Below are 57,671 nucleotides of genomic sequence, written 5' to 3' on the forward strand. Positions count from 1 at the left end.
CGCTAGTTGGCGATAGAGGTCCGCACGCCAATGCGCCCAAGGCTGCGGCAAAGCGGCGTCGAAATACAGCAGATCGCCGCAACCGAGATCGAGCGAATCGAGCGACACGCGGCGCAATGCGCTCGATGCGCTGGCCTCGCGCGCAAGCACACGGGCTTCGTCCGCGCCAAAGAGTCGAGGCAGTGCCGCATAACCTTCGCTATCCAGTTGCGCGGCGATCGCACGCCAATCCATTGCGTCGATCATGTCAAAACCCCGGGAGTGTTGCCGTTCGCGGAACTTCGCGCGTAGCGGGAATCGCCTTCTCGTGTTCGAGCAGCCAACGCTTGCGATGAAGGCCCCACGCGTAGCCTTTCAACTCGCCGTTGCTGGCAATCACGCGATGGCACGGCACGACGATCGCGATGGGATTCGCGCCATTCGCCGCACCGATGTCGATTGCCGCGCGCGGATCGTCGAATCCCAGCGCTTTCGCGAGCTTGCCGTAGCTCGTGGTCGTGCCAGCCGGAATGCGACGCAACGCGGCCCAGACCTTTTCTTCCAGATCCGAACCCGCCATGACGACCGGTAGCGCATCGAGCGCGCCCAATTCGCCGGAGAAATAGCGCGCCATGGCGTCCGTTATCAAAGACGGCGCGGCAGCGTCGATCAATTCGGCGCTGCCGTAACGTTCGCGCAAACCACGATGCAGACGCGAGCGGTGATCGGAGAATTCGAGCGCGTGTAGCCGGTGCTGCGCATCGCTCACCAGCATGAGATCGCCAACCGGCGACTCGATATGGCCAAGAAACAATTGCATGATGCGGTCCTTCGCGTTCTGCGCGCACTAACGTGAATCGTGAAAAATCAGGCCGACGGTATGACGCTTCCCACTGCGCACCACGCTCACGCCGTGGCGCATGGCGACCTTGCGCGTACCGCCGCGCCGATTCGCCGCCGGCCGCTGGTTGACGGTGAACAGCACCGCGTCGCCCTGCTCCAGCGGAATCACTTCCGCACATTGGCCGTTCGAAGCGCTCTGCGTCATCACGAACTCGCCGCCCTCGAAGTCAACGCCGGGCCGCGAGAGCAGCATCGCCATCTGCAGCGGAAACACATGTTCGCCGTAGAGATCCTGGTGCAGGCAGTTGTAGTCGCCTGGGCCGTATTCGAGGATGAGCGGCGTTGGGCGTGTCTGGCCTGCGCGGTGGCATTGGTCGAGAAACGTATCGAGGTTGGCCGGATACTGCGTGTCGATCCCCAGTCGCTTGTTCCATCGATTGGCGATAGGCGCGAGGTGCGGATAGATCGCCTGCCGCAACCGCTGCAACAACGACGGCAGTGGATACGAAAAATACTTGTATTCCCCGCGCCCGAAGTTGTGACGCGCCATCACGATGCGCGAGCGGAAGCCATCGTCGCTCGGGTATAGCGCGGCGAGTTGCGTGCACTGCACGGGCCTGAGCACACGGGGCAAAACGGCGTAACCGTGCGCATCGAGCGATCGCTCGATCTCGACCCAATCGTAAGTGCCGGATTCCGGCTTGTCCGCCCTCATGGCTGCGGTTTTCATCGCTCCGTTTCCTCATGTCGCGACGGCTATTCTCGCCGACATCGCATACGGACTCACGATACGCCGACACACCACGCGTTCCGATCCGGATGTTGCGCTCTAATTCCGCGCGCGCCGCAGCGTGAATCGCGCTCGAACGTCACGGCAAGAAACGGGTATCTGCTCGGGTTGCTGCTCGATATTGTGCGTTTCAGGCGAAGCAATCCCGCTTCACCATGAATCGAAATCAGCAAGGAGTCGAACATGTCGATGCAAGAGGACAACAAGGCGATCGTTGGCCGCTGGTTCACGAGTTTCTGGGGCGAAACCTGTAACCTGGGTATCGTCGACGAACTGGCCGCGCCGGACATGCTGCTCAAGTATTCGCTGCACGAGCCGCGCCGCGGCCGCGAGGACATCAAGGCGTTCATGAGCGGCTTTCGCACGGCGTTCCCCAATCTGAACTTCTGGGGTGCAGCCGACCTCATCGCCGAGGGCGAATTCGTGGTGGGTCAGTGGGAAGGCGGCGGCACGCATTCGGGCCCGGCGTTCGGGGACTTTCTCGCGGGAGCGTTGCCGGCGGCGAGCGGCCGCAAGATGCATTTCACCGGCACGACGGTGTTGCGCCTGAAGAACGGAAAGATCGTGGAAGAGATCGGACTGGACGACGGCGTAACGGCGCTCACGCAGCTCGGGCTCATCAAGCCGGCCTGACTGCGCCGCTAACGGCGCATACCTGGGCGGCTCATGCGCACTGCGTCACGACGTTGGAGTGCGCATCGAGCCACACGGGAATCGCATCGAGCTTCGCGCCTGCACACGGACCTTCGATGCACTGCCCGTCTTCAAAGCGAAACAACGCACTATGATGCGCGCACATGATCACTTGCGCGCGATACGTTGGCACACGGCCTGGCTCGTAGTCGAGCGGCACCGAGAAGTGCGGGCAGCGGTTTGCGTACGCCCACACGTCGCCGGCACGCCGCACGACGACGACCGGCCGCCCTGCCAGCGCGGCGTCGATCACGCGCGCGCCGCCATCGGGCACATCGTCGAGGCAACACAGGCTCACAGTCTGCATGACTCACACTCGTTGCTCAGGATTGCCAAGATTCCAGTCCCACGGGCGAATCTCGACACGTTCGAACAAGCCCGCCAGCGTATAGGGATCGTCGCGCACGAAGCGCATTACGTCGTCGTATCCTTCCGCCTCGATCACGAGCAGCGTGCCGTTGAGCGCGTTGCAATGCGGCGCGAGCGTCGAACCGCCCAGCCTCACGAACACGCCGCGCTGCGCGGCGGAGCGCAGATACGTGCGATGCCCCGCGCGCTCGCGCTCGCGCACTTCGCGCATGCCGGGCTTGTCGGTAGCGAATACCGCGTAGTAGCGCGTGTGCGGTCTCATGCGCGCTCCAGCACGAAGTCGTAGCGCGCCTCGCGAAAGCCGCCCTCGAAGCCAAACTGCTGCGCGGCCGAGTCGCCCGCGGCGCGCTCGCGATAGTCCACGAGCAGCGAGGGCTTCACGCCGAACACGGCATCCGAGTCCAGATACGGGTCGTTCTGGTTGAACAGGTGTGTCACGAGCGGGCTGTGGTCCGGCGCCGTAATCATGAAGTGCAGATGCGCGGGCCGCCACGGATGCCGCCCGGTGGCGTTGAGCATGCGGCCCACCGGACCGTCGGTCGGAATCGGGTAGCACACCGGCACGATGGTGCGGATCGCGTAGCGGCCTTCGGCGTCGGTGCGATAACGGCCGCGCAGGTTGCCGTGCGGCTGCGCGGTGTCCTGCCCCGAGTACATGCCGTTGTCCGCCGTCTGCCACACGTCGAGCAGCGCGTTCGCCACGGGCTTGCCGTCGGTCGTCAGCACGCGGCCATGCACGAGCGCCGGCGTGCCCGGGGTGAACGCCATGTTCTCGCCATAGGCGCGTTCCGGCATGCCGTCGATATAGAACGGGCCGAACACGGTCGTATCAGTCGCACCGGAAGCGTAGCGGTGATTGATCGCGTCGACGAGCATCGACACGCCAAGCGTGTCGGAAAGCAGGATGAATTCCTGGCGCACGACGTCGTCGCACATCTGGCCCGTCTCGGTCAAGAAGCGGATCGCGGCAAACCACTCCGCCTCGGTCGGCTCGACTTCACGCACGTAAGCATGCAAATGCCGCACGAGGCTTTGCATCAGCGTGCGCAGGCGCCCGTCGGGTGTGTTCGCGAACCGGGCCACGACCTGTTCGGTCAAGGCGCGTTCGGCCTCGGTGCCATGCATCGACATGGTTGTCTCCTTTCCTCTGTTTTGTGCGCCACGCGCTCGGCTAGCGCGGCGCCGCGCCTTCCCACGCCCGTTGCAGCAACGCGCGGATCGCCTCGCGCTCCAGCGGACGCGGATTGGGATAGGCATTCGTACATGCGAGATCGGCCGCTTCATCGAGTCCCGCTTCGGGCATGCCGATTTCCTTGAGCGACAGTGCAATGCCAAGCGATTCGTTCAATGCGTAGAGCCGCGGACCGGCTTCGTCCGCATGCGCGCCGCCGAGCGCGCGCGCCACGCGCTCGATGGCCTGTGGCGCAGCCGCGTGGTTGTAGTGCGCCGTATGCGGCAGCATGACCGCATGCGTTTGCGCGTGCGGCAGGTTGAACGTGCCGCCGAGCGTGTGGCAGAGCTTGTGATGCAGCGCCATGCCCACCGCGCCGAGGCAACTGCCCGCGAGCCACGCGCCGTAGAGCGCGCGGCTGCGCGCCGCTGCGTCGTCCGGGCGACGCACGACAACCGGCAGCGCATCGCCCAATGCGCGAATCGATTCCTCGGCCATCAGGCTGATTACCGGGTTCGCGTCCTGGGCATAGAGCGCTTCTACCGCATGCGCCATGGCGTTCATGCCCGAGGCCGCCGAAATACCGGCCGGCAGCGAGACCGTGAGCGACGGGTCGTAGATCACCGTGCGCGGCAGCACGCGCAGGTCGCGCCCGGTCTTTTTCAGGCGCCCTTCGGTGAGGCCGTAGATGGGCGTCATCTCCGAGCCCGCATAGGTGGTGGGCACGGCGATGATCGGCAGTGCCGATTCGAGCGCGATGGCCTTGCCAAGGCCGATGGTCGAGCCTCCGCCCACGGCCACGCAGCACTGCGCGTCCAGCGCCGCCGCCTGTTCGCGTGCGGCCCGCGCGACTTCCACCGGCACGTGCATGACCGCTTGCGCGTGGACGCCGGCGGCGCGCTCGCCAAGCAGGCGCGCGACTTCTTCCGCGAGCGGACGCTGCTCGGGCGTCGAGAGGATCAACGCGCGGCGCGCGCCGAGCCGGTCCACTTCCTCGGGCAAGCGCGCGAGGTTGCCCCAGCCGAACACCACGCGCGACGGCAAGCCCTGATAAACGAAGCGATCCATACGTGCCTCAACGCTTGAAGTGCGGGGGCACCTGCGCGTCCACGTTGACCCACACCGAGCGGGCCTCCGTGTAGTCGTGCATCGCCTCGAAGCCCATTTCGCGGCCGTAGCCCGATTGACCGACTCCGCCGAACGGGCTGCCCGGATTCACGCGCTTGTAGCAGTTCACCCAGCACATCCCCGCGTGAATCTTGCCCGCCATGCTGTGCGCGCGCGACAGGTCGCGCGTCCACAGGCCGCTGCCAAGCCCGTACTCGGTTCCGTTGGCAATGGCGAGCGCCTCCTCGTCGGACTTGAAGCGCAGCACGGTCACGAACGGGCCGAACACCTCTTCCTGTGCGATACGATCGTCCGCCGTCTTCGCCTCGATCACCGTCGGGCGCACGTAGTAGCCGTTGGCGAGTGCGGGGTCCTGCGGCGAGGTGCCGCCCGTGAGCACGCGCCCGCCCTGCTCGCGCGCCACATCCACGAATGCCTTCACACGCTCCAGGTGTTGCAGCGAGGTGAGCGGCCCCATTTCTGTTTCGGAATCCAAAGGATTACCGACACGAATCGAGGTGGCGAGCGCCACGAAGCGTTCGAGAAATTCGTCGGCGATGCGCTCGTGCAGCACCAGACGCGAACCGGCGATGCACGCCTGGCCCTGGTTGTGGAAGATCGCCCAGGCCGCGCCGTTGATGGCGGCGTCGAGATTGGCGTCGTCGAACACGATATTGGCGCCCTTGCCGCCCAGTTCGAGCTGCACGCGCTTCAGGTTCCCCTTCGAGGCCTCCACAATGCGCCGCCCCGTAGCCGTCGATCCGGTGAAAGCGATCTTGCCCACGCCCTCGTGCTCCGCGAGCCGCTGCCCGGCCGTATGGCCATAGCCCGGCACGATGTTGACGACACCCGCGGGAAAGCCGACTTCCGCCATCAGTTCGACAATGCGCAGCGTGGAAAGCGGCGTGATTTCCGAGGGCTTCAGCACGACCGTGTTGCCGGCTGCGAGCGCCGGGCCCATCTTCCAGCTCGTGAACATGAGCGGAAAATTCCACGGCACGATTTGACCCACCACGCCAATGGGCGCGCGCTGCACGTAGTTGAGAAAGCCTGTTTCAACGGGAATGACCGAGCCCTGGAGCTTGTCGGCCATGCCGCCGAAATAGCGGAAGCACGCCGCCGTGCGCGGAACGTCGAGCGCGCGCGAATCGCGAATCGGGTGCCCCGTATCGAGCGATTCCAGTTGCGCAAGCTCTTCACCGTTCGCTTCGATGGCGTCGGCCAGACGCAGCAGCAGCCGGCCACGCTCGGCGGCGGGTATCGCGGCCCACTGGGGGAAAGCGCGCGTGGCGGCGGCCACAGCCAGATCGATATCGGCGGCGGTGGCGGCGGCGATCTTCGTGATCAACGAGCCGTCGTGCGGGTTCAGCACGTCGATCGTGCCGCCTTCGACGGCGTCAACGAATCGGCCGTCGATGAACAATTGCGTTTGCATGAGTCAATCCTCGATTAATGCTTAGGCATGCTGCATAACTTCGCGGCGCTTTCAGAAGTCGACCGGATACGGCTTGAGATCGCCGCTCTCGTAGCGCTTGGGCAGGTCCGCGGTCGCGTTCTCCCACACGAGCAGCATCGAGCGCTTGGTCGAATAGCCCTGATGGCGGATATCGGCGGGCATGGCGCAGATGTCGCCCGCGCGCATGGTGATACGGGCGCGCGGCGCGCCGGTGTTCTTGTCGCCGATGTCCCAGACGATTTCGTCGGAAAGCTGCAGGAACCATTCCACGCGGTCGTTGCCGTGGAAAACCGGCAGGATGTATTCCTCCGTGGTCGGGCAAAACAGGCTCTGCCCGCATACCGAAGTGACCGAGGGGTTCCACGTCACGTCCGAGCGCGAGAGGTACTTGAAGAGGTTGAACGCGTGCAACTCGCATTCGAAGCCGGGCTCGGCGTGCACTTCGGGGTTGTCCTGAGGCACGTCGGCGAAGGCGCGGTTCACCGGCAGGTCGTCGCGCAGCGGCGAGTCGCCTTCGAGGCCCGGCATGCGGCGCGTGGCGATGCGCGTGCGCTCGATTGCGGCGTCGTTCTCGCCATGCTTGCGGCCGAATGCGGTGCCGGTTTCCTCGGGCGCGGCGAACGGGTCGAAGCCTTCGTTGGTCCAGTCGTGCAGGATCGCCTTGAAGGTCGCCATGATGGTGGGCGTTTCGAAGGTCTCGATATAGTCCACGCCGGCTTCCTTCATGATGCCGTTGAACGAACCGGCGTAGACGTCCACCTTGCCGTAGTGATTGCGCGTGCCGAACACGTGATCGAAATTCACCCAGCCGTAGAAGAAGCCCCACGCCACGTCGCGCATCATCGCGCGCAGGAAGGCGTCGGCGGGAATGGCGTGCGTGCGGGTCTGCCCTTTCGCAGGCCACAGTACCTTCACGAAGTATTCGTCGCGTGTGAATTCGAACGCGCCAAGCGTGTAGCGGCGATAGCCGGTCACGGCGTCGGGCTCGCTCGCGCGTACGGTGTCGGCGGCAAAACCTGCGGAGTGGTCGAGGGTTTCGAGGGTGGCCATTTGTGTCTCCAGTCGTCTCTAGTGATGGGTTGGCGCGTGTTTTCAGTGCAGGCAGATATCTGCCCACTTCTGCACGGACAGTTCACCGACCATGGTCTGCACGAGCGCCACGCCAGCCTTCTGCGCGCTGAAGCGATACGCGCAACCCGCCGGCAGCAGCGCCTGGTGTCCGCGGCGCAGCACCACGTGGCCCATCTTGCGGCCTGCGGGTTGCTCGCCCGCGTCGACCGTGCCCGTAGCGCCCTTGGGCGGCGTATCGAGCTTGATGAAGTCGATGCGCACTTCGCCATCCATCAGAATCACGAACTCGTCGTGTGCGCAGGCGAACCAGCGCGACTGTCCCTGCGTGCGCAGCACCTCGATCACGTATTCGAGGTTCTTGCCGACCACGACCTTTTCAAAGGGCGCCGAGTTTGCAGCGACTTCGAAGACGTTCGAGAAAACATAGTGGCGGGCGTCGCCGCTCGTGATTTCGATCTCGCCCTTGCGGTACTGCTCGAGCGAGCCGAAGAGGGTGTGGAACGACGAATCGGTCATGGCTGTCTCCTGTTTTGGAAGGTGTCGTTGGAAACAACTTTAGGAGCGCTGCACGGCGGCCACAACCGGCGGCCAGGCGACTACGGCATTCGCGTTTCGCAAATAATCGCGGCAGGCAAATCCAGCGGCCCGCCGCGAGCGCTAGCGCACCCAGCCGCGCTCGATCAACGGCACGTCCCATGCGGGCTCGGGGCCCAGATATTCGGCGAGAAATTCGACAAGCGCCTTCACTTTCAGGGCCTGGCGCTGCGTGGAGGGATACACGGCGGCGAAGCTCAACGCCGAGAGGTGGTAGTCGGTGAGGATCGGCACGAGCGAGCCGTTCAGGAGCGCCTCGCTCGCCACGAGCGTAGGCAGGCACACCACGCCGCCGCCCGTGAGCGCGTAGTCGCGCAGCAAATGCACGGAGTTCGAGCGGATCATGCCGGGCAATTCCATCTCCACGACTTCGTCGCCGCGCGTCATCGTCCAGCGGTTGCGCGAGGGATAACCCGAATAGAGCGCCGTGGTGTGCTGCAGCAATTCGCGGGGATGCTGCGGCGCGCCATGCTCCTCCACATAAGCAGGCGTGGCGCAGAAGAGCCGCCGCACGGAAAAGAGCCGCCGCTCGATCAGCGAATCGGAAATAGGCGGGAAGATCTGGAAAGCGACGTCGAAGCCTTCTTCGATCGGATCGACCACGCGGTCATTGACGATCACATCGAGCTGAATGCCGGGATAGCGGCGATTGAACTCGGCAAGCGGCGCACCGAAATGGCCCAGCGCGAAGCCCGGCAGTATCTGGATGCGCAGCCTGCCCGTTGGCGTTGCGCGCAGCTCGCGCATCTGGTCGGTCAGCTCGTTCACGCGCCCCACCACCTCGGCGCATTCACGATAAAACGCCTCCCCGACTTCGGAGAGGCGCACGTGCCGCGTGCTGCGATGAAAGAGCGGTGCGTTGACGAACTTCTCCAGTTGCTGGATGCGGTTCGTCACGACCGAACTGGTAACGCCGAGTTGCCGGGCCGCTTCCGCGAAACTGCTCGTTTCCGCGACGCGCACAAAAGCCTCGATGCTCAGGAATCGATCCATGCTCCTCTCTTCTTTATGGGTTCGCGCCCTCCCAGTATAGGGCCCGCTTCCCATCGCTCATGCCGCTGTGTCACGAGCGGCATGGCAAGAGTGGGCGACGTGGACGGCGCGCTTCGCCTACTCGGCCTGCCCCGCCGCGGGCAATGGCGCGGCGGCGGCAACCGTCTCGCTGCGCCGCAGCTTCGCGGGCGCGGTTTCCTTGAGCAAGAGGCTCACCAGGACACCGAGCAAAACTGCGCCAATCGGCAGCCACAAAATATTCTGGATACCGAAATGCGCGGCAACGAATCCTGCAAGCGCGGGCGCCACGCCACCTCCGAATATTTCGCCCGCGCCTACCACGAGGCCAATCGACGTCGACACCATGCCGGCCGGCGCGGCTTCGGTGGCAACGGGTCCCGAGAGCAGCGAAACGAGGCCCAGCGTGAAGAAGGAAGCCGCGAACAGCACCGCGAAGAGTTCGAGCGGCTGTGCACCGAGACCACGAAACACGATCAGCATGACAGCGGTGCCCACGAAGCCGAGAATGCTCGCCATGCGCCGGCCCAGCAGATCCGAAAGCCCCGGCAAGCCGAACTGTCCGACGAAACCGCCAAAGCCGATCGCCGAGGCCACGATGCCCATGCGCTGCGTGTCGAGCGACAGATACTGCGTGAGGTAGAGCGGCAGCATGGCGCCAAGCACGAACACGCCCGTCATGGCGCAGAAGAGCGCGACCATGGCCACGGGAATGTTGCGGCTGCGGATCACGTCGCGCCAGTGGCCGCGTTCGGCCTTTGCCGCGTGCGCGCCTGCGCCGGGCGACGAGGCGCCTTGCGGTTCCCGGATCACGCGATACATCAGCAGGCCGAGAATGAGGCCCGGCACCGAGACGAGCGCGAACACCCAGCGCCAGCTCATCACCCCCAGCAACTGCGTGGCGATGATCGGTGCAAGCGCGAGCCCGAACAGCGCGAAGCCGCTTTGCTGGAGCCCGAGATTGAAGCCGCGGCGCTTCGGGTGCGAGGCATCGGCCGTGGCGGCGAAGCTCGTTGGGCAAAACGAGCCTTCGGCCACGCCCATCAGTGCGCGCACGGCCAGGAGGCTGGCAAAACCGCCTGCGATGCCGGAGAAGCCCGAAAGCAACGAGAACGCGATGATCGCCGGAATCAGCACCTTGCGCCGCCCGACCTTGTCGGACAGGCCGCCCATGACCGCCGCGAACACGCCCCACGAAAGGCCGAGTATGCCGATGCAGTTGCCGACATCCTGCGCATTGAGGTTGAGGTCTTTCATGATGGACGGGAACAGCGGCGCGATCAGCCAGCGGTCGAGGCCCACGAGGCCAAAGCCCAGCGCCAGCAGCGTCACGGCCTTCCATTCGTAGGCCGTATCCCATGTGTTCGGTTTCATCTCTGTCTCCTTGGGCCGGCCGGATGCCGCGCCACACGCTCATGTTCGAAAACGGTGTGCGACGCGAGGTGTCACGCTGCAGGCTTGCAGGACGCCATCGACATCGACGCCGCAAAGATAGTCGCAAGCGAGGCGTAATCAGTACCGGATAACGCCCGAATACGTCATTTGCGAATCGCGAACAATCGGGCGCGCAAGGCCGGCGGCCAAGGCTGAAGGGAGGCTGCGACAGGAACGCGCCACGCGTGGTAGCGCGGCGCGCCCACCCCAGGAGAAGTACGGGTAGACGCTCGCGCCTGCGCCGGGCGGTATGCCAGTGCAGCGCCCAATACGTCTAAGGCATAGCCGCGCTCACGCCTTGCGCAAGTGCTCGGTATGCATGTCGCTCAAGCGGTTGAGCAGAATGCCGTAGCCGGTCAAATGCCCGAGATAGACGCTCGTAAACACACCCGTGGCGGGCAGCGTCTCGACCAGCGCATGCAGTTCCTCGCGCGCGAGCGGCGCCACGAGAAGACCCGGGCGTTCCACCCGCAGGTCGGCCTGTGAAGCCAGTTGCCGGTGCACGTCCACCAGGCGCGCGAGCCCACGCCGGTACGCGTCCTTCCATTGCGCGTCCAGCGCCTCGTATTGCGCGTTGAACGTGTCGAGCGTTTCGAGAAAGCCGACGATCGAATCGAATAGCTCGTGGTAGCACGAGAACAGCGGCAGCCGATCGCGGTTGCGCTTCAGATGCGGCGACACCCACGACTGCTCCAGGTCCGACTTGAGCAGATCGTGCGCCTGCTTCAGATTGCTGCTCGACACCCGCAGTGCGGCCGTCGCCGATTTCAGCTTTGCACGGTCCAGCGTTTTCGTTGCGACCTCGGTGAGCAACGCTTCGGCCTGCGCGTTGCCGTCGTTGACGAGCGTATTCGCCCAGAAGCCGTGATCGGGCGGAAACGCAATCTGCTGGATGATGAAACCGAGCAGCATGCCGAGCACCACGCCAATCAAACGCTGCTCCAGCAACGGTATGTGCTCGCCCGTGTACAGCACGAGCGTCATGGGCACGGTAACGCTCGTCATCTGGAACACCGAAGGCCTGATGCGCACGATCGTGAAGATCACGAGCGGCAGCAGGATCACCCCGAGCCACAAATGCGGCGCGGTCAGCCAGATCAGCAGCGTGCCGATCGGCATTGCCACGAGGTTCGACATCACGCGCTTGTAGAAGTAGCCGCGCGCCGCCGAGATGGAACTGCCGAGCGCGAGCGTGAGCATGGCCGAACCCGAGAGCGCGACCGCCGCTTCGGGATATCCGCACGCGTACGGAACGCCGAAGCCGATCCACATGCCGAGCGTGAGCTTCGTGTATTTCGCGAGTTCGGAGAGGGAAAAGCGGGCGAGCGCACGGCGAAACGGCGTGAGCGGTTTGTGGGCGTAGGAGATCGAAGCCATGGATGCCAGCGGTCGTGTCAGGCGGAGCGCCAATGTTAACGCGATTGACGCGAGTGTTCCGGCACTCAGTGCATTGACCAATCAATCCGGATTATTTTGCCGCCCGGATTTTCTTTCCGATTTGTCAGATAAAAGATCGGCGCCTTGCGCGGATGGCCGCCGCAAAAGGCTCTGCGGGCCGCCGTGCGCAAGTCGCATTCCTTCCGAATTATTTCCCATTTCTTTCGAGTTTTTTTCATTTACCGTCATGTCCAACGGATGAAGTTCGCATTACGAACCCGCTTTTTGCGAACGTCTCCGCATCCCTCAAGCACTGGGGTCTGCCCATGACGACAACAACGAAGGTCTCCATTTGCCTGCCGACGTACAACCGGCCTGAACTGCTCGTTCGCTGCATCGAATCGTGCCTCATGCAAACGCATGCGAACATCGAGATCGTGATCGGCGACGACTCGAGCGACGACCGCACGGCGCAACTGGTCGCCTCGCGTTACGGCAACGACCCGCGCATCGCCTACCGGCGCAACGTGCCCGCGCTCGGCCAGGCGCCCAACGTGGCCAGCCTCTTCGAGCGCGCGAGCGGAGACAAGATCCTCCTGATCCACGACGACGACTACCTGCTCGTGCACTGCATCGAGAAGCTGCTTGCGCAGTGGGAGCGCTACCCGGATCTCGAAGTCGCGTTCGGCGATCAATACGAAACCGACCATGACGGGCGCATCATCCACGCGGCCAGCGAGCGCATGAACATCGCTTATCACCGTACGGCCAGCGCGGCGGGCCTGCAAAACCCGCCGGGCCGCGTGGGCATCGTGCAGATGTTCCCCAACAACGGCTGGCTCGCGAATGCGGCACTCGTCAAGCGCATCGGCTACGACGACCGCTACGGCACCTGCTGCGACTACGTGTTCGGCACGCAGCTTTGTCTCGCCGCAAAACGTGTGTGCTACGTGAACGAATACGTCTCGTGCTATCGCATCACCGATGTTTCGGTATCCCAGGCAACACGCACGAGCATCAATGCGTCATCGATCTCGGCGTGGCGCTTTCTCAACGGCCTCGCGCTGCCGCCCGAACTCGAACCGGCCCGCAAGCTCGCCATGCGCCGGCTCGTGCCGATCGTGGTCTCGCTGCTCGCACGCAATCGCGAAGCACGCGCCGGGCTGCAGCTCGCGCTCGGCAATCTCTACGCGTACCGCTTCGGCTTCAGCCCGCGCCTTTACTACCACCTGCTGATGATCTGGAAGGCCACGCGGCGGCACGGCACTGAGTCCGTCGCCCTGTTGGCCATCAAGGACGAGCCTGGCGTGGATACTTCCCGAACGCGCATGCCGTAGCGAGCATTTCACGCCGTGAACAGCGGCCGCAGGTCGGCGACGTTCGCGACGTGCTCCAGCGCGTTGATCCGCTCGATCAGTTGTGCGGTTTTTTGCTGGCCGAGCACCGGCTCCATGAGATCGCGCGCCTTCTCGTTCACCTGCGCGACGCTCAGTGGGTTCTCTTTCGTGCCGGGCGGAAAGCGCGTGTAGTGGCTCACGGTGCGCCCGTCCGTCAACGTCACTTCGACGATGCCGCCGCGCGGTGCGGACGGGTCGCTCAGCTTCGGGTCCGCAACGACACTCACCTTCGCGCGCTGCGCCAGGATCTGCGGGTCGCGCATGAGCGCGGCGTCGTGGCTGTCCGCGAACGACACCGCGCCCTTCACGAGCGCCAGCGCCACCATGTGCTGGCAGTTGACGTCGGGCATCGCGCTGTCGCCGACAATGCCGATGGCGTCGGGCGGCACCTTCACCGCCACTGTTCGCACGTTGTCCGGCGTGAGCTGATATTGCCGCCGCAGCGTGAGCAATGCGTCGAGCGGGGATTGAATCGGATAGCCCACCGAATACGTCTTGATCGCCGTTTCGGTCACGAAGAAGCGGCTGCCGAGCTGGTCGATCATCGCCGGGGGCTGCGGCTTCGTGGAGAGCGCAATGAAGAGATTGTGCGTGCCGTCGAGCACGTCGGCCACGCCGGTCATGCCCGACTGCACCATGGTTGCCGCCATCACGCCATTGCGCGCGCCCATACCCGCGAAATCGAACGCCTTTTCGATGTGATCGCGGTCCTTCACCCAACTCCACAGCCCAGAAACCTGTTGCGCCGCGTAAGAGATCGCGTAACGCGTCTGGCGTTCGTCGAGCCGTGCAAGCGCAGCGGCCGCACCAAGCGCGCCGAACGTCGAGGCCGTGCCTTCCGCACTGCGATGTGTCGCGCGCACGAGGTCCGGGCCGAGCGCCATGAGAAGCCGGCACGCGGTGTCGTAACCCAGCGCGACGGCACGCACGAACGCCGCGCCCGATGCGCCCTGTGCTTCGCCTAGCGCGAGCGCGGCGGGCACCGTGGAGCAGCCGGGGTGCGCCTTCGTGACGGGCTCGAAGTCGTCGGTCTCGTCGGAGTGCGCGCACATGGCGTTGGCGAGCGCGGCGTTCACGGCGCTCGTGCGCAGGTCCGAGCCAACGACCGAAGCCTGGGGTGCGCCGCCAAGCGAACGGACGTATTGCGTCGCCAGCATGCCGGGTCGCATGCGGGAACCCGACACCATCGCGCCGATGGTATCGAGTATGTGGTTCTTGCATTCGATCAGCACGGCGTCGGGTAACGGCTTGTCGCGCGCGGCGACGATGTAGCGCGCGAGTTGCGCGGTGATGCCGGTGTCGTCGGGCGATGACGAAGGCGATACGTCGGCGGCAAATGCGTGCTTTGCGCCGAGGACAGGCAGCATGCTGCACGCCGCGGCGCACTGAAGCATGCGGCGGCGCGAGGGCGAAGGCGTTATTGGCATCTTTATCCGTTCGGAATCCGTATTGATATCGTTCTGCTAGCTGCGGCTCATGCCGTAATGGCGCCCGCGTCGAAACGATAGGCCATGAGCGCGGCCAGCCCGCGCCGTCCGTCTATCGAAGCCGCCGCGCTCGTAAAGCCGTGCTTCGCGAGCAAGGCCGCTTCGATGGCGTCGGCGGCCGCCTTGCCGGTCTCCAGCGCGCCCATGACTTCGCCCACGTTGCGTGCAAGCCCTGCGGCCTGCGTGGCGGCAATGCCGAGCGCGTGGCGCGTGCGCAGCGCGTCGAGCCCGAGAAGACGCGCTGCCGCGAGCGTCGCCCCCACGATGCCGAGCGACGCGGCCACGTTCCAGCGCGCGCGAAACGCTTCGTCGTCCAAGGCGGCCCCCAGCCGCGCCGAAGCGCGCGTACCGACCGCGACGGCAGCGGCGATGTCCTCATCGGTGGCCTCGAGAGACTCGCCCAGCGCAAGCGCTGCCGCAATGACGGGCGTGGCGGTCGAACCGGCATCCAGCGGGGCGAGCGCAGCGCCGAACTGCCACGCGCGCGAGCGCGCGTCGGCGGCCTGGCCAAGCATTTCGCTCAGCGGACTGGCATTGCGGGGCTGCGCAGCGCAGCGGCGCGCGTTGGCCACCGCGCTGCGCGCGGCCTCGAGTTCGCGTGCGCCTGGCTGCGCGACGGCAAGCGCCACGAATGCGTCGGCAACGGCGGAGTGAGCGGCGGGGTTATGCATGAACCAGATCCTTGTTAGGCGTGCACAGGGCGAAGAACGCATCGAGACCGGCTGCGCGCTCCACGTTCTCAACGGCAGCGGCAATACGATCCGCCGCGCCTGCGCCAAGTCGCGGGTCGATCAGCAAGCGCACCTTGTCGCGCAGTTCCTCGTCAGTCAGGGGTCGCGCGAGACTGCCGCGCGCGTGCTCGACGTGATGCGCGACAACGCTGCCGTCATGAAGCCGCGCCTCGATATACACCTCGTCGCGGTTCACGGCGGCGTCGGGCACAAGCGTTGTTTTCGCGCGCAGCGTCTTCACGTCGTCGCGCGTCACGCGGCTGTCCTCGTACTGCGCGAGCCCCACCTGGCCGTCGCACAGCGCGGCGGCCACGCCATGGATCGCGCTAAAGCGTGCCTGCAGGCCGTCATGCGGCTGCGGATTGCCCATCAGCTCGGGCACGAGCGGATGGCAGCGCAACACGATCGCGTCGACTGAAGCGGCATCCGCAATGCGGCCCGCAATCGCGAGGCCCGCGTCGATGGCCGGATGCGCGACGATCCCGCACGGATAGGGCTTATAGGTGTTGAACAGCAGTTCCCAGCGCTCGCCGAACTCGCCGTTCATGCGCTCGAAGTCCACCTTCGTCGAGAGCGATCGCGCGTAGCCTCCCGGCGCTTCGAAAATATCCGCAACCGCCTGCTGTCCGTACTTCGCGAGCCTTGCTGCGTCGATGCCGTTGGCAGCCGCTTTGCCGGGATGAAACGGCTTGGTCATGGTGCCGAAGGCCTCGCGCTGCCCGATGAACATCGAAGCCGCAATCGATACGGCCTCCTTAAGTTTGGCTTCGTCTAGCCCGAGCAATAGCGCCGCCGTGACTGCGCAGCCAATCACGCCGCACGTGCCCGTGATATGCCAGCCCCGGTCGTAGTGCTCCGGCGAGATTGCCACGCCCACGCGTAATTGCGCCTCGCATCCCAGCGCGAAAGCCGTGAGCGCCTGTGCGCCGGTGGGCCGCATTTGCGGCGCGAGCGCGGCGAGCACCGCGAGCGTGGACGCGGCGGGATGGATGACGGTGGCGAGATGCGTATCGTCGAAATCGTCCAGATGACCGGCGAAGCCGTTCGCCAGCGCGGCGAAATGCACGTCGGTGCGCTCAGTCCGGCCCAGCACGCCCGCCTCGCGCGCAGCGCCCAGATCGCGCGCAGCGGCGAGTATCGCCTCCACGCCCGGATGCATGCACGCGCCTATTGTTGTGCCCACAACGTTGATGAACGAACGCTTCGCTTCCTTCAAAACGCCGGCGGGCAACGGACGTTGTGCCAGCCCATACAAGCCCTGCGCGAACGCCGCGGCGATGGAACCCCTCATTGCGACAACTCCTCTAGACGGACACCGTTGGTTTTCGGACCCCACACGCCAACCGCCACGACGATCACGACCATGGCCGACGAAATCAGCAGGAACACGGCGGGCACGCCGTAGTGCTTGAGCAGCGCCGCCACCCAGAAGCCGACAAAGATCGAACTCACGCGGCTCCAGCTGAAGACGAAGCCCACGGCGCGCGCGCGGATGCGCGTGGGATACAGCTCGGCCTGATAGGTGTGGAAAATGCCGATGAGCCAGTTGTTCGCGATCGTGACCGCGCTGCCGAAAAGCAGGATCGGCACCGGGTCGCGTGCCTGGCCGAACATCACGCCGGCCACGGCCACGACGATGGCGCAGCCGACCAGCTGCCACTTGCGCTGAAAGCGCTCCGCGCACGCCATGGCGCCAATCGCGCCGAGCGGCGTCGTAATGGCGATCACCATGGTGTAGAGCAGCGAATGCGTGATCGTGATGCCCATCGAATACAACAGCACCGGCACCCATGCGCCGAAGCCGTACACGCCGAAGGTCTGGCAGAAGTTGAAGAGCGAGAGCATCACCGTGCGCTTGAAGTAGCGTCCCTGCCACATCTCGATCCACGCGCCGCGTGCCTGCAGTTGGCTCGCGTCCGGGCCATCGGGCGGTTCGGCGAGCGGCTTGCCGGTTTCGGCGACTACCTTGTGCTCGATCTCGTCGACGATCTGGCGCGCCTCGCTCACGCGCCCTTTGCTCTCCAGCCAGCGCGGCGACTCCGGCAAGCCGTGGCGAATGAACCAGATAAACACCGCGCCGGCCGCGCCGATGATCATCACCCAGCGCCAGCCTTCCATGCCGAGGAAGGTGCGCGGCACGAGCACATAGGAAATCACGGCGACCACGGGCACCGAAGTGAGAATGACGAGGATGCTGAACGCCGTGTAGCGCCCGCGCGCGTCGCGCGGCGTGAGTTCGGAAATGTAAGTGTCGACAGTGATGAGTTGCATGCCGATGCCCACGCCCGCCACGAAGCGCCAGGCGTCCATGCCCAGCGGCGAATGCTGGAAGGCGGCGATGAAGCTCGCCACGGAGTACGTCAGCATGGCAAACGTGAATACCACGCGCCGGCCAAAGCGGTCGGTAATCCCGCCCAGCGCCACGGTGCCGACGAACATGCCCGCGAAGAACGAACCGAGGAAGCTGGCGAAGCCGTTGACGTCGAAGAGGCCGGCGGTGGTGGCGCGGTACAGCCCGCTGTGGATCAGGCCCAGCGAGATATAGGCCGCCATGAACATCTCGTAGAACTCGAACCAGCCGCCCACCGCGATGCGGGCAACGAGCCCGCGAAAGTACCGCGTAGGCGGCAGCCGGTCGAGCCGCGCCGAGACGCTCGCCTCGACGTGCGTTGACCCGGCAATCTCAGTTCCCATGTACATGGCGTCTCCTTGCCTGACGGGCAGCCGATCGGACTTTGTTTTAGTGTCGACAGTATGAGGCAGTATATGGCGACATTTCGCGTTCTACCGAGATATTCTCGTCTTAGTGTATACACTTAAACAACTAGCCTGTGACTTCGAAAGCGAAGCCGACTCTGGATTTGTTACAATCGGCGGCGCTGCGGCCGGTCGCGGCGCCTCGGGGGAAAGCGCATGGATGAAGATGTCGACGTAATGACCGCCCCGGAGACGGGCGACCCGTCGAGCGTGGCCGAGATCGTCGACTGGGTGGCGCGCGGCATCATCGAAGGCCGGCTGCGTCCCGGCGACGACCTGAATTCAGTCGATCTCGCCAAACGCTTCGGCGTGAGCCGCACGCCAGTGCGCGAGGCGCTTTTCGCGCTCACGCGCGAGGGACTCGTCGACTGGTCGCCGCGCCGCCGCCCGCGCGTGGCCGCCATGCAGCTCAAAGAAGTGCGCGAAATCTATGCGCTGCGCGCCCTGCTCTACGGCCAGGTGTCGCTCGCGATCGTCGAGCACGCCACGGACGAGGACATCGCGGCGCTCTGGCGCGCGCATGGCAAGCTGGCCGAAGTCGCGGCCAAGGGCGACGTGGACGGCTACTTCTGGGCAAACGTCGCGTTTCGCGACGAGGAACTGCGCGTGAGCCGCAATGGCATCTTCAAGGAAGTGCTGGACTCCATGCGCATGCGCACGAACCGCCTGCGCCACCTGAGCACGTCGCTGCCGGGGCGCTTGCAGCGGTCGTGCACCGACCACCAGCGGCTGTGCGAGGCCTACGCCGAGCGCGACGGCGTGCTGGCCGCCGCGCTGAACCGCTCGATCGTGATGGGCGCACTGCATGCGATTGAAGCCGCGTGGGACAGCCTGCGCTGAGCACGCACCCTCGCTGCGCCCCTTTTTTATTTACGCGGATGCCGCGTCGAACGGGGCCTGCCGCCGTACCCGCCAGGCTTGCCGAAAGGCCAGGGATACAACATACTTGACGATTCGACCGAATTCCCTCCGCATTCTCGTTCTACCGGGTTCTTTCTGATCATGAGCACAATTCTTGAAAGCCTTCCGACCGGCCAAAAGGTCGGTATCGCCTTCTCCGGCGGCCTCGACACCAGCGCCGCGCTGCACTGGATGAAGCTCAAGGGCGCCGTGCCTTACGCCTATACGGCGAACCTGGGCCAGCCCGACGAAGACGACTACGATTCGATCCCGCGCCGCGCGACCGAATACGGCGCTGCCGGTGCACGCCTGATCGACTGCCGCGCGCAGCTCGTGGCGGAAGGCATCGCCGCCCTGCAATGCGGCGCGTTCCACATCTCGACGGCCGGCGTCACGTACTTCAATACGACCCCGATCGGCCGCGCCGTGACGGGCACGATGCTCGTGGCCGCGATGAAGGAAGACGGCGTCAACATCTGGGGCGACGGTTCGACCTACAAGGGCAACGACATCGAGCGCTTCTACCGTTATGGCCTGCTCGTCAATCCGGACCTGAAGATCTACAAGCCGTGGCTCGACCAGCAGTTCATCGACGAACTCGGCGGCCGCTCGGAAATGTCCGAGTTCATGCGCCAGTCGGGCTTCGAGTACAAGATGTCGGCTGAAAAGGCTTACTCGACCGACTCGAACCTGCTCGGCGCCACGCACGAAGCGAAGGACCTCGAGAGCCTCGAAAGCGGCATCAAGATCGTGAACCCGATCATGGGCGTGGCGTTCTGGCGCGACGACGTCAAGATCGACCGCGAAGAAGTGACGATCCGCTTCGAGGAAGGCCAGCCGGTCGCGCTGAACGGCCAGACTTTCCCGAACGCCGTGGAACTGCTGCTCGAAGCGAATCGCATCGGCGGCCGTCATGGTCTGGGCATGAGCGACCAGATCGAGAACCGCATCATCGAGGCGAAGAGCCGCGGCATCTATGAAGCCCCGGGCCTGGCGCTGCTCTACATCGCGTACGAGCGCCTCGTGACGGGCATCCACAACGAAGACACCATCGAGCAGTACCGCGAGAACGGCCGCCGTCTGGGCCGCCTGCTGTACCAGGGCCGCTGGTTCGACCCGCAAGCCATCATGCTGCGTGAAACGGCCCAGCACTGGGTGGCGCGCGCCATCACCGGCGAAGTGAAGATCGAACTGCGCCGCGGCAACGACTACTCGATCCTCAGCACGAAGTCGGACAACCTCACGTATCAGCCGGAGCGTCTGTCGATGGAGAAGGTCGCCTCGACGTTCTCGCCGCGCGACCGTATCGGCCAGCTCACGATGCGCAACCTCGACATCACCGACACGCGCGAGAAACTGCGCGTTTACTCGAAGGTCGGCCTGCTCGCGCCGGGTGCGGCTTATACGCTGCCGCAACTGAACGACGAGAAGAAGTAAGGGGTCGTCGCTTGATGAAGAAAGGGAAGGCACTGCGCCTTCCCTTTTTTTATGGCTTCGCGGGGTGGTATCTGGCGTTCGAGTTACCCACAGATTGTGGTGACAAAGCAGCTCCACGTCACAACGGCTAGCGCCACCTCGCCATGAAACCGTCGCCGGACGAGTTGCCCCTCTACCAACGCGCCACGATTCAGCATGAACGCCATCCCCTGGTGATAGGGCTAGACATCAAACGGCTTACTCTTCCGGTCCGCCAGCACCGGGGCAGCAAAAAGCGAACAGGTCAGTATTCGCACGCCCTCCAGCAGTTGTGGCCGGGCAGCATCCTTGAGGTCAATCATCAGCAGCGAGCGGAATGCAGGAAGAGCGCCGCGAGCTTGCAGCGATGCTCCCCGATGTAGCCCTCGATGCCGGCCGCAATCCGCTGCCACGTAGTATGGATTTGCTCTTCGTTTTCATGGAAATCACACCCTGTGATTTTTCCATTCGCATACTCGCAAACTGCCAATCAATTTTTTAATAGATCGTCTAGTTCCTTCACACGACTGTTCGTGATATTCGCCATACATTCCCAAAAGAATATCTCGCGTTCGGCCGCTTCACCCATGGCGTAGGTTTCGCTATAGCATTCGTTATCACGATACGTATACCACGCGTTTTGCGCTTTCTCGAAGTAAGGCGATGCCGCTGGGTCGCCGGTAGTTTTAAGTGACTTATCGCCTTTCTCGTTCATCAGGCGTACCGTTTTAAGCCTTTTGTCTAGTTGGTTGCTCGACTTGTTGAACTTTAAGTGGGAACACTGTCCCAGATCCTCGTTACTCGCATGCTCGCCTGAGTCGCACATATGTGCGACCTCGGCGGCGGATCGTCCCGAAAAGTAGGCTTCAGGCGATTTGAAGTAGTGGTAGTCAAATTCCCCAGAATAGACAGTCTTCGCACTCGCAAAGATCGGGAGAATCGCCAGAGCACATATAATGTCAGTGTGACGAATCATAAACTCCCGCCTCGAACATTTCCGCCTCACGATGACGACGCCTGAGTAAGCCCTTCACAGGATGACCTTTCGATGTCGCATACGTCCTCATCTTGTCGCCGACTTTGTTGTATTGTCCGGTATTGACAAAATCTAGCATCCCGTTTCCGTGTCGCTGCAAGTTATACATGAAACATACCAAGGCATCATACTCAAACTGAAACAGCGGCACCTTAACGGTGTCGTTGATTATCCCCTCAGCCCATCCGATATCTTGTCGAAGAAGTGCCTCCGCTTGCGGCTCCGTAATGCGCTTAAGAAAGGGCTTCTCGAACACAGCGCCGGAGATTTTTCCTAAGTGGACCAGATGGCCGTATCCGACCGTAGCGTTCCCGTCCTTACTTCCGTCTTTGTCATACATCGTTGCACTATACGCTTCCCAACCCTCAAGAAATCTAATGCCGTCTTCCGACATTTTCCACGGTTTACACAAACGCTGCGTATACGCTGTGACGTTTGAGTTCGGATCGGTGTTCGTTTTTACCGTACAAAGTGCGTCAGACATTTACGCCTCCTGTCTGTGACCAAGATAGAGTTTGATGGATTGAACGCCGTCCGTTTCGTAGCGCTCGGTGTGTCCGCGTGAATCAGTTACGCCGTGTCGTAGTTCGCGCGAAGACATGCGAACGGTGTAGTACGTGTCTGCGAGCGGTGAACCCTTCGCGTCGCAAAGCGTGAACTGTTCGTCATACCTGCCGGGATTTCCGCCAGCCATCAATTGGCCTGCGCCTGTTGCTTCCCCCAACTCATGCACCTCGAACACATGCCAGGCGCTCTTCTGCGACGCAAGAAGCACAGGCGGCGGATCGCACTTGCACAAGCAGATATCGCCCTCCAGGGCCTGCTGCTTGCCCATCATCGTTGCTGTTCGATGTGGCCCCTTCCAACCAATCACGCCTTCCGAGTTGCATGCGCAACTCCATATCTTCGCGCCGATGAACGTCATTGGCGTACCGTGGTGTGTACAGGTTTCGATGCCTTCGAGCACGACGCCGCCAGCCGTTGTTTTGTCACCCTTCTTCAGAATGGCTCGCCTCATTCGACACCTCCGTGAAATAGAAGAACAACCTGCCCGGTGACGCGACCGGTGATGTTTGTTCATGCTCCGTTGACCAACTGGTCGCCTGCAACCGGACAAATCCGAAATTGATTCGCAGTCCGATACGTAACGCATGAAACAAATGAGAAATGGTGTAGAGGCTGATCGGTATCAGCCAGTGACGAGTAAGTCGGGGTAGTTGGTCGCAGCCTGCTTCGCCACCTCAATGAAGCGCGAAATGCGCTCGAGGCGCTTGCGGTCGTTGCGCGAACGCGGCTGCCTGTGCCAGGTCAGACATGCGTTCGATGACGGCATACTGGTCATCCAGCTCCACCGCAAGACCGGCGATTTCACTGACCAACTCTTTGCGCCGCCTTTAAATTGACGTTGCACGGCATCCGTACCGGCTCAGGAAACGGCACGCTCGGGAAGACGGCATGAGGATGAGCGGGCACTAAACAAAGTTGGCAGATCGGAGGCACTGACAGACGCTCGCGCGTCTCCCTGTCCGCGTGCCCGTAGAAGTCTGTGGGCGCAAAGGGACAGCCGCGCGGACTCAGATCCGGCAGGTGAACGCCTGGATTGTTGAACCTAAACCGTGCAGACGTTCGTGTGACCTGCGCGCCGTGGACCAAACTTCTCCACAGATTGTGGTGACAAACTTGTGGAGAACGCCTGGGACGAGTGCCCTAACCCATTGATCGGCTGAATATTTTCCGCCGCGTGAACGCGGGAGGCAGTAACGGGCTGCCAGGCCTAGCCTCAATACGCCCACCGGCCCATCAGCCGTCAAGCGTATTGAAGACACTCACTGCACGGCAAGCTGCTTCATCTTCCCGTAGACGAATTGCCCGAAGTACCACGACAGATCGGAGTGGTTGAGGATGTTCGCGTCGGAGAGGGCCCCCGCCTCGAGCTTCAGGCGGCGCAGCATGAGCTTGCCGGCCTGCGAGGCAATGTAGAGCCGCACCAGCTCCTTGCGGGTCTTCTCGTCGGCCGATTCGAAGTGCTCGCGGCCTTGCTTGACCTCCTCGTTGCGCTGCGACCTCGCCTCTTCGTCGCGCGCCGCGATGCTCTGCTTCACCGCCGTGGTCGCAACCGTCCTGGCGCTCTCCTGAGCGGTCGCTGCCACGGCCAGCTCGCTCTGGATCGCCACCATCTTCCGCTCGGCCTCCGAGACCTGCCAGTTGTGGCTCAGCGCCTTCATCAGATAGCCCGCGGGGCTCTTGGTCACCTTGCCCTGGTTGAGCCGGAAACGCGTGTATTCGATGGCCTGCTGGATGCGCTCGTCGGTCCAGCTCATGCGGTGCTCCGCAATCACGTCGAACTGCTTGTTGCTCAGGCCGAACTCCTCCTTGAGCGTGAGCAACAGGTCGTGCGCGTCGGGCTGCCGGGAGAGCAGCGCCGCGACCGTGTCCTTGCGCTTCATCCGAAAGCGGATCTTGTTGATTTTGCGCGAGGTTTCCGAGTCGGCCCGGGTTTCGTAGCTCAGGTCGATGTCGGATAGTTCGTTGATCTGGCGCACCGCGGGGTCGAGGTACTTGGGCCGGAAGTGCTTGAACTCCGACGCGCTCGTACCGAGTTTGCCGGGCCAGCGCCGCATAACATCGAGCTCGATCCAGTCGGTCAGGCCCGCCGCCACGTAGGGCAGCACGTAGTCGTAGATCGCGCGGGCGTAGGTTTGCGAGAACGACGCCGTGATGCACAGGTTCAGCCAGTGATGCTTGTCGGGCCCGGTGATGTGGCGCAGCATGAGCGGCGGAATACGGAACTGGATGCGCCCCTTGCCGATCTTGACGCTGCCCATCAGCTGCTCGGATATCCACTGGTCGTCTTCGTTGGGCGCGCGGTCGGGAGGCGTGTCGGTCACCTCGATCAGCACGCGCTGCGCTTCCTTGATGACGCTCTGCAAATGGCGCACGTTGCGGCTCTCATAGCGCATGAGCCACTTGAAGTAGTTCAGGTCGACGTCGTAGGTATCGCGCGGTGCGGGCTCCTGGGCGGCAATGAAATAGGCAGCGTCGATGAAACGGCGCGACGACAGCCCAAGCCCGTTGATGGCGACGAACACGTTGTTGCGCTGAAAGCCGATCTCGCGCGTGCTCTCATTGATCGGCTGGCCGGACATCTCCTCAAAGAGACCCAGCGACATCTGCAGTGTTGTTGTCCTTCGCCCGCTCTCCTCCGACATACGCACGCTCTCCCCGTCGACATTGGCGGGCACTCTATCACTACGCAAACACAAGTCAACACAATAAACGTTACCTCAAACAGGCGCCCGATTTGACTCGCGCACAATAAACGTACCTGAGTGCACAAATTTCTCTACACCTGCAGCACATAAAACGGAACTTCGCTGCACATAAAACGGTGCAGCGAGCACAGAGAACGGTGCTTTTGACGAACAAGCCTTTGAAATCAAAGGAAACGCATGCGTACGTTAGTTGGTTGGTGGGTTTTTATCTTTAAGTAAACAAACAAACCGCGCTCAAAAAAGATGCTCTGCGCGAAATTTGACGTGCTGTGTCTCGCAAACTGGTCAAAATATTTACGCAAAAGTGCCCGCAAAGGCCCATTTGACAAGGCTTTCAGCGATCAGGATTCAGGACGCGCGCCGCCTTCGGACCGGTGGAACACATCGACGGGTAACGATTTCTGTGCAGAACGGCTGATTCAAGGAAGTGGTTTATGTGCAGAAGATCTAATGAGCGGCCGAGATCGGGGTGAACCGGGCAACGGTTGTTGGTGAGACTCGACTCAGGGTGACTTTTCGACAGGAATTGCCGAAGGCAACGGATTTTGTGCAAGCCTGAGACAGGCCGCGATAGCAACGTTTTTTGTGCAGACCAAGTACAGCGCCCCGGGAGGTAACGTTAATTGTGCCGTTGAGGCGTCGCGGTTCACTGGTTCGCCATAGGCGAGCGGTAACGGAATTTGTGCAGCTAGAGCGTGGGAAGGCTTTTTGGGGAATTTGACCACCAGGATGCCCGGATTCGCAGCCATGAGGCACATGGCGAGGCAACGGGGTAACGGTTTTTGTGCAATGCAGGGTGGGGCGGACGCGGCAAAGCCTTTTTCCGGACGCACGCGGTAACGGTTTTTGTGCAGTTGTGGCTGGCTAAGCGCGGTAGCAGAAATCAGGAAGCACAAAAATCGTTACCCGGCGCCGTCATCTTCGCGCGCCGTCGTAATCGCCGACGGAAGTGCACAAAAACCGTGACCGCAAGGGGTATCTGCAAGCGATGCAGTTAGTGTGGATCCGATTGGTAACTGCATTTGCACAAAAACCTCGACCGCGAACGCTGCGACGAATCGTTCCGACCCTGGGTGATTGCGCAAAAAATAGGCATATCGGACAGAGCAGGCCTATACGGGCGCTGGTGGCTTTGCCGGTTCTATGAGTACGTTGGCCTTGGAAATGTCTCGCGAGGGCCATACGGGCCGTTTTGAAGGGTCATTTTTTTTCATATCGCCCTCAATTAGTGTGTTTTCACACACTTTTCCTGTATTCTACGCTTTATCCAAATTCTGATAAAAAGCGTATTAATGGCGAAAACTATCGAATTGCCGTCGATCGATCGACGTGTGGATCTTTCCGCGATCACTGAGTTTGCCGAAGAGGCTGGCCGTCTGTCTGAAGAGCTTCGGGAGATGATGCTGGCGCCGCGGCCGCGAAAGATGGCGCCCACCTTTACGTCGGCTCAGGTCGCAGAGATGTGCGGCATTGACCGCATCAAACTAAACAATCTGCTTGCCACCCGCGAGGGCCTCCCGCAAGGCGTGGCACAAGGGTCCGGGCGAAGCCGGGTCTTCACGCTGCCGGAAGCGAGAACCTGGGTCCAGCAGGTTTCCGATATTTATCAGACGCCGCTCCATACCGGCGTACGCGACGCTGACGGCAAGGTAATTCTCGTTGCCAACTTCAAGGGCGGCTCGACGAAAACGACCACGACCATGTGTCTCGCTCAAGGCCTGACCTTGCGCGGCCGCAAGGTCCTGCTGATCGACCTGGATCCGCAGGCGTCGCTGACGGAACTCTGTGGTCTGTATGCCGAAAAGGAAGTGACCGAGGATAGCACGGTCCTGCCGTTCATCTACGACCCGCATATGGAAGGCGGCCTGCTGAACTTCGTGCAGGAGACCTACTGGGATGGGCTCGATGTGATTCCGGCGCACCCCACGCTTTTTTCCGCAGAGTTCCATATTCCGGGCACGGTGATCAAGAACCCGGGATTCAAGTTCTGGGACCTGCTGCGCCAGGGCGTGGAAGTGCTGCGCAAGCAATACGACTACATCATTCTGGATACGGCGCCGTCGCTGTCCTATCTCACAATCAATGCGCTCATGGCCGCCGACGCGATGGTCATGCCGCTCGTGCCCGAGAGCCTGGATTTCATCAGCTCGGTGTCGTTCTGGAGCCTGTTTTCCGACCTCGCGCACACGATCATGGAACGCGGTGACGAGAAGACGTACGACTTCGTTTCCGTTCTGCTTTCGAAGGTGGACTACGGCAAAACGTCGTCGGCACCGGTCGTGCGCTCCTGGGTGCAGCGGACCTACAAGGATTGGGTGAACGCGCTCGAGGTGCCGGCCAGCTCCGCGATGAGCAACGGCGCACTGGCCATGGCCACCGTGTTCGATATCAGCAAGGGCGACCTCGCAGACAAGACGGTGGCGCGCGTGCGTCAGCCGCTGACGGATTACGTACAGTGGATTGACGATCTTTACGTAGAACAATGGAGGGCCGGCAAGTGAGTTCATTCCGCGACAAGATGGCGGCGAAGACCGCTGAACTCGGCTCGTCTTCGGAGCGGCCCGCTGCCGAACGCCCGGCTGCCGTGGCTCCGGCGGAGCCGCGCCGCAGCAGCGCGTTCAAGACCGGACCGGGCATGCTCGGCGCGTTGGCGGTGGCGCAGCAGCGCATCCAGGAACTGGAGAACACGAGCGACAAGCTCATGCTTCCGGTGAACGCCATTCAGCCGAACCCGTGGCAGCCGCGCAAGATTTTCAGCGACGAGGGCCTGGCATCGCTCGCCGAATCGATCCGCGAAGTCGGGCTTGTGGAGCCGGTCGTCGTTCGCCGCGCGGAGAACGGCTATCAGCTGATCGCCGGCGAACGACGTCTGCGTGCGCACGCCCTGATTCAGGCGCAGGACATTCGTGCCTCGGTGATCGAGTGTTCCGATCAGGACATGGCCGTGCTCGCGCTGGTCGAAAACGTCGGTCGCGAAGACCTCACTGATTATGAGATTGGGCAATCGCTACGCCGCGCCGAACGGGAGTTTCCGACTCGCAAGCGCATGGCCGAGGCGCTGGGTATGTCGCGCAAGGGCTTGTACCGGTTTTTGGCCTTTGAAAATCTGCCGGATTTCATTCGACGCGATCTTGATTTGAATCCCCGACTGCTCGGCGGATCGGCTGCAGACGAGGTTGTTTCGGCGATCAAGAAGTATGGGGTGGCAGGGCTTTCGGCGGCGCGCGAGTTGTGGCCGGCCGTAGTCGGCCGGACGCTGGATCAAGGTAAGCTGGCTGCGGCGATCGGTGCACAAGCTAGCCGGGGTGAGTCGACTGAAAGCGTTTCCGAGCGCAGCATCGAGAAGATTTTTTCGGGCAAGAGCCACGCCGGGAGCATCACCAAAGATACCAACAGCTTTACGGTGAAGCTCAAGACGGGCGTGCTTTCGGATGCTCAGGAAACGCAAATCCGGGAGCTGATTAGTCAGCTGTTCAACGTAAAGCCAGGCTGATCGAGTCTTGGGATTGTTGGTGTGGAGGGAAGCCCGCTTCGGCGGGCTTTTTCTTTTTGTGGCTTGGATTGTGTGTCAAGTCGACACAACCCGCACCTGCGGCTGCAGACGGCGCATCAAGGATCCGCGCCGGACAGCTGCTCGCCGGTCGGTGGAACGCGACGGACCGCGTCGTGTGTCGAGTCGACACACGACGGGGCGGAGTGCGCCTGGCTAGCGTAGAGCTGTCGAGCGGAAACATCGGAAATGCCTGTACCACGCCGTTGAGCGCTCGTGTGTCGACTCGACACACGACGACCACGCCCGTTGAGAGCCTGAGAATATGGCGTCTCGAGTACGACGCAGAAGGGGCTCTGCCTACCGGTTGCTGTCGGTGCTCGGCGTACAGGAAGTCAGAAAACCTGGGTACTCGAATTCGGCTGATCGGGGCGATGTGTCGAGTCGACACACGCTGCGGATGGCCACAAACCGGAGGGAGTCGGCGGAGGCACAAGAGCAAGCACGCGGGATTCTCAACCGTTGCTCTATCTATTGTGTTGCGTGAGAAATTGGCCCAGCGCGTACACGCCAACTTGCACTCGGGCGCGGTGTGTCGACTCGACACACCGCGCCGCATCTTCGCCGTGGCTGACTGATGGGATTGCGAACTGCGATACGTCGCATCGGTGGCGGGACGAGAACCAGACTTGATGTCGCGTTCCCGACGACTCCATCGTACTGTGCGCGCGGGCGGGACTCCCGTCTAAGGGGACTCGCTGGGTGAAACAGTGTGTCGAGTCGACACACTATCGCTGCTTCGGCGCCTTGGCGGCCTGACACGATTATGGTCCGAGACGCGTCGCTTTGGGCGGCAGACATGGACGCTCCATTTGCGCGGTGGCGTGCATCCAATGGGCGCGTCAGTAGCGTCTGCGTGCAACTCGTCGATCGGGTGGCCATGGTTCATTGTGCTGACCAACCACGGTTGGAGTCGACGGATGCGCTATGTTTGTCGGCTCGCGCATCTTGGTGTGTCGAGTCGACACACTGATTGTGTTTCACGACGCTCTGTGATCGGCTCGCCAATCTTCATTGCGCAGCCCGCCACGGTTGGAAGCGGCGTAGCCGGCGTGCGTGTGATCTGGCGCGCCACGGTGTGTCGAGTCGACACACCGACCGCGTATCTCGACTCCTCTGTAATCGGGGCGCCAATCTTCATTGCGCTGGCCGCCACAGTTGGAACCTGTGTAGCCGGCGTGCGTGTCGTCTCGCGCGCCGTCGGTGTGTCGAGCCGACACACCGACGGCGCATCTCGACTCGCTGCGGCGCCAGGTAAGCAGCGCTCGCGAGCCAACGGAAAGCGCCGACGTTCCGGCGGCTGGACTCGAGATCACGCTCCCTCAAAAGGCCGGCCGAGTTCCATGCTGGATTCGTTTCCCAAAGAGCAGGTACCGGAGCCAATTCGACGCCCCTAAGCGTCGTTCGATAACTAGGGGTTGCGTGCGGCGGGAGTCGTCTACTTCGGTCCCCTTGTTGCGGTTAATTTCCTGATTGACCTACGAGCCGCAGAGTGGGGCATCGTCCACGTAGCCTGGAGCCTCTGCCTTCCTCCCAACACCGACGTTTTCTCACAGCAGATACCCCCACCGCGATAAGCTCCTTCGACGACTAGCCGCATCGAATCTCACGCCGCAAGTTCGTGCCGACGGGTCTAACTCACCAGCGTGCGAGCGCAGCCCGCTTGCTCGCCTGACATCTGACGGCGACACCCAACGCCATGCGATTACTCTCGTTCTTTGCACTCTGAGCTAGGACTCCCCCAGAAGGTGGCCGCGTGCACGGTCGAACAAACACTGCCCAGCAACTCTCGATTGACGCGTGTCTTGAAGGAGGACTGGCAGGCCAGCGCGCGACAGATCGGATAGCCAGTGTCAGCGGGGTGCTCGCGACACGCTGCGCGCGAGCAGGGGAGGACCGTTCGATACGATAGCGGCCCACGGCACTCGACCTTCGTGTTCCGCAGCTCGGGGCTGTTCGGCTCGTTACTCTTCTGGCAAGTCGCGACCGCATTGCTACTCATCACCGAATAACTCGCTTTCGTCTCGCCCGCGAAATTCACTATAAATGCAACTAACCGACAATCTTCTTCGGCAGCACCCTAACCGTCAATGCGCAATACGCACGCTAGTGCCTCGGCTATCACAACCAACAAACCACCAACCAACCAACGGAGCGACCGACGTGTCGACCGTCGAGAAACACGAAACGAGGGGGAGCAACTTCGGGAAGCGAGCCGCCCACACGTCGACCTAAAAGGGAACGCTACGGATGCTTTGCCGCGTAAATCACCGGCGCTTGCGCTTACCCTGTTTCAAACAGCGTTCAATTCAGCGTGAAACATTTCTCTCCAAACCGCTAAATCGGCGAAACCTACGCCCCTTGGGGCTTTCGCGCCCAAAACAAACCAAATTCTAGTACTTGTTTCACGATCATAACGGCTCTCCGACCCTGAAACACTGCCAGAATGGTCGTTACCGAGGTAAAGCGCACCTCATCGGGGTTGGTCGTATATTTCAATACGTATTTTGTAGTTTTCGACAATATCGCGACGCCAATCGAAAACAACCCTCGGAGGCACGCCTGCAAGCAATTCGCGTCGACACAAGATTGCTCACGGCATTCGACAGCATGAAGAGCAAACCGGTTCGTGTTTGCGGGCGACACGCGCAACGCCACCCCGGGCTCTATTCATCGCAGCGTCATGTTCTGCAATTCATTCGGCCATCACGATCCACAGCGCTCACTTCGCGCCTGATTGACGTGCCATCTATATAGAACAGTCTCGCGCAACGACGCACTCCACAGTCGATGAATTGACAGCGCGCGGCGCATGCCAACAGATGCCGGGTCCTTCATCGCACAACGCTAGCCAAAACAGACCCACACGCGTCGATTAAAATTGGCCCGCATTCGCGAGCCACATGCCCGGGCTCATGTTCGTGCTGAAAGCGCTAGCCCGCATCCCGCTCGCGCGATACCGCAGCAATCGCCCTTTCTCCATTCAGCGCCCGCAAACACAATAGAGGACACGTCGTGAAGTTTATCCACGCGGCAGACCTGCACCTCGACAGCCCGCTACACGGTCTGAGCGCCTATCCTGATGCGCCGGCCAGCCAATTGCGCAATGCCACGCGCGAGGCATTGCGCCTGCTCGTCGATCGCGCCATTGAAGAAGAGGTCGCGTTCGTCGTCATTGCCGGCGATCTCTACGACGGTGACTGGAAGGACCACAACACCGGCATTTTCTTCGGCCAGCAGATGGGTCGTCTGCGCAAGGCCGGTATTCGCGTTTTCGCCCTTTGGGGCAATCACGACGCGGAAAGCGAAATGACCAGGAAACTCACGCTGCCCGACAACGTGGTGGTATTCAGTCATCGCAAACCCGAAACGCACATGCTGGACGACATCAAGGTCGCGCTGCACGGTCAAAGTTTCAAGGACAAGGCGGTGGTCGAAAATCTCGCGGTGGGCTACCCGTCGCCGGTTTCCGGTTACTACAACATCGGTGTGCTCCATACCGCGCTCGAAGGCTATACCGCCCATGCGACCTACGCGCCATGCACGCGTGCCGAATTGCACGCGAAGGGCTACGACTACTGGGCGCTTGGCCACGTACATGAATTTCAGCAGTGGTCGGAACAATCGACCATCGTATTCCCCGGCAATCTCCAGGGGCGGCACATCCGCGAAACCGGGCGCCGCGGCGCCGTGCTCGTGAATGTCGAGGGCAGCCGCACGGAGGTCGAGCGTCTCTACCTCGACGTGCTGCGCTGGGAATCGGTGCGCGTCGATGCGAGCGACTGCGAAAGCGTTGCGGATCTCGCGCGCAAGATTGGCGCTGCGCTCGAAGCGCTGCTGTCAGTCGATGCCCATGTGCCGCGCGCGGTGCGCGTAACGGTGACGGGCAGGTCGCCGGCGCATGGGCTGTTTTTCGGGCGCGCCACGCAATTGCGCGCCGAAGTGCTCAACCAGATCGGCATTATCGGCAATGACAAGCTGTGGCTGGAAAAGGTCAAGCTCGAAACAAGCCCAGCCGACACGGCCGCCGCGCAAAACGAACAGATCGAAGCGCTCGCGGATCTCAAACAGATACTCGACGCCGCCACACAAGACCCCGAATTCCTCGCGCTGCTCGAACGCGATTTGCGTGCGTTCGTCGGCAAGGTGCGCAGCGAAGTGAAAGAAGACGCGCCACTGCTCGAACTCGCCCGCGACGGCAAACTCGCGGCGCTGGTGGAGCAGGTCGGTCCCGCGCTGCTCGCGCGCCTTTCCACGGGAGAATGACCAGTGCGTCTCAAGCAACTCGATTTAATCAAATACGGTAAGTTCACCGATACGACCTTGCCGTTTCCCCACGCGGCGTACGATTTTCACGTGATTGTGGGACCGAACGAGGCGGGCAAGTCCACGGTGCGCACGGCCGTGTCGGAGTTGTTGTTCGGCATGCGCCTGCAAACGCCGCTCGATTTCCTCCATGGCACGCCGGAACTGCGTCTTGGCGGCGTGCTGGAAAACGGCGCGGCCGAGCAGCGTTTTCATCGCGCGCGCGGGCGCAACTCGCTGCGCACCCCGCAGGACGACAAGCTGCCCGACGATTTTCTCGCCGCATTTCTCGACGGCGCGAGCAAGGAGTTTTTCGAGCAGATGTTCGGCCTCGATCATGCGCGGCTCGTTGAAGGCGGCCGCAGCATTCTCGACGCATCGGACAAGCTCGGTCAGGTGTTGTTCGAATCGGCAGCGGGCGTGGGGAGCCTCGGGCCCGTGCGCGAGGAACTGGAGAATCGCGCGGCCGAACTCTGGGCTCCGCGGCGCAGCGGCAGTGCGTATGCACAGGCGGAAACGTCGTTCGCCGAGGCAACGAGCGAACTGAAGGCGGCGCAAGTGCGCACGCGCGACTGGGTCGAGAAAAAGGACGCGCTTGAAGCGGTCGAGCAGGCTATCGAGCGTTTGCGTGCCGAACAGCGCAGTCTCGAATCGCAGCGCTCGAAGCTCGAGCGCGTGCGTCGCCTCGCTCCCTATATAGAAGAGCTTTCGCTCAAGCAGAGCGAGTTGGCCGCATTGGGCGAGGTCGTCGAATTACCGCCGACCGCGTATGCCGATCTGTTGAAGGCGCAAGCCGACATCGCCGCCGAGCGCAAAGTACAGGAAGCGCGCCAGCTCGATCTCGCCAGCAAGCAGGCGTCACATGATGCGATCGAGCCCGATCGCGCGGCACTCGCGCTGGCCGCCGAAATCGACGCGCTCGACGCGCTGCGCGGCGAATGCGTCAATCATCCGCGCGAATTGCTGGTGCGTGAAACGGAAATCCGTAACCATCTCGACGCCGCATTCGCCGCTGCGGCGCAGCTTGGCTGGCCGGTCGAAGAAGCCGCGTTGCGCGCCGCGCTGCCCGGTGCACTGGCGTTGAAGACGGTGACGAACCTGCTGCGCGATCACGGTCTGCGTGAGCAAGCGCTCACGACGGCGCGCGAGGCGCACGGCGAACAAACGCGCAAGCTCGCCCAATTGCAGGAGCAGCTTTCGCGCTTGCCCGGCATCGACGTGCCGCATGCGTTGCGCGCCGCGCTCGACGATGCGCGTGAATGGCGCAACAGCGTGACGAAGGAAAGCGCGCTCGAGCGCGAACTGGCGGATGCGCAGCGCACGGTCGAAGAAAAGCGCCAACTGTTGGGCCAATGGAGCCAGCCGGTGCAAGCGCTGCGCGCGCTCGACCTGCCATCGGCTACGCGCCTGGCGGCGCTGCAAAAGGAAGAAAGCGAGCGCGTGAGCGCGGTCGCCGCCGCGCGAGAAGCGGCGGCGGCTGCGCAAGAGGATATCGAGCGCTTCGCGTTGCAGGAGACGCAGTTCACGCAGGGCAACAAGGTTGTCACGACGGCTGAAGTACAGGCGGCGCGCCTGCGCCGCGATAGCGCGTGGGGCGAGGTCAAGGAGGCGCGCGTCAGTCTCGCGCAAGGCGCGCCCGCCGTCGACGACGCGATGCGTCTGGCCGACGAACTCGTCGACGCGCAACTCGGCACTTCGCAGGCGGCGGCCACCTTGCAGAATCTGCGTCAGCAAGTCGAAACCGCGCGCGCGAATGCGCAGCGCAAGCTTGCTGCGCTAAGCGAACGCGAGCGCGAACTCGAAGCCTTTCGCAATGGCTGGACGCAGATTGCGAATGACGCACGCCTGCCAGGCATGCCGCTAGCGGACATGGGCGCGTGGCTGGCGAATCGCGAAGCGGCGCTCAATGCGCAGAGCGAAAGCGACCGCCGCGCGAGCGAGCTGGAAGCGCGTCGAGCGGCGCGCATCGCGGCCCATGCAGCGCTGCTCGAAACGTTGCGCCCGGTGGCGAAGGCAAACGAAGACGATGCGCTGACGACATTGATTGGCGTGGCCGAAACCGTGGTGCAGTCGGCTCAAAAGAGCGCGGTGCAGCGCGAAGGTCTGGAGGCCCAGATTCGCGACGCTGAACGCGCGAGCGAATCCGCGCAATCCAGATTGACGATTGAGCAGGACGCCTACGCAAAGTGGCAGATGCAATGGCGCGAGGCGCTCGCGCAGGCGAATCTCGGCACGCGCGCCGCGACGCTCGCGGCGGCGGAAGGCGCCGTCGAACTTGCCAATGTCATTTCGGCTGCTTTTTCGGATGCCGAAGTACCCCGCAACCGCATTCGCGCAATTCGCGCGCAATTGGAGACGCTGGAAACCGACGCGCGACGCCTGGCCCAGACGCTCGCGCCCGAAGGGCCTGCGTCGAGCGATGGCATCGACGTGGCGCGCCAACTCGCGGCGCGACTCGCAACCGCGCGCGAAATGGCGAAATCGCTCGCCCAGGCCGAAGCCGAGGTGCAGGGCGCCCGCACGCGCGTTGCCGATGCCGCCGCGGCGGTGGCGGGCGCACAGGCGCGCATCGAGCCCATCCTGAAGCTCGCGGGCGTGAATGAAATCGACATGGCATTGCCGCTCGCCGAGCGCTCCGATGCTCGCCGCGCGTTGTCGAATGCGATTGCGGCAGCGCGGGACAGGCTCGTGCGCGAAGGCGACGGGCTAGCGCAGGAAACCATCGCCGCGGAAATTGCGGAGCAACCCATCATCGAGGTGCCCGCACTGCTCGCAACCGTGAACCAGCAACGCGAAGCAGGCAGCCGCGCGTTGAGCGAATGCCTGCAGCAACAGGTGAGCGCGAGGCAGGCATTCGACGCGATCAACGGCCAGGCCAATGCCGCGCTTGCGGAGGCAAAGCGCCAGGAAGCCTTGAGCGCCATGGGGGAAGCCGCGGAACAGTACCTCGAAGCCGCGACCGCGAGCCGCCTGCTCAAATGGGCAACCGACCGTTATCGCGACCAGAAGCAAGGGCCGATGCTGCGTCGCGCGGGGGAAATATTCAATGGACTCACGCTCGGTGAATTCGCGCGGCTAGTTGTCGATAACGAACGCAATCCGCCCGCGTTGCATGCGCGGCGCAGCAACGGCAAAACCGTGGAAGTGAGCGGAATGAGCGAAGGTACGCGCGACCAGCTTTTTCTCGCGCTGCGTATCGCAGCGCTCGAATTGCAACTGGCGAGCAAGGCGGCGTTGCCCTTTGTTGCCGACGACCTGTTCATCAATTTCGACGACGAACGCGCAAAGGCCGGGTTCGCGGCGTTACGGAATCTATCGGCGAAAACGCAGGTGCTGTTTCTCACGCACCACGATCACCTTTTGCCGTTGATTCGCGAGCTATTTGGCGATCAGGTCAATGTGGTCGAATTGCAGCGCGCACCCGCCGTCGCGTAGCGGCGCGAATGTTGCGTAATGAGAATTCATGGGGACCTGGTTTGCGAAACAATCAATAGTCTGATCAGGAAACATGTTTTTCACTACAAAATATTCGTCTAAAATTGCCAGCATGCGTGATTTGACTTCATAATCACGCTGTCTTTCGCGACGCCCCGGCCGACAAGATCGCAATTCGATCGGCCAGTGATGGTTGAAGGGTGTCCGTAAAAACCGTGAATAAGGAGGCGTGAATGGTCACCCTGGATGCAATTCAATCGAAGATCGCAAAGCTGCAAAAGCAGGCCGAATCGATCGTGGAAAAGCAAACGTCGCTCGGTCTCACGAAAATTCGCGATCTGATGGCCAGGCACGGTCTGAGCGTGGCCGACATCGAACAATTCATCGGCAAGAGGCGTGGCCGCAAACCCGGCAAAGGCGCCAAAGCCGTTAAAGCCGCTGGACCGAAGCGCACCGTTGCGGCCAAATATGCCGATCCGAAAACCGGCGCAACATGGACCGGCCGCGGCCGTGCACCGGTATGGATTCGCGACGTGAAAGACCGTTCGAAATTCCTGATCAATGGCAGCGCAGCAAAACCGGCTGCCAAAGTCGCACGGAAACCGCGTGCCAATGCGGCAGCGGTGAAAAAGACCGTTGCGAAGCGCGCCAAGGCAGCAACCGCGAAAAAAGCTGCACAGAAGACCGCATAAGCGACAATCGCTTTGTGCACCCGGTGGCCGCTCCGGCGTTTCGACGCCCGCGGCCATTTTCACATGAGTAGCGCGAAACGACGCGCGCCCCTTGCCATCTTTGTCACCGATGTCCGGCCTATCTTTTTCCTCGGGCCTTCTCGCGCCCCATCTGCAGTCGCTCGACGTGCTTCAATTGCTCGGCATTGTGATTGCGCTCGTGCTGGGCGGCATGGTGAAGGGCGTGACGGGCATTGGCGTGCCGCTCGTGGCCATGCCCATCGTCACGCATTTCTTGCCGGTCAAGGAAGCGGTGCTGCTACTGTCCATGCCGATCATTCTCGGCAATATTCCGCAGGCGCTGGAGGGGGGCGAAATGCTGCCTACCTTGCGCAATATCGCGGCGCCATTAATTGGCACCGTGATCGGCAATGTGATCGGAGTGTCGGTGCTGATCGCGCTCGAGCCGCATCACGCGCAGGCGGCTTCGGGCGTGGCGTTGATCGTGGCGGCTGTGCTTCTGCTTGTCTCGCCGCGCTTCAAACTCGCGCCTGCGCTCGCGAGGCCAGTGGGCTTCGCGCTCGGCTTCGGAGCGGCGCTCATGGAGAGCATTGCCGCCGTGCCGGGGCCCTTGCTCGCCATGTATCTGATCGCGTCGGGCGCCACGGGCCGTGCCTTCACGAAGCAGATCGCGATTATTCTCGTGGTTTCGGTCATCACGCTCATCACGACGTTCAGCCATGGCGGGCACGCCAATCTCGTCGATCTCGCGATTTCGGCGGCGGCCAGCGTCCCCGCCATCGCGGGCATGCTGCTGATTCGACCGTTGCGCGACAACCTGCATCCGCTCGCGTTTCGGGTTGTCGTGCTCGTGTGCGTGCTGGCCGCGGCCGCGCAAATGATCGTCAAATCACACGTGCTGTTTTGACGATCGCACTCGTTAATGGCTGATCGCTTCGAGTGAGAGCCCGCGCGTCACCGGCCCAAGCAAAATCATCACGATACCCACAAGCATCGAAGCGCCGATGAACACCGCCACGCCTGGCACACCGTAATGATGGAGCAGGATACCGATGGCGAGGCCCGCGAACGCGGCGGCAATGCGGCTCCACGAATACACGAAGCCGACGGCGCGCGCACGGATACGCGTAGGGTAAAGCTCGGCCTGATAGCCGTGATAGGCGTAGGACATCACGTTCGAAGCGAGCGTGAAGAGCACGCCCAGCACGATCAAGACCGCCGGTTGCGTGGCTTGCGCGAATAACGTAATCACAACCGCCATAATCAGCAGGCCGCCGACGATTTGCGTCTTGCGCTCGAGTTTGTCCGCGAACCACACGCCGATCAGCGGTCCGAACGGATTGGCGATGGCAATCACAAAGGCGTACGCGAGACTCTGCGTGATGTGAACGCCACGGGCGATCAGCAGCGTGGGCACCCAGGCGGCAAAGCCGTAAAAGCCGATTACCTGCGCCATGTTGAAAATCGACAAAATGACCGTGCGCCGCAAATACGGCGCACGCAGCACTTCGCCAAGCGAGCCGCGCCCGGCCTTTTCCAGTGAGATCGGCCCGAGCGGCGGCAAAGCTGTGCCCGTTTCGGCGCTTACGCGGCGCTCGATGTCGGCCACGATCCGTTCGGCTTCGTCCTCGCGGCCATTGCGCGCGAGCCAGCGCGGGCTTTCGGGAATGTGACGGCGCAGAAACCACACCACCACGGCGCCGACCGAGCCGATCAGGATCACCACGCGCCAGTAGTCGAGACCAATCGGATGGGAGTCCTTGAGGATGTAGGCGAGAAACGCGACCACGGGCACTACGCTGAACGTGATGAACTGGTTGACCGCATAGGCGCGGCCGCGCTCGCCGCTCGGGATCAGCTCGGAAATGTACGTGTCGATGGTCACCAGTTCGATGCCGATGCCGATGCCGGCAATGAAGCGCCAGATATTGAGCGCCTGACCGCTCGTCTGGAACGCCATGATGGCCGTACAGACGATGTACCAGATCAGCGACCATGTGAAGATGATGCGCCGCCCGAAGCGGTCGGCCACCTGACCGAACGCGAGCGCACCGACCCACAGCCCCGCGAAAGTCGAGAACACAAAGGTGCCGAAGCCTGCCACCTTGAGCGGTCCGAGTGCGGAAAAGAAGCCGAGCGACTCCGGCGTGAAAAGACCCGAATGCACCATGCCGGGCGCGACATAGCCGGTGAAGAAGAGGTCGTAAAACTCGAATACACCGCCAAGCGACAGCAGAATCACCATCGTCCAGACTGTGCGCGATGGCGGCAGCCGGTCGAAGCGGGCGGCAATTTCCGCCGATTTTTCAATGGACATCCCGATTCCTCATTACATTTTGAAAGCGTGTAGGGAGCAAAATGGGCATGCATCGAGGGATTTGCATGGGTTGCGCGCAAAGTATGCAAATGCCGAAACAGGCCATAGCACGCACTTTATTGATGCCGCGACGTGGAAGCACCTGGTTGAAACCCAAATGCGTTGTGCTTATCGCAACGGTGTTTCAGGCAATGGCACTAACGCCAACGCAGCAGGCAATGTTTCAGGCGACGCTCGCGCCTGCGTGGCTCACGCGGTTGCGGCCGGCGTGTTTGGCGGCATATAGCGCGGCATCGGCGGCTTCGATGAGCGCATTGGGGGACGACGCAACGATCGCGTCGCGGGTGGCGCAGCCCGCGCTCACCGTGACGAGGCCGCCTGCGGCGGGAGAGGGGATGCCGAGCTGCTCGACGGCGGCGCGCGCGCGTTCGGCAAGCGCCGCGGCTGCATCTGCGCCGGTATCGAGCAGCACCAGCGCGAATTCTTCGCCGCCATAGCGCGCGACGAAGCCGCCCGGCTCGCGCAGTGTGCTGGCAAGCGTGCTTGCGAGCGCGCCCGCTACGGCGCCGAGGCAGGCGTCGCCGTGCAGATGGCCGAAAGCGTCGTTGTAGTGCTTGAAGTGATCGACGTCGAGCATCACGAGCGAGAGCGGCCGGCCGCTGCGCGCGGCGCGCTCGAACGCTTCGCGGAACTGCTCGTCGAAATAGCTGCGGTTGTAGACACGCGTGAGCGCATCGCGCGCGGAAGCGCGGATCAGCGTGGCGTGTTCTTCGGAGAGCTGGCGATAGAGCGCCGTCACTTCCCATACCAGCACGCACACGAGCACGCCAGGCGCGAACATGCTGAACACGCGCGCGACATACCAGCCCACCGTGAAGCGCTCGATGCTGAGCGTATTGAGCGCGGCGTCGACGAGTGAGGCGAGCAACGCCACCACGATCCACAAATCGAGTACGAGGCGCAGCCGGCCTTTGAGCAACACGATCGCAATGGCGGCCAGGTTGAGCGCGCAGATCGCGAGGCCCGCGAGATTGTTCGCGATGGCCGATGCCGGCGCGGCGCTCGCATCGTCGTAAAACGGCGATGCGAGATCGACGTGCGTGACGAGCACGCCCAGCAGGGCGGCGACCGCTGCGGGCGCGGCGATCAGCAGCCAGCCGCGGGCATCGAGACGTTCGCGGGCGAACGGCGGGGCGGGCAGGCGCTTGCGCACGAGTTCGGCCACGATGACGAGCGCGGGAAAGCCGGCGTGCCAGAACACCCACATCCATGCGGCGCTATACGGCAGCGCGCCGAGCAGGCCCGTGCGTGCGAACACGCCAGGAAACATCAGCAACTGCAGTGCGACGGTAATGGCCGTGAACGCATAAGCGCCGCCCAGCGCGGCGAGCATGGCCACGCGCGTAGCCGCGAAACGGGCGCCCAGCAGGAAAGCCGCGATGCTCGACGTGGTGAACACCGTGAGCGCGCACATCGGCATGAACGGGGCGATGCCGGGCAAGGCTTCGCGCGCACGCGGCGCCGCGAGCGCGAGCGTGAGGAGAATCGCCAATGCGCATACGCTGGCGAAGAGCGCCTGCCTGCGTGTTGCCGGTCCGATCAGCAAGCCGTCCATGTGATGACTTTCGGGTTGATGCGCCGCTCGAGCATGGTGATCGTCGCGTGACAGCGTTTGGGGCCGGGTGTGGGGCCGGTCGCGTTCCGGAAAGCAGACAAATTCGACTGAAGCTATTGTGCGCCGATTCGGCTAAACAGTGCGGCACGCATGCGCGAGCCCAGTGATATCGGATTCTGGCTTTGGGCGTATCGTGCCGGTATATTTCGTGTAATTTTTATGTAAGGATTGCTGATGATGCATTGCGTGTCGCGCGATCACCGCGCAGCGGCAATCCCGTTTGAGGACACCGATCAGACTCAGTGCGACGCAACGTAAGTCGCGTCGGCGGACGGCGCCGGAATGGCAAAGCTTGCGCGCATGCGCTTTGCTTCGGCTGCCGGCGTCAAACCAAAAAGCCGCTTGAACTCCCTGCTGAACTGCGACGGGCTCGTGTAGCCCACGGCGTGGCCCGCTGCCTCCGCGCTCAGGTCCTGGCGGACCATCAACAGGCGAGCCTGATGCAGCCGCGTGGATTTCACGTACTGCATGGGCGAGACCTGGGTGATCGTCTTGAAGTGGCTGTGAAAACTCGGCACGCTCATCCCCGCTTCCTCGGCCAGTTGCGTGACGTCCAATGGCCGCGCGTAGCCGGCATGAATGAGGCGCAACGACTTCCCTATTCGGCCGAACTGACCTTTCATCGCCAAAGCCTCACGCAGGGAGCTTCCCTGCGCGCCCGTGAGCACGCGGAAATACAGTTCGCGCAGCAAGCCCTGGCCCAGCACAGCGGCTTCGAGAGGCCGATGCATCGCCTCGAGCAGGCGCAGCACGGACATCTGCATCGTGTCATCCATCGGCGTCGACATCATGCTTTGCGGCGCTTGCACGGGTTCCTTGATGCCTTCGCGATCGATCTGCGCCGCCAGTTCGGCGGCGAGGGCGAAATCGAGGTGGAGGTACAGCGCGAGCAGCGGGTGTTCCTCAGTTGCTTCGGTCTCCATACTGAATGGAACGGGCACGGATACAGCGAGGTAATGATGCTCGTCGTAAAGATAGAGCTGGTCGCCGAAATAGCCTCGCTTGCGCCCCTGACACACGATCACGACGCCGGGGTCGTAGAGCACCGGCGTGCGTGAGAGCGGCCGGTTCGAGCGCAGAATGCGCACGCTCGGCAGCGCCGTGAGGTTGTAGCCCTCGTCGGGCGCCAGCGCGTGAAGCAACGCGATCATGCGCTTCTGGCTTCGTGACGAGCGCCCGGAATGGTCGGATGAGTCCCGCTTCGTGTTCATAGTTTTAGGCAAGAAAATTACCGAAATCGGGCTGATTATGCCTCCTGGTTCAGACTAGTATGAACTTTTCAGACACCGTTCGGGAGCACCTTCAATGGCATCCACCAAAATTCTGCTGATTACGGGCGTGAGCAGCGGCTTTGGCCGCGCGCTGGCGCAAGAAGCACTGGCGGCCGGTCACACTGTTGTGGGTACGGTGAGGAGCGAGCAGGCGAAGCGCGATGTCGAATCGCTTTCGGCGTCTCGCGTCTTCGCGCGCGTGCTCGACGTGACCGGGTTCGATGCCATCGACGGCGTCGTGGCGGAAATCGAGGAGAGCGTGGGCCCCGTGGACGTTCTGGTCAACAACGCCGGATACGGTCACGAAGGCGTCATGGAGGAGTCGCCGTTATCGGAAATGCGCAGGCAGTTCGACGTGAATGTGTTCGGCGCGGTGGCCATGATGAAGGCGGTCCTGCCTTTCATGCGCGAGCGCGGGCGCGGCCACATTCTGAATATCACGTCGATGGGCGGCTATATCACCATGCCCGGCATTAGTTACTACTGCGGCAGCAAATTCGCGCTAGAGGGCATTTCGGAAGCGCTCGGCAAAGAGGTCGAGCCATTCGGCATTGCGGTGACGGCCGTTGCGCCTGGCTCGTTTCGCACCGACTGGGCCGGGCGCTCGATGAGGCGAACGCCGCGTTCGATCGCGGCTTACGACGCGATTTTCGACCCGGTCCGCCAGGCGCGCGAGGAAAAGAGCGGCAAGCAGCTCGGGGACCCGCAGAAAGCGGCGCGCGCGATGCTCGCCGCCATCGAAGCGGACCACCCTCCCAGACATCTGCTGCTCGGCAGCGATGCACTGGGGCTTGTCAGGTCCAAATTGGCGGCGCTGGAAGACGAAATCCGCACCTGGGAGAGTGTGACGGTTTCGACCGACGGTTGAAGCTTGATGGTTGAAGGGCGGGCCCGCCCGGAAGCGGCGGACCCGCGTGGGCGATCAGAGGCCGCTGACCGTCTTGACCGTCACCCACTGGCCGTTCTTCACCTGATACACGGTAGACGAACCGTTCTTGAGCGAGCCATTCGGGTTGAACTCGATATGGCCGGTAATGCCGTCGAAGCTGATGCTTTGCAGCTTCGGGCGATAGTCGTCCGGCTTCGTCGAATTCGCCGCCTGCATCGCCTTGATGGCGGCCCAGGCCGCGTCGTAGCCGAACGGCGCGTACGAGAGCACGTCCACGCCATACTTCTGCTTGAAGCGGTCGGCGAACTTCGCGCCGACCGGCGTGCTGTCGAGCGGACGGCCATATTCCCACGCCATGGCGCCTTCCGACACGTCGCCCGCGAGCTTCACGAAGTCCACATCCTTCACGCCGCCGCCGCCCACGTACTGCGCCTTGATGCCGAGCTGGGCCATCTGCTTCATGATGCCGGCCGCCTGCGGATTGAGGGCGCCGACGAAAATCAGATCGGGGTTTTTGCTCTTGATGTTCGTGAGTTGCGTCTTGAAGTCCGTCGCCTGGTTCGTCGTGTACTCGCGGTCGACGATGTCGCCGCCGTGCGCTTTCACGGCCTTCACGAATTCGTCCGCTTCGCCCTGGCCGAAGGCCGTGCGGTCGTCGATCACGGCGATGCGCTTGGCCTTGGTCGTCGTGACCGCATAGGCGCCCGCCGTGCCCGCGTTTTGCGCGTCGCTCGAAATCACCATGAAGATGTTCTTGAAGCCGCGGCCGCTGATGACCGGGTTCGTGGCGGCCGGATCGATGTCGGGCAGGCCCGCCTTTTCGTACAGCTCGGAAGCGGGAATGGTCGTGCCCGAGTTGAAGTGGCCGACAACGACCGAAACGCCTTCATCCACGAGCTTTTGCGCGACTTGCACGCCCACACGCGGGTCGGCCTGATCGTCTTCGGCGACAAGCTCGAACGAGACGGGCTGGCCGTTGATTTTGACGCCTTGTGCCTTGGCGTCGTCGAGGGCCATTTTCACGCCGTTTTCCAGGTCTTTGCCGTAACTGGCGTTCGGCCCGGTGAGCGGCGCGGCAAAGCCGATTTTGACAACGGTATCCGCGCGCGAGGCGAGCGGTGCAACAGCGAGAAGTGCTCCAACGGCAACTGCGATAGGGGTAAGAGTCTTCGCAAAACGCATGTTATTTCCTTTGTCGGCAAGCATGGGTTCACTGCTGTGGCGTGCATACCGGCCGGGCTCCCCCGCTTTTCGCGCCTTGCGCGGTCGGGGCGGCGGCCGGTTCACGACTCTCTTGTTCGCGTCGACTACGGGTTGGGCTCCTCCAGAAAGGCGTGGTATCGATCGAACCGCCCCGCACGACGAGCGCCGGGGCGAAACGCTGAAAGCGACTATAGGAAGCCAATATCGCTTCGTCTTGACCTTTCGCGACGGTTTCCATGCGCATTTCTGCACAGCCGGTTAAATTGGGGCAATCAGGACAAATACGCCTGCCGGCGCGAAATAAGGCGTAATAGAAATGTAATCGTCATGCGCGCCGGGTCGGGTAGAGTCCCGCCATCACGCGCAATGCAGCACATCAATGACATCACGCCTGTCACGCCGGGAATTCATCAAACTGACGATCGCGCTCGGCACGAGCGCCGCGACGCTCGAAGCGAGCCCCGCCGCTTTGGCGAGCGCCCCGCCTTGCCGGCTCACGCCGGAGCAGGAAGTCGGCCCCTATTGGATCGACGGAGATCTTGTGCGCACGGACGTCCGGGAGGGCAAGCCGGGTGTGCCGTTGACGCTCGACATCGTGCTCACCGACGCAAGAACGTGCGCGCCGCTCGTGGGCGCCGCGGTCGACATATGGCAATGCGACGCAATGGGCGCTTACTCGGGCTACACGAAAATGGCGCTCTCGCCGCCGCCCGATTTCGATCCGAAGGCACCCGGCCGCCCACCCGCGGACTGGCGCGCCGGTCCGCCACCCGCGCCGCGGCCCACTGACCGCGAGACCTTTCTGCGCGGCATTCAGCATACCGATCGCGCGGGCGTTGTCACGTTCCAGACTATCGTGCCGGGCAACTATCCTGGGCGCACCAATCACGTTCATTTCAAGGTCCGCACGGCAAGCGCGTCGCATGTTTCGCATGTCGGCCAGGTGTTCTTTCCCGAGCTGCTGATGGTGTCGTTGATGCAACTCGATCCGTATCGCGAGCACGCGATCCAGCGCACCACGCAGGGTGAAGACGCGGTTTTCGTCAACCAGTCCGGCGCAGCGATGATCGCTAGTGCGAGCCCATTTGCCTTTGAGAGTCGCGTCAATGGTTTTCGCGCACGCGTGAATGCCGTGGTCGATCCCGATGCGCAACCGCAGGCGGTCGAACCGTTTCCGGGGCCGCCGCCGGGCTGAGTGCCCGGGCGCGCTCAGCCCGCAACGACGGCTTCGAACTCCTTCCGATACCGCCGCACGAGCGCCGATGCGGTTTCGCGCAATGCGTCGCAATCGCTCGCCAGCGCATGGGCAACCGCATCGGCCAGGTTCCCCGGGGGTACAACGCCGGGGATGCCCGCTGCTTCCCATGTCTGCACGTAAGCCACATGTTTGCTTCGGCCAAAAGAATAATCAGGATGACTGATGTTGACGCGTGGAAGCGCATAGGCCATCGCAACGATACGACCGTGCAGGCTGCTGCCGCAATAAATCCGGCTGCCAGCGATCAACGCGCAAATGTCCCAGACGTTCAGCGAAGCGAACACGCGAACGTGAGCGGCGCGCAGTCGAGCCGCAAGCCGCTCATACACTTCGAGCTCATCGTGCCAGGGAGCGGCGCCTGCGCGAAATAGCACAACACCCAGGTCGTGCGCCTGCGCCACGCGTTCGAGCTGGGCGGCTAGCGTATCGAGCGTTGCATCATCGCCGAAGTCGGCGCTGAATTGCACGGCGGCATAGTCGCGCGGGAACGCTTCGCGTAGCGCGAGGTTTGCGGCGTGCCGGCGTATCGTCGCGCCGAACAAAACAGCCGTCATCGTGGCGGGGTCAGGTATCAGGCGGGCACCTTCGATGCCCCGTTGCGCGAGCAACGCCTGAGTTCGAGAGTCGCGCACGCTCACCGTGTCAGCGGATTGCAGCGCGGCGAGCACGTCGGCGCCCAACTGCGCGTAGCGTGCGTCGAGATCGACACCGCCTACTGCGTTGAACGAGAGATGATCCACGCGCACGCCGGGCAACGCCAACTTTGAAAGTGCGTACGGCGCGAGTGACGCCACGCCAACATGCCTTTGCGTCCACGCGCGAGCGTCGCGCAGCCATTCGCCTTCAGCGGCAATGAGCGCTGGCACGCGTTGCGGCGGCGCGAGCATCACAGCGGCTTCCCACGCATTGCAGGTCAGCAGCTCGCCGCCCGCGTGAATCACGTTCACGGCGCGGCCGCGCGCAAATGCGGCGACACGCGAGAGCGCGACGGTGCGCGGGCCGCCATCTCCATGCGGGTCTCGCGCGGCGAGCCCGGCGAACAGCCGTTCGCGCCGAGGCAGCATGCGCGCCACCACCTGCGCGATCAGCAGATCGCCGAAGTTGTGCCGGTCGAACGCGCCGAAGATCACCGTGGGTGTGGCAGCCATGAGGGCCTCGTACGTGCGTCTGTCCAATGATCGCCAAGAGCATGCTTTTCCATCTATACGGTGCCATAGCATAAAGCGGCGTGAAAGGAAGTCGCGGCGTGCCGCCCACGCCACCGACATAAGGAAGCCTTAAGCATTCCCGGGGGACACTGTCGGCCTTGCCGACGTGGTTTCCATCGTATGAGAACGGTCTACTCCGAACTGAAGAGCGCGCGCCTGCGCCCTACGTCCAGCCGCGTGGCCGTGCTGAAGGTGTTTCATGATGCGCCGCACGAGCATCTGACCGCCGACCAGGTCTTTCGCCGCATTGCAAAAGACGTGGAGCAGTGCAGTCTCGCGAGCGTGTATCGCGCGCTTGCCCAGCTGATGGAATCGTCCCTGCTCCACAGCACGTGGGTTGGCGAAACGCGCGTGGTGTACGAGCTTGGGCGTGGTGCGCCGCACGCGCACCTCGTGTGCGAGAGCTGCAAGACCGTGGTCGACATCGACGAGCCCACGCTGCAGGAGCAGCACGCCGCCATTGCCGCGGCGCAGCGCTTTCGCTATACACATTCGAGCCTCGTCGTTTTCGGGCTCTGCGCCCAGTGTGCCGCGACTACATCGTGAACTGGCGCGTTACCGGCGCCAGGCTCAGAGCGTAACGACGATCTTTCCGAACGGCTCGTTCGATTGCAGATAGCAGTGCGCCAGGGCGATTGACTCGAAGGAAAACGTCGTGGCAATCACGGGCGTCAGTGCGCCCGCTTCCACGCCGTCCAGAATAAACGCTTTGGTGCGATTCAACCAATCAGGATTGCCAATTACCTCGTGTACGAGGTAGCCGCATATCCGCCGCTTGCGCGCAACGAACTTGTCCAGCGCGTGAAGGCCGCGGTGCGCGGTCGCCCCGTGACGGTCGAAGCGATGACCGAGGCCATTGCGGCGGCCGCCGTTGCGGGAGAGTGCCCCCCACACCTGAAGCTCGACAAGCATCGGCGCAGCCTCGCGCTGCACGGGCTCGTCGCGCAGCGGTTGCGGGGTAATCCGGAGCTAGCTGGGGCTCGATGAAAAACACTGGGTGAGTACCTATGTGCGGTCGCGCACATACGCAAGCGGACGCCGTTTGAGTTTCGTGCCGCCCGTGCTTTAAATGATCTGACGAGACGAGCGTCGATGCCGTGTGGCAAGGCAACAAGATTGCAAAGGGAGTCACAGCACCATTCGTTCCAGGAATGTGCACGCTCATTCGCCGCCGCTCTGATAAAGAAGGTGAGGCTAGTGCGCGAGGTGATACCTGCGCGACAGCTAACCGCCTGCTTGAAGAAGGTTCATTTCACATTCGAGGCGGATATGGCTAATCAAAATTCTCCGTTCCATCCCATCATCTACGTCAGAGGCTACGCCATGACGCAGGGGGACATCGACCAAACCGCGGCCGACCCGTTTTGCGGTTACAACGTCGGCTCCACGATATATCGTGCGGTGTCGGATTCAAACAGTGCGCCACGACGGTTCGTATTCGAATCGCCGGTAGTGCGGTTGACAGCGGATTTTCAGTACGGCACCGTCTACTCAGATGGCTACGATATTGTGGACCCCGACTGGATGCCAAACCGCGTTCGAGGTCTACCGCCACGATGCATAGTGATATTTCGCTACTACGATGACGCGTCCCAACTGCTGGGAACAGGCGTAGTACCCAGCATAGAAACATCGGCGAAACAGCTCGCGGAGCTTATTCGGAAGGTTAGGGAGAAGCTACTGGAGTCCGGCGGGGTGGCCAATATCAATGACTTCAGATGCTACCTTGTCGCTCACTCGATGGGTGGACTCGTTTGCCGCGCATTTTTGCAAAACGATCCAGATGACATAAACGACGATCCGCGGCGCCATGTCGCCAAGTTCTTCACCTATGCGACACCACACAACGGCATCGACCTACTCGGATTAAACGTTCCACGGTGGCTTTCGAAGGACGACATAAACAATTTCAACCGCGAGAGAATGGCGGAATACCTCAATGTGAAAAGTGCTTACGCAGCGACAGGACGCGTCGACTGGCTCCCTTCCGGAAGTATCAACCCCGACAACGTGTTTTGTATGGTCGGCACCAATCGTACGGACTATGAGGTCGCGATGGGGGCTTCGCGGACTTTCGCTGGCCATGGAAGCGACGGTCTTGTGCGTATCGAGAACGCTACCCTGCGCAGCTTGAATGCCAAAGGCGAGCCAGGCAGGCCCTGCGCCAAAGCCTTCACTTACCGGTCACATTCAGGAAATTTCGGAATTGTGAATGGGGAGGAATCCTATCAAAATCTGACAAGATTTCTTTTCGGTGATTTTCGTGTTGATATCTGGGCGGATATAACAAATCTTCAATTGCCGTCTGACGTTGTCGCAACGAACAAGCCGGTCAAGGCGCTTTATCAGTTTGAACTGCTTGCGTCGCCTCGCGGGAAACCGTGGTATCTCACGAGGCGAGTGGCCGAGGAGGATTCGGTTGCCTGCCTGACGCACGAAGAATGGCTGAACTCGGGCGGGAATACCTCTGTTTACCTGTCTACAGTATTCCTTGCAAATCTCGCCAAACTGAACCCGAACGACCCGACGTTAGCCTATTCTGTGACCGTCGGCATCAAGGTCCCTGACTACGAAGTCGATGGCCGCATGTGGCTGGCTCAACATTTCGAGGGCGGATATCTATTCCGCAAGACACTGATCCTCCACATAGTGCCGCCAACGGCAGTCACTTCGGGTTGGACAGTTCAATACGAGTGGGCAGCAGAACCGACGATGTCCGGCGGTACCGTTCCAATACCGCCGCTCGTGCCGAATTCGACGAGCCAAGTGACGATCCCGTTTTCAAATCCGGCCAAACCTGGTGTCTCCGGTAATATCCGTTTCGTCCTGAGTCTATGGAACATCGACAGGCAGCAAGAGAAGTAGGTGTTGCAATGGCCGATTCTGTGCGTAGTTCCTTCGCAGTCCTGCTAAAGCTTGGCGAGGATTGTCGCGTCAACGAGCGAAAGCAGCCATCCGGCCGCGGTCAAATCGGTGCTTTTGATTGTCAGGGCTCTTTGCTTTCTTTGCCTGGCAAGTCGTATGTTCTGGCTATCGAAGTCTTATTCTCGGGCTTCCGGCCTGACGAATCCCTGTGTACGGATTCAGGACCGTAGCGCCCCAATCGGCAGCCGATTCTGGCCGACTAATGCGCGACACGGTGCGCACGGCGACACGAACTGGCCACGTAGTTTTGCGCCAGGGCACGCCGCGCTCAGAGGAAGTTCCTGATCAGCATCGTCACCCACCGCCAGGCACCGCCGCAGCCGGCGGCCCGGCAGCGCGCATCGGGATCCGCCAGAAGGCGGCTATTGGCGTCGCTCACCGAACCTGAGTTGCGCAGGTAGTACGCCACGCTGTCCTGCAAGGGATCGAGCCCGTCCTCAGGGATATCGATCCACAGGCCGTTTTCGGTATTCAAGCGGGCCGACAGCGAATCGAAATTAAAGCTGCCGAGGTAGTAGCGATGGCTGTCGATGAGGACCAGCTTGGCGTGCATCATGCGGCTGTCATGGTCGGAATACTCGCGCACCTCGATCCCGGCATTCACCAAGCCGGGCAGATCCTCGGCATAGGCGCGACCGACTGCGGGGAATTCCTGCGTGATGCTCGCCAGCGAAGCGCTCACCAGGATCACGTGGACACCTTCGCGCTGCTTGCGCTCAAGCGCCTCGCGCAGTTCCGGCACCAGGATCAGGTAGGGGTTGATGATCAGAATCTCGCGCTGCGCCATATCGAACGCTTGCAGCATGTCCTGCAGCGTGCCTGGCGAGCGCTTGTCGGGCCAGTCGTGGACATAGCGCAGGCGCTCGCAGGCGATCGGCATCCAGGCAGGATCAAAATCCGCCCCGGAAGCGGGCGCGGCGGCGGGATCATCGGGCGTATCGGAAGCCGTTGGTGTATCGGTAGCGGCCAGGTCCGTCGCCTGGGCTGCACCGTCGAGCGGTGCCAGCAGCCATTCGCGCCAATAGTGGATGCGCGCCGGGTCCAGCGTCGTGTAACCCTGCGAGGTGCGATAAGGACTGGCGATTTCGAGGAATTTTTCCGGCTCGGGGCGAACCGCTTCCGGGCTATCCCAGAACAAGGCGAAATGCTGATACATGGCGTGCAGGGACGAAGTGTCCTGGCCGGCATTGCCCGACACGATCAGATCGCGCTCGCTGAGCCAGTTGCGGAAGCTCGCATCCCAGATCGAGGTACTGCCGATCACTGCCGTGTCGCCAACCAGGAACAGCTTGTCGTGCATGCGATGCGAAATCTCGATGAGATCTGATCGTGGATGGAAGATGCGCAGTTCGATGCCGGGAGCCACCTCGTGCAGGGCGACGATGAGCTCGTTCTCGAACGCGAAGTGCGGCTCGGGGCCGATGCCGTCGATCAGCAGCTTGACCGACACGCCGCGGCGCGCGGCCTCGACCAGATGACGCAACAGCAGGCCACCGGTCTGATCGATTTCGAAGATGTAGGCGAGAACGCGGATCGGCTCGGTCGGCGTGGCACGGTCGACCAGCGCGATTCGCGACTGCATCAACTGACCGTCGTCAAGACTGGCGACCAGGTCGACACATTGCGCGTGGCCGTGCAGAGAAGTGGCAAGCACGCATGCCGGAATGAGCGCCAGGCTTCTTCTTGCGGTCATGATGTGGCGAACTGGTTCGATGTGTCTCGCGAATCTGGCTGCACTTGAAGCACTCAGTGGACAGGACGTCAACGCAGTTGAAAAATGGCTTTCCAGAAGGTCCGATTGTCGCCGATCTGTGAGAACTGTTCCAACGACCGCACATGGCCGGTTTCGCCCGCTGAGCTATGGCGCCGCAAATATGCCGTTGATTGACTGCGGTCTGGAACGGTCCGCCCGGAGGGGGGCGGGCAACGCACTTCGTGATTGGTCGCTCATCAATGAAGGCAGACAAACAGCTGCGACTTCAGGTAAATGCCGGCTGACTTTTGACGCTCGGGCGTTCGCGCATTCTCGCGTACCAGGCGAGAAGGGATTCGCACTCTGCGGGCACCGGCAGCTTCACGATCGACGCAAAGACCAGGCCGCCGATGACGGTGATGTCGGCCATCGAGAACGCATCCCCAGCAACAAACGGCTGCTTTCTCAGGACGTCATTGAAGTACCGCATGCCCCTCAGGGCTTTGTCGCGCTGACGAAACCCCCATTCGGCGTTTTGATAGCGCTCGACTTCGGGCCCAAGTCCAGGCGTGGCGTGGTGGAAATAGACACTGATGGCGTCGAGTAACTCCAGTTCGGCGCGCTTGCTCATCATGTGGATCACGCCCTTCTCGAGCGGTGTTTTGCCGGTCAGCGTGGGTGCACCATCGAGCGTATCGAGGTATTCGGTAATCGCGGTGCATTCGGCGATGCAGGTTCCGTCATTGAGTTCGAGGACCGGCAGCGTGCCTGAGTAGTTCTTCCCTGAGATGAATTCGGGCCGTTTGTGCTCCCCTCTGTAGAGATCGACCATGACGAACTCGACACACGATTGCAGATTCTTTTCGGCCAAAGCGATACGCACGCGTGTTGGGTAGGGTCCGGTGGGGAAATCGTAAATCGTCATGATCGGGAGTTTGGTTGAATCGGAATTAACGATGCCTGATGTCATGCTTACCTCTGCGGGTGGCGGTACTCAAGATCGAAGGAAATGGGGGAGCATGCCCAGTTCCTCTACCTAACGTTCGTTAGGTTTAACATAAGGGGTATAATTCGCGATGTCAACAGTCATCCCAGTTTGCGGAGGCGGTCGTAGTGAAGAACGATTCAGGTTTGAGCTCGAGGGAACGAATCCTGGTGGCCGCCACAAAGATTGCGCAAGCGCACGGCTACAACGGCCTGAATTTTCGTGATCTTGCTGAAGCTGTCGGTATCAAGGCTGCGAGCATCTACCATCACTTCGCAAGCAAGTCCGATCTCGGAGCAGCGGTGGCGAGGCGCTATTGGGAGGACTCGCAAGCCACGCTGAATGCACTTTTGGCCGAATCCGCAGACCCGGTCGACTGTCTGCGCCGCTACCCAGAAACGTTTCGCAAGGCGCTGAAGAGCGGCAATCGCATCTGCCTCTGCAGTTTCATGGCTGCCGAATCTGATGACTTGCCGGAAGCGGTGACGAAAGAGGTCCGAGCCTTTGCAGATGTGAATGTTGCGTGGTTGAGCAAGGTGTTATCCGCCACGGCCATTGCCAGCGCCGAGGAGCGCGAGGGACGCGCGCGAGCGATCTTCGCAGCCGTCGCCGGCGCTCAACTCATCGCCAGAAGTCGCGGGGATATCGCCGTCTATGACGGGTTAATTGAAAGCTACCGTATTGCTGGTCTTTTGCCGGCATAGCAGTAGAAAAAAGTCGATATGGCGCCTGGTGGCCTCCAAGGCGCAGGGGCCGGATGGGCGAAGCGGGCGATATCGTCGCAGCGGTGCTATTTCCGCCGACTGACGATTCGCGATATATGTTGGGCGCGGCGCAGGTGGCCGACGGCAGCGTCGCGCTGCTCTTATGTCCTGGCCCACGAGCCCCGATTGGTGATCGCACATGTACAGCTATCAAATCGAACAGTCTGATCTGCCGCCGGCCTCGCAGTTGAGTTCGTCGTACGGCCGCGCCGATTTCGCGGACGCGTTCTCCGTGGATCTGCCAGAAAGAGCATGCTACGACGTAGAGGCGCTGGCACGACACGTCTTTGCCAACCAGCCCGCATGGATTGCGATGCTGCTGGGAATCCGGGACACGCTCGTGCGGCCTCTCGGCTTGAAGACAACCGTTGACTTCAAGGAGAAAGGAGGGGACAGGATCAGCCTGTTTCACGTATTCGAACGATCGGATAACGAGATCGTTCTCGGCGAGGATGACACGCATCTGGATTTCCGCGTGTCGGTCCTCGTGCAGCCGTCATCGCACAGTCGATCCCGCCTCACAGTGACGACGGTCGTTTTCTACAATCGTCCGCTGGGCCGAGCCTACATTACGCTCATCGCACCTTTTCATCGGGCAGTCGTCCGAGCCTCGCTTCATCGAGCGCAGCAGCTAGGTTGGCCCAATGCATAACAGTGGTCCGCGATGCTTTCGCCGCATCCGGCACCGACTGCCGTCGCTGTTGATTTGGACTGCTTGAATTCCGAAGTATCGAAGAGGGCATCAACGGCCCAAACATGCGTAACCGACGTTTGAGCGACCCTCGCCATTCAGCCATGCAAGACTTACCGGCTGCTTTGCGAATTAGACCGGCCTTCGGCTTTTCGTTTGCACGAATAACATACTCCAGACCGGTTGCGTGTCCTGTTTGAAGCGGCTGTTATTTGTCTGGCCAGCTCCGGGGAGGAAGGCCGCACACCAGCTCATTTCGAGCAAATCCTGATGGAAGTTTTCGAATGCCAGTCCACGCGCATGAAGCACATTACTCAGGTCGCATGGCAATTCGCAGGCCGCTCAATAGGCGTCTCCCTCACGTGCATGCAGCCTGCCAGGCACCTTTACCCTGTTCGATGCCGGCATTCAGCGGGGATGGGACCAAAGACCTATGGATTGGATGACGTGCTTGTGCCAAGCTGGATTCTGGCGTCCTCCGAGTGCAGGTTTGACGCTCTGTCGGCAACCCTTCGAGGATTGCGAAAAGCCTGGAGTTGACTGCAACCAACACGCTTTCAAGAACGTCAACAAGCGCTCAAGGAAGACATGGTCATGCATACGATTGCTCGACTATCGAGCGTCCTGCCGTGGCTATCTTTGGCATCTGCGGCAGCAGCTCAGCAACCGATCTTCTATCCCTCCGTTTCTCAATGAAGTCACCAGCGACGGCACAGTTACCTTGCGCGTTACCGCCTGGCACCTGATTTCAATCGCAGAAGACAACGGATCGAATTTGGAACCGCACTAGACTCTCCGATACAAAAAGCGAGTTGCAATGGAGTCGGTGCATTGGTGGGTTGTTAATTTGAATTGGAGTACGTCATGTCAAAAATTGTACCAGCGCTGACCGCAATTTCCGGATTGGCGATCCTCGTGGCATGCACGACTGATGGTTCCATGAGCAACAGCGCCGCGCCGACATCAACCGCGGCTCAAACGTCGGACGCCGTGCCGCAGATGCAGGGCAACAGCGCGACACGTGTCCTGGATGCGGACTCCCGGGCGGCTTTGTCTAGCCTCGCCTCAACCCACCCAAAGATGGACTCCCTGGCGCACAAGGCGAAAGCAGTTTTGATATTTCCGAGTGTGGTAAGGGCAGGATTTCTTGCCGGCGTTTCGCATGGAAGCGGCGAATTAATCGAGAGTGGCAAGGTCACGGGGTATTACGCTACGACCTCGGTGTCTTACGGCTTCCAGGCAGGCGCACAGCAATACGCGTACGTCATGCTTTTCATGACCGATGCCGCACTGAATAGCCTGAAGACAAGCGGTGAATTCGAGGTCGGTGTTGGACCAACGGTAGTCGTGGTCGATGAGGGAACCGCCAAGAATCTCAACACCGAGACAGCGAAGTCGGACGTCTATGCAATGATTTTCAATCAGCAAGGCTTGATGGCCGGAACAGCGCTACGCGGAACCAAGATTTCTCGTGTCAGTCCGTGACGGATTGGCAGGCGATGAGTTCGCCAAGATCGTTGGTCAGCATGCGGGGAGGCACGGCGTTGATCAGGTGCTTGAATATCGGACCAAAGTCCGATTGTGCTTCACCCCGGTGGTGTGCAGACTTGACCAAAGGTGGCCACGGCGGCGTGTGGACTCGCAATCCGCTGACAACCGGCAAGAGCGAGCCGGCGCCAATTTCCGCACCGCTCGCGACCTGTTGACCCCCGCTCCCGTTGACATGAACGCGGACCTCGGTGCCTCAAAGCTGGAGGCCTGCCGTAGAGAGATCTACTCGTTTGGAATTCGTAAGGAATCGTAGCGGATCGAATCAAACCCGGATTGCCTGCTCGCAGTGCTGTGCAAACGTATTATCTGCGAAAACGTCGGAATGTCATCGCCCGAACAAAACGTCGATTGTCAGGTTCAAGCGATCTATCGACGGTATGAATTTCGCGGTGCCGCAAGTTGTGAGTCCAAATATTGATTCGTATTACGAAGTATGTGGACGAAGGGGCCACAATGACTCACGGGAAACTCGTGGCCTGTCACGAATGCGATCTCCTGCAGCGCGAGGTGGCCGTGCCGGAGGGGGGCGCCTTGCGCTGCAAGCGTTGCCGGGCCCAGCTGTACCGCGAAGTTCCCAACAGCCTCGACCGCGCACTCGCGTTTTCTCTTGCCGCCGTTGTGCTTTTCGCGGTTTCGAACGTGTACCCGATAGTCGGTCTGTCGGTGAGCGGGACGGTCGTTGAGACAACGTTGCTGGGCTCAGTGAACGTGCTGTACCACGACGGAAAATGGCCAATTGCGGGCCTCGTGTTTGCGACCACGGTACTGATGCCGATTTTGCAGACCGTGAGCATGCTGTGGCTACTGATACCCTTGAAGTTTGACCGTGCGCCGTGGGGCGGCCCAGCCATATTCCGGTTGTGCCACCTTTGCCAGCCGTGGGGAATGACCGAAGTGCTGATCCTCGGCTTGCTGGTCGCGCTCGTGAAGCTGTCTGCGATCGCAGGCGTGGTCGTGGGTCCGGCGCTGTGGTCGTTCGGAACCCTGATGTTCGTACTGGCGGCGGCTGGCTCGGCTTTCGATACGCGCAACCTGTGGTCGCGCGTCGCCGTCGTCGAGCACAGGAACGCGGAGCCGGATCTCGACGAAGCGCCGCTGCAAGGGGCGGTGACTGCGGCTCGGTGTGGTCTCGCCCTCTGTCACGACTGCGGACTGCTCGCACGCGCACGGGTCGACGCCCACACGCTCCATTGTCCGCGCTGTGGCGCTGCGATGCACCTGCGCAAGCCTGCAAGCCTGTCGCGCACATGGGCCTACCTGATCGCTGCGATGGTGATGTACATCCCGGCGAACGTACTGCCCGTGATGTACACGAACTCGCTCTTCGGGACCGAGAACGACACGATCCTGTCCGGTGTTGTCTACCTGTGGACATCGGGGTCGTGGCCGCTTGCTATCGTTGTGTTCATCGCGAGCATCGCTGTGCCAATGCTCAAGATCCTGGCGCTTGTCTACCTGACGATCTCCACACAGATGCACTCGCGCTGGTACGCCGCCGAGCGCACACGGATCTACAGGATGGTCGAGTTCGTGGGGCGCTGGTCGATGCTCGACATCTACGTGATCACGATGCTTGTCGCGCTCGTGCAGTTCCAGGCGCTTGCGACGATTCAGGCCGGTAATGCGGCAATCGCATTCGGTGCTGTTGTGGTGCTCACGATGTTTGCGGCGATGGCGTTCGATCCACGTCTGATCTGGGACGAAGTGGAGTGAGATCATGCCCGGGCCGGAGAAAAAGCCTGATTTTCCCAACGCGGATGCGGCGCCGCGGTCGCGCTGGCGTCTGCAGGTCGTATGGCTCGTCCCCATACTCGCGGTCCTGATTGGCGGGTGGCTTGCCGTCAAGGCTGTGATCGAAAAGGGCCCGGCGATTACGATCAGCTTCATTACGGCAGATGGTCTCGAAGCGGGAAAAACGAAGATCAAGTTCAAGAACGTCGACATTGGACTCATTAAGACCGTCACGCTCACGCCCGACCACGAGCGTATTGTCGCGACCGCCGACATCAATAAGAACGCGACTGACATGCTGGTCGACAGCACGCGTTTCTGGGTGGTGCGCCCGCGCATATCGGGCGGAACGGTGTCCGGAATCGGGACACTCCTGTCCGGCTCTTACGTTGAAATGGACGTCGGGAAATCGAAAAAAGGGCGTCGCGACTTCGTCGGCCTGGAGGTGCCGCCCGCGATCGCGAGTAATGCGCCGGGGAGCGAATTCATCCTCAAAAGCACGAATATGGGATCGCTCGACGTCGGTACACCGGTTTATTTCCGGCGGCTGCAGGTCGGGCAGATATCCGGCTTCAAGCTCGACCCTGATGGACACGGT

Annotated in this window: 50 protein-coding genes (2 of these 50 running past the window's edge); 20 read left to right on the top strand and 30 right to left on the bottom strand. The window is 62.0% G+C overall.

The genetic code is table 11. The features are described 5' to 3' along the window. The 3 genes in view from U5A57_RS03280 to U5A57_RS03290 are tightly spaced (at most 27 nt apart) and all read right to left on the bottom strand, a layout consistent with a single transcriptional unit that may run on beyond the window. On the bottom strand, positions 1-246 hold the 5' end (the start) of the coding sequence (locus tag U5A57_RS03280; protein ID WP_321908144.1) for a 2OG-Fe(II) oxygenase. It extends 483 nt beyond the left edge of the window; the window shows 246 of its 729 coding nt (coding positions 1-246); the start codon lies at positions 244-246; its stop codon lies off the left edge, out of view. 1 nt (position 247) lies between these two features. Next, positions 248-799 (bottom strand): methylated-DNA--[protein]-cysteine S-methyltransferase, encoded by a 552-nt coding sequence (locus U5A57_RS03285; protein ID WP_321908145.1) that lies wholly within the window; start codon positions 797-799, stop codon positions 248-250. A gap of 27 nt (positions 800-826) precedes the next feature. Further along, a complete protein-coding gene (locus tag U5A57_RS03290; RefSeq protein ID WP_415774573.1) occupies positions 827-1,552 on the bottom strand; it encodes a 2OG-Fe(II) oxygenase in 726 nt (241 codons plus the stop codon). A gap of 243 nt (positions 1,553-1,795) precedes the next feature. Here U5A57_RS03290 and U5A57_RS03295 point away from each other — a divergent pair, with 243 nt between their 5' ends. After that, positions 1,796-2,245 carry an ester cyclase gene (locus U5A57_RS03295; RefSeq protein ID WP_321908147.1) on the top strand — a complete coding sequence of 150 codons (450 nt, stop codon included), beginning with the start codon at positions 1,796-1,798 and terminating at the stop codon, positions 2,243-2,245. Between the two features lie 31 nt (positions 2,246-2,276). On the opposite strand, the gene U5A57_RS03300 is transcribed toward U5A57_RS03295, so the two are convergent. From U5A57_RS03300 to U5A57_RS03345, 10 genes are all read right to left on the bottom strand, one after another. Continuing rightward, positions 2,277-2,612, bottom strand: coding sequence for a Rieske (2Fe-2S) protein (locus U5A57_RS03300; RefSeq protein WP_321908148.1), 336 nt, complete (start codon positions 2,610-2,612; stop codon positions 2,277-2,279). Between the two features lie 3 nt (positions 2,613-2,615). Beyond that, positions 2,616-2,936: a YciI family protein gene (locus tag U5A57_RS03305; RefSeq protein ID WP_321908149.1), complete on the bottom strand. Its 321-nt coding sequence runs from the start codon at positions 2,934-2,936 to the stop codon at positions 2,616-2,618. After that, the gene (locus U5A57_RS03310; protein ID WP_321908150.1) at positions 2,933-3,805 is read right to left on the bottom strand and encodes an intradiol ring-cleavage dioxygenase; all 873 of its coding nucleotides are present in this window, start codon (positions 3,803-3,805) and stop codon (positions 2,933-2,935) included. The genes U5A57_RS03305 and U5A57_RS03310 overlap by 4 nt, the downstream gene beginning before the upstream one ends. A 40-nt stretch (positions 3,806-3,845) precedes the next feature. Beyond that, positions 3,846-4,913 carry a maleylacetate reductase gene (locus U5A57_RS03315; RefSeq protein WP_321908152.1) on the bottom strand — a complete coding sequence of 356 codons (1,068 nt, stop codon included), beginning with the start codon at positions 4,911-4,913 and terminating at the stop codon, positions 3,846-3,848. A 7-nt stretch (positions 4,914-4,920) separates the two neighbouring features. Then, positions 4,921-6,387: an aldehyde dehydrogenase family protein gene (locus U5A57_RS03320; RefSeq protein WP_321908154.1), complete on the bottom strand. Its 1,467-nt coding sequence runs from the start codon at positions 6,385-6,387 to the stop codon at positions 4,921-4,923. 51 nt (positions 6,388-6,438) lie between these two features. Next, complete coding sequence (locus U5A57_RS03325; protein ID WP_321908155.1) at positions 6,439-7,458, bottom strand: hydroxyquinol 1,2-dioxygenase; 1,020 nt, start codon at positions 7,456-7,458, stop codon at positions 6,439-6,441. Positions 7,459-7,500: 42 nt separating this feature from the next. Beyond that, positions 7,501-7,995, bottom strand: coding sequence for a hydroxyquinol 1,2-dioxygenase (locus U5A57_RS03330; RefSeq protein ID WP_321908157.1), 495 nt, complete (start codon positions 7,993-7,995; stop codon positions 7,501-7,503). A 141-nt stretch (positions 7,996-8,136) separates the two neighbouring features. Continuing rightward, complete coding sequence (locus U5A57_RS03335) at positions 8,137-9,066, bottom strand: LysR family transcriptional regulator (RefSeq protein WP_028204520.1); 930 nt, start codon at positions 9,064-9,066, stop codon at positions 8,137-8,139. 117 nt (positions 9,067-9,183) lie between these two features. Then, positions 9,184-10,458 (bottom strand): MFS transporter, encoded by a 1,275-nt coding sequence (locus U5A57_RS03340; RefSeq protein WP_321908160.1) that lies wholly within the window; start codon positions 10,456-10,458, stop codon positions 9,184-9,186. A 351-nt stretch (positions 10,459-10,809) separates the two neighbouring features. Next, entirely contained in the window at positions 10,810-11,895 is a 1,086-nt protein-coding gene (locus U5A57_RS03345; RefSeq protein WP_321908162.1) for an FUSC family protein, read from the bottom strand. On the opposite strand from U5A57_RS03345, the gene U5A57_RS03350 reads away from it, so the two are divergent. Beyond that, complete coding sequence (locus tag U5A57_RS03350) at positions 11,894-12,157, top strand: hypothetical protein (protein WP_321908164.1); 264 nt, start codon at positions 11,894-11,896, stop codon at positions 12,155-12,157. The two genes, U5A57_RS03345 and U5A57_RS03350, sit on opposite strands and share 2 nt — an antisense overlap. A gap of 64 nt (positions 12,158-12,221) precedes the next feature. Next, positions 12,222-13,232: a glycosyltransferase family 2 protein gene (locus U5A57_RS03355; protein WP_321908165.1), complete on the top strand. Its 1,011-nt coding sequence runs from the start codon at positions 12,222-12,224 to the stop codon at positions 13,230-13,232. A gap of 8 nt (positions 13,233-13,240) precedes the next feature. Here the strand turns inward: U5A57_RS03355 and U5A57_RS03360 are convergent, their stop codons facing one another. From U5A57_RS03360 to U5A57_RS03375, 4 genes are all read right to left on the bottom strand, one after another. Then, a complete protein-coding gene (locus U5A57_RS03360) occupies positions 13,241-14,659 on the bottom strand; it encodes an MmgE/PrpD family protein (protein WP_321908166.1) in 1,419 nt (472 codons plus the stop codon). Positions 14,660-14,766: 107 nt separating this feature from the next. Continuing rightward, the gene (locus U5A57_RS03365; RefSeq protein ID WP_321908168.1) at positions 14,767-15,450 is read right to left on the bottom strand and encodes an MmgE/PrpD family protein; all 684 of its coding nucleotides are present in this window, start codon (positions 15,448-15,450) and stop codon (positions 14,767-14,769) included. After that, positions 15,443-16,801, bottom strand: a complete 1,359-nt coding sequence (locus U5A57_RS03370) for an MmgE/PrpD family protein (RefSeq protein ID WP_321908170.1) — start codon at positions 16,799-16,801, stop codon at positions 15,443-15,445. The genes U5A57_RS03365 and U5A57_RS03370 overlap by 8 nt, the downstream gene beginning before the upstream one ends. Beyond that, on the bottom strand, positions 16,798-18,210 hold the full coding sequence (locus tag U5A57_RS03375; RefSeq protein WP_321908172.1) for an MFS transporter: 1,413 nt from the start codon (positions 18,208-18,210) through the stop codon (positions 16,798-16,800). Before U5A57_RS03375 ends, U5A57_RS03370 begins: the two co-directional genes overlap by 4 nt. Positions 18,211-18,423: 213 nt before the next feature. On the opposite strand from U5A57_RS03375, the gene U5A57_RS03380 reads away from it, so the two are divergent. Continuing rightward, positions 18,424-19,107, top strand: a complete 684-nt coding sequence (locus tag U5A57_RS03380; RefSeq protein WP_321908173.1) for a GntR family transcriptional regulator — start codon at positions 18,424-18,426, stop codon at positions 19,105-19,107. 162 nt (positions 19,108-19,269) lie between these two features. Continuing rightward, positions 19,270-20,604 carry an argininosuccinate synthase gene (gene argG / locus U5A57_RS03385; protein WP_110383903.1) on the top strand — a complete coding sequence of 445 codons (1,335 nt, stop codon included), beginning with the start codon at positions 19,270-19,272 and terminating at the stop codon, positions 20,602-20,604. A 508-nt stretch (positions 20,605-21,112) separates the two neighbouring features. Here argG and U5A57_RS03390 read toward each other — a convergent pair. The 5 genes from U5A57_RS03390 to U5A57_RS03410 all read right to left on the bottom strand — a co-directional run bounded on the left by U5A57_RS03390 (position 21,113) and on the right by U5A57_RS03410 (position 24,828). Beyond that, a complete protein-coding gene (locus U5A57_RS03390) occupies positions 21,113-21,598 on the bottom strand; it encodes a lysozyme inhibitor LprI family protein (RefSeq protein WP_321908175.1) in 486 nt (161 codons plus the stop codon). Then, a complete protein-coding gene (locus U5A57_RS03395; protein WP_321908178.1) occupies positions 21,582-22,142 on the bottom strand; it encodes a lysozyme in 561 nt (186 codons plus the stop codon). Before U5A57_RS03395 ends, U5A57_RS03390 begins: the two co-directional genes overlap by 17 nt. Continuing rightward, the gene (locus U5A57_RS03400) at positions 22,143-22,676 is read right to left on the bottom strand and encodes a PAAR domain-containing protein (protein WP_321908180.1); all 534 of its coding nucleotides are present in this window, start codon (positions 22,674-22,676) and stop codon (positions 22,143-22,145) included. Between the two features lie 171 nt (positions 22,677-22,847). Further along, the gene (locus U5A57_RS03405) at positions 22,848-22,991 is read right to left on the bottom strand and encodes a hypothetical protein (protein ID WP_321908182.1); all 144 of its coding nucleotides are present in this window, start codon (positions 22,989-22,991) and stop codon (positions 22,848-22,850) included. A gap of 493 nt (positions 22,992-23,484) precedes the next feature. Further along, entirely contained in the window at positions 23,485-24,828 is a 1,344-nt protein-coding gene (locus U5A57_RS03410; RefSeq protein ID WP_321908184.1) for a replication initiation protein, read from the bottom strand. A 1,394-nt stretch (positions 24,829-26,222) separates the two neighbouring features. Here U5A57_RS03410 and U5A57_RS03415 point away from each other — a divergent pair. The 6 genes from U5A57_RS03415 to U5A57_RS03440 all read left to right on the top strand — a co-directional run bounded on the left by U5A57_RS03415 (position 26,223) and on the right by U5A57_RS03440 (position 37,819). Then, positions 26,223-27,431: an AAA family ATPase gene (locus U5A57_RS03415; RefSeq protein WP_028208684.1), complete on the top strand. Its 1,209-nt coding sequence runs from the start codon at positions 26,223-26,225 to the stop codon at positions 27,429-27,431. Next, the gene (locus U5A57_RS03420; protein WP_321908187.1) at positions 27,428-28,423 is read left to right on the top strand and encodes a ParB/RepB/Spo0J family partition protein; all 996 of its coding nucleotides are present in this window, start codon (positions 27,428-27,430) and stop codon (positions 28,421-28,423) included. Before U5A57_RS03415 ends, U5A57_RS03420 begins: the two co-directional genes overlap by 4 nt. A 3,072-nt stretch (positions 28,424-31,495) precedes the next feature. Beyond that, positions 31,496-32,746: a DNA repair exonuclease gene (locus tag U5A57_RS03425; protein WP_321908188.1), complete on the top strand. Its 1,251-nt coding sequence runs from the start codon at positions 31,496-31,498 to the stop codon at positions 32,744-32,746. A 3-nt stretch (positions 32,747-32,749) separates the two neighbouring features. Further along, the gene (locus U5A57_RS03430; protein ID WP_321908190.1) at positions 32,750-36,220 is read left to right on the top strand and encodes an ATP-binding protein; all 3,471 of its coding nucleotides are present in this window, start codon (positions 32,750-32,752) and stop codon (positions 36,218-36,220) included. Positions 36,221-36,453: 233 nt separating this feature from the next. Next, on the top strand, positions 36,454-36,912 hold the full coding sequence (locus U5A57_RS03435) for an H-NS histone family protein (RefSeq protein ID WP_321908192.1): 459 nt from the start codon (positions 36,454-36,456) through the stop codon (positions 36,910-36,912). Between the two features lie 109 nt (positions 36,913-37,021). Further along, positions 37,022-37,819: a sulfite exporter TauE/SafE family protein gene (locus U5A57_RS03440; protein ID WP_321908193.1), complete on the top strand. Its 798-nt coding sequence runs from the start codon at positions 37,022-37,024 to the stop codon at positions 37,817-37,819. Between the two features lie 12 nt (positions 37,820-37,831). On the opposite strand, the gene U5A57_RS03445 is transcribed toward U5A57_RS03440, so the two are convergent. The 3 genes from U5A57_RS03445 to U5A57_RS03455 form a co-directional block, all read right to left on the bottom strand. Further along, the gene (locus U5A57_RS03445) at positions 37,832-39,157 is read right to left on the bottom strand and encodes an MFS transporter (protein ID WP_321908584.1); all 1,326 of its coding nucleotides are present in this window, start codon (positions 39,155-39,157) and stop codon (positions 37,832-37,834) included. A 295-nt stretch (positions 39,158-39,452) separates the two neighbouring features. Beyond that, positions 39,453-40,844 (bottom strand): GGDEF domain-containing protein, encoded by a 1,392-nt coding sequence (locus tag U5A57_RS03450; protein WP_321908195.1) that lies wholly within the window; start codon positions 40,842-40,844, stop codon positions 39,453-39,455. 299 nt (positions 40,845-41,143) lie between these two features. Continuing rightward, complete coding sequence (locus U5A57_RS03455) at positions 41,144-42,115, bottom strand: AraC family transcriptional regulator (RefSeq protein WP_321908196.1); 972 nt, start codon at positions 42,113-42,115, stop codon at positions 41,144-41,146. 94 nt (positions 42,116-42,209) lie between these two features. Here U5A57_RS03455 and U5A57_RS03460 point away from each other — a divergent pair, with 94 nt between their 5' ends. Next, a complete protein-coding gene (locus tag U5A57_RS03460) occupies positions 42,210-43,043 on the top strand; it encodes an oxidoreductase (protein ID WP_321908197.1) in 834 nt (277 codons plus the stop codon). A gap of 54 nt (positions 43,044-43,097) precedes the next feature. On the opposite strand, the gene U5A57_RS03465 is transcribed toward U5A57_RS03460, so the two are convergent. Then, positions 43,098-44,246: a branched-chain amino acid ABC transporter substrate-binding protein gene (locus U5A57_RS03465; RefSeq protein ID WP_321908198.1), complete on the bottom strand. Its 1,149-nt coding sequence runs from the start codon at positions 44,244-44,246 to the stop codon at positions 43,098-43,100. Between the two features lie 400 nt (positions 44,247-44,646). On the opposite strand from U5A57_RS03465, the gene U5A57_RS03470 reads away from it, so the two are divergent. After that, positions 44,647-45,462, top strand: coding sequence for an intradiol ring-cleavage dioxygenase (locus U5A57_RS03470; RefSeq protein WP_321908200.1), 816 nt, complete (start codon positions 44,647-44,649; stop codon positions 45,460-45,462). A 14-nt stretch (positions 45,463-45,476) separates the two neighbouring features. Here the strand turns inward: U5A57_RS03470 and U5A57_RS03475 are convergent, their stop codons facing one another. Further along, positions 45,477-46,673 (bottom strand): polysaccharide pyruvyl transferase family protein, encoded by a 1,197-nt coding sequence (locus tag U5A57_RS03475; protein ID WP_321908203.1) that lies wholly within the window; start codon positions 46,671-46,673, stop codon positions 45,477-45,479. Positions 46,674-46,853: 180 nt separating this feature from the next. Here U5A57_RS03475 and U5A57_RS03480 point away from each other — a divergent pair, with 180 nt between their 5' ends. After that, positions 46,854-47,279, top strand: a complete 426-nt coding sequence (locus tag U5A57_RS03480) for a Fur family transcriptional regulator (protein WP_321908204.1) — start codon at positions 46,854-46,856, stop codon at positions 47,277-47,279. 24 nt (positions 47,280-47,303) lie between these two features. Here the strand turns inward: U5A57_RS03480 and U5A57_RS03485 are convergent, their stop codons facing one another. After that, positions 47,304-47,645: a zinc-binding dehydrogenase gene (locus tag U5A57_RS03485; RefSeq protein ID WP_321908205.1), complete on the bottom strand. Its 342-nt coding sequence runs from the start codon at positions 47,643-47,645 to the stop codon at positions 47,304-47,306. Positions 47,646-48,002: 357 nt separating this feature from the next. Between U5A57_RS03485 and U5A57_RS03490 the strand changes: the two genes are divergently transcribed. Then, positions 48,003-49,598 (top strand): hypothetical protein, encoded by a 1,596-nt coding sequence (locus tag U5A57_RS03490; protein WP_321908206.1) that lies wholly within the window; start codon positions 48,003-48,005, stop codon positions 49,596-49,598. Between the two features lie 328 nt (positions 49,599-49,926). On the opposite strand, the gene U5A57_RS03495 is transcribed toward U5A57_RS03490, so the two are convergent. Together U5A57_RS03495 and U5A57_RS03500 are read right to left on the bottom strand one after the other, a co-directional pair. Beyond that, on the bottom strand, positions 49,927-51,351 hold the full coding sequence (locus U5A57_RS03495; RefSeq protein ID WP_321908208.1) for a phosphatidylserine/phosphatidylglycerophosphate/cardiolipin synthase family protein: 1,425 nt from the start codon (positions 51,349-51,351) through the stop codon (positions 49,927-49,929). Positions 51,352-51,637: 286 nt separating this feature from the next. Beyond that, positions 51,638-52,321: a glutathione S-transferase gene (locus tag U5A57_RS03500; protein ID WP_321908209.1), complete on the bottom strand. Its 684-nt coding sequence runs from the start codon at positions 52,319-52,321 to the stop codon at positions 51,638-51,640. A gap of 143 nt (positions 52,322-52,464) precedes the next feature. Between U5A57_RS03500 and U5A57_RS03505 the strand changes: the two genes are divergently transcribed. The 5 genes from U5A57_RS03505 to U5A57_RS03525 form a co-directional block, all read left to right on the top strand. After that, a complete protein-coding gene (locus U5A57_RS03505) occupies positions 52,465-53,040 on the top strand; it encodes a TetR/AcrR family transcriptional regulator (protein ID WP_321908210.1) in 576 nt (191 codons plus the stop codon). Positions 53,041-53,239: 199 nt separating this feature from the next. Beyond that, positions 53,240-53,752, top strand: coding sequence for a DUF2867 domain-containing protein (locus U5A57_RS03510; protein ID WP_321908211.1), 513 nt, complete (start codon positions 53,240-53,242; stop codon positions 53,750-53,752). A 903-nt stretch (positions 53,753-54,655) separates the two neighbouring features. Further along, on the top strand, positions 54,656-55,276 hold the full coding sequence (locus U5A57_RS03515) for a lipid-binding SYLF domain-containing protein (RefSeq protein ID WP_321908212.1): 621 nt from the start codon (positions 54,656-54,658) through the stop codon (positions 55,274-55,276). Positions 55,277-55,795: 519 nt separating this feature from the next. Beyond that, complete coding sequence (locus tag U5A57_RS03520; RefSeq protein ID WP_321908213.1) at positions 55,796-57,055, top strand: paraquat-inducible protein A; 1,260 nt, start codon at positions 55,796-55,798, stop codon at positions 57,053-57,055. Positions 57,056-57,059: 4 nt separating this feature from the next. Beyond that, a protein-coding gene (locus U5A57_RS03525; protein ID WP_321908214.1) for an intermembrane transport protein PqiB crosses the window boundary here: on the top strand, positions 57,060-57,671 show its 5' portion. It continues 999 nt past the right edge of the window; only the first 612 of its 1,611 coding nucleotides appear in the window; the start codon lies at positions 57,060-57,062; its stop codon lies beyond the right edge, outside the window.

It is taken from the genome of Paraburkholderia sp. J11-2 (genome assembly GCF_905220185.1).
Lineage (GTDB): Bacteria > Pseudomonadota > Gammaproteobacteria > Burkholderiales > Burkholderiaceae > Paraburkholderia.

Coding starts and splice junctions, on each gene's coding strand:
- U5A57_RS03360 (WP_321908166.1), bottom strand. CDS start 14,659: ATGCTGCCTGTCCTCGGCGCAAAGCACGCATTTGCCGCCGACGTATCG.
- U5A57_RS03335 (WP_028204520.1), bottom strand. CDS start 9,066: ATGGATCGATTCCTGAGCATCGAGGCTTTTGTGCGCGTCGCGGAAACG.
- U5A57_RS03405 (WP_321908182.1), bottom strand. CDS start 22,991: ATGCCGTCATCGAACGCATGTCTGACCTGGCACAGGCAGCCGCGTTCG.
- U5A57_RS03325 (WP_321908155.1), bottom strand. CDS start 7,458: ATGGCCACCCTCGAAACCCTCGACCACTCCGCAGGTTTTGCCGCCGAC.
- U5A57_RS03375 (WP_321908172.1), bottom strand. CDS start 18,210: ATGTACATGGGAACTGAGATTGCCGGGTCAACGCACGTCGAGGCGAGC.
- U5A57_RS03435 (WP_321908192.1), top strand. CDS start 36,454: ATGGTCACCCTGGATGCAATTCAATCGAAGATCGCAAAGCTGCAAAAG.
- U5A57_RS03300 (WP_321908148.1), bottom strand. CDS start 2,612: ATGCAGACTGTGAGCCTGTGTTGCCTCGACGATGTGCCCGATGGCGGC.
- U5A57_RS03395 (WP_321908178.1), bottom strand. CDS start 22,142: ATGTCTGACGCACTTTGTACGGTAAAAACGAACACCGATCCGAACTCA.
- U5A57_RS03320 (WP_321908154.1), bottom strand. CDS start 6,387: ATGCAAACGCAATTGTTCATCGACGGCCGATTCGTTGACGCCGTCGAA.
- U5A57_RS03390 (WP_321908175.1), bottom strand. CDS start 21,598: ATGATTCGTCACACTGACATTATATGTGCTCTGGCGATTCTCCCGATC.
- U5A57_RS03490 (WP_321908206.1), top strand. CDS start 48,003: ATGGCTAATCAAAATTCTCCGTTCCATCCCATCATCTACGTCAGAGGC.
- U5A57_RS03315 (WP_321908152.1), bottom strand. CDS start 4,913: ATGGATCGCTTCGTTTATCAGGGCTTGCCGTCGCGCGTGGTGTTCGGC.
- argG (WP_110383903.1), top strand. CDS start 19,270: ATGAGCACAATTCTTGAAAGCCTTCCGACCGGCCAAAAGGTCGGTATC.
- U5A57_RS03370 (WP_321908170.1), bottom strand. CDS start 16,801: ATGAGGGGTTCCATCGCCGCGGCGTTCGCGCAGGGCTTGTATGGGCTG.
- U5A57_RS03460 (WP_321908197.1), top strand. CDS start 42,210: ATGGCATCCACCAAAATTCTGCTGATTACGGGCGTGAGCAGCGGCTTT.
- U5A57_RS03500 (WP_321908209.1), bottom strand. CDS start 52,321: ATGACATCAGGCATCGTTAATTCCGATTCAACCAAACTCCCGATCATG.
- U5A57_RS03330 (WP_321908157.1), bottom strand. CDS start 7,995: ATGACCGATTCGTCGTTCCACACCCTCTTCGGCTCGCTCGAGCAGTAC.
- U5A57_RS03515 (WP_321908212.1), top strand. CDS start 54,656: ATGTCAAAAATTGTACCAGCGCTGACCGCAATTTCCGGATTGGCGATC.
- U5A57_RS03450 (WP_321908195.1), bottom strand. CDS start 40,844: ATGGACGGCTTGCTGATCGGACCGGCAACACGCAGGCAGGCGCTCTTC.
- U5A57_RS03440 (WP_321908193.1), top strand. CDS start 37,022: ATGTCCGGCCTATCTTTTTCCTCGGGCCTTCTCGCGCCCCATCTGCAG.
- U5A57_RS03475 (WP_321908203.1), bottom strand. CDS start 46,673: ATGGCTGCCACACCCACGGTGATCTTCGGCGCGTTCGACCGGCACAAC.
- U5A57_RS03380 (WP_321908173.1), top strand. CDS start 18,424: ATGGATGAAGATGTCGACGTAATGACCGCCCCGGAGACGGGCGACCCG.
- U5A57_RS03295 (WP_321908147.1), top strand. CDS start 1,796: ATGTCGATGCAAGAGGACAACAAGGCGATCGTTGGCCGCTGGTTCACG.
- U5A57_RS03350 (WP_321908164.1), top strand. CDS start 11,894: ATGGATGCCAGCGGTCGTGTCAGGCGGAGCGCCAATGTTAACGCGATT.
- U5A57_RS03465 (WP_321908198.1), bottom strand. CDS start 44,246: ATGCGTTTTGCGAAGACTCTTACCCCTATCGCAGTTGCCGTTGGAGCA.
- U5A57_RS03340 (WP_321908160.1), bottom strand. CDS start 10,458: ATGAAACCGAACACATGGGATACGGCCTACGAATGGAAGGCCGTGACG.
- U5A57_RS03485 (WP_321908205.1), bottom strand. CDS start 47,645: ATGCTTGTCGAGCTTCAGGTGTGGGGGGCACTCTCCCGCAACGGCGGC.
- U5A57_RS03455 (WP_321908196.1), bottom strand. CDS start 42,115: ATGAACACGAAGCGGGACTCATCCGACCATTCCGGGCGCTCGTCACGA.
- U5A57_RS03310 (WP_321908150.1), bottom strand. CDS start 3,805: ATGTCGATGCATGGCACCGAGGCCGAACGCGCCTTGACCGAACAGGTC.
- U5A57_RS03495 (WP_321908208.1), bottom strand. CDS start 51,351: ATGACCGCAAGAAGAAGCCTGGCGCTCATTCCGGCATGCGTGCTTGCC.
- U5A57_RS03415 (WP_028208684.1), top strand. CDS start 26,223: ATGGCGAAAACTATCGAATTGCCGTCGATCGATCGACGTGTGGATCTT.
- U5A57_RS03480 (WP_321908204.1), top strand. CDS start 46,854: ATGAGAACGGTCTACTCCGAACTGAAGAGCGCGCGCCTGCGCCCTACG.
- U5A57_RS03290 (WP_415774573.1), bottom strand. CDS start 1,552: ATGAAAACCGCAGCCATGAGGGCGGACAAGCCGGAATCCGGCACTTAC.
- U5A57_RS03305 (WP_321908149.1), bottom strand. CDS start 2,936: ATGAGACCGCACACGCGCTACTACGCGGTATTCGCTACCGACAAGCCC.
- U5A57_RS03410 (WP_321908184.1), bottom strand. CDS start 24,828: ATGTCGCTGGGTCTCTTTGAGGAGATGTCCGGCCAGCCGATCAATGAG.
- U5A57_RS03355 (WP_321908165.1), top strand. CDS start 12,222: ATGACGACAACAACGAAGGTCTCCATTTGCCTGCCGACGTACAACCGG.
- U5A57_RS03285 (WP_321908145.1), bottom strand. CDS start 799: ATGCAATTGTTTCTTGGCCATATCGAGTCGCCGGTTGGCGATCTCATG.
- U5A57_RS03400 (WP_321908180.1), bottom strand. CDS start 22,676: ATGAGGCGAGCCATTCTGAAGAAGGGTGACAAAACAACGGCTGGCGGC.
- U5A57_RS03345 (WP_321908162.1), bottom strand. CDS start 11,895: ATGGCTTCGATCTCCTACGCCCACAAACCGCTCACGCCGTTTCGCCGT.
- U5A57_RS03445 (WP_321908584.1), bottom strand. CDS start 39,157: ATGGTGATTCTGCTGTCGCTTGGCGGTGTATTCGAGTTTTACGACCTC.
- U5A57_RS03520 (WP_321908213.1), top strand. CDS start 55,796: ATGACTCACGGGAAACTCGTGGCCTGTCACGAATGCGATCTCCTGCAG.
- U5A57_RS03510 (WP_321908211.1), top strand. CDS start 53,240: ATGTACAGCTATCAAATCGAACAGTCTGATCTGCCGCCGGCCTCGCAG.
- U5A57_RS03470 (WP_321908200.1), top strand. CDS start 44,647: ATGACATCACGCCTGTCACGCCGGGAATTCATCAAACTGACGATCGCG.
- U5A57_RS03365 (WP_321908168.1), bottom strand. CDS start 15,450: ATGCATAACCCCGCCGCTCACTCCGCCGTTGCCGACGCATTCGTGGCG.